General features: G+C 70.6%; 56 protein-coding genes and 2 riboswitches (2 of these 58 only partly in view). Of the genes, 35 read left to right on the forward strand and 21 right to left on the reverse strand.

The features are described from left to right. The 3 genes from ctaD to ACFZBP_RS27700 form a co-directional block, all read left to right on the forward strand. Nucleotides 1-807, forward strand: partial view of a cytochrome c oxidase subunit I gene (gene ctaD, locus ACFZBP_RS27690; RefSeq protein ID WP_383444385.1) — the 3' end only. 930 nt of this gene lie to the left of the window's left edge; the window shows 807 of its 1737 coding nt (coding positions 931-1737); its start codon lies beyond the left edge, outside the window; the stop codon is at nt 805-807. Then, a complete protein-coding gene (locus ACFZBP_RS27695; protein ID WP_383444388.1) occupies nt 804-1202 on the forward strand; it encodes a cytochrome c oxidase subunit 4 in 399 nt (132 codons plus the stop codon). Before ctaD ends, ACFZBP_RS27695 begins: the two co-directional genes overlap by 4 nt. Before the next feature lie 130 nt (nt 1203-1332). Beyond that, the gene (locus ACFZBP_RS27700) at nt 1333-2595 is read left to right on the forward strand and encodes an Ig-like domain-containing protein (RefSeq protein ID WP_391417006.1); all 1263 of its coding nucleotides are present in this window, start codon (nt 1333-1335) and stop codon (nt 2593-2595) included. A gap of 79 nt (nt 2596-2674) precedes the next feature. Here the strand turns inward: ACFZBP_RS27700 and ACFZBP_RS27705 are convergent, their stop codons facing one another. After that, entirely contained in the window at nt 2675-3076 is a 402-nt protein-coding gene (locus ACFZBP_RS27705) for a hypothetical protein (protein WP_391417009.1), read from the reverse strand. Nucleotides 3077-3221: 145 nt separating this feature from the next. Between ACFZBP_RS27705 and ACFZBP_RS27710 the strand changes: the two genes are divergently transcribed. From ACFZBP_RS27710 to ACFZBP_RS27735, 6 genes are all read left to right on the forward strand, one after another. After that, nucleotides 3222-3842 carry a heme-copper oxidase subunit III gene (locus ACFZBP_RS27710; protein WP_217209454.1) on the forward strand — a complete coding sequence of 207 codons (621 nt, stop codon included), beginning with the start codon at nt 3222-3224 and terminating at the stop codon, nt 3840-3842. A 79-nt stretch (nt 3843-3921) separates the two neighbouring features. Continuing rightward, nucleotides 3922-4734: a c-type cytochrome gene (locus tag ACFZBP_RS27715; RefSeq protein WP_383444396.1), complete on the forward strand. Its 813-nt coding sequence runs from the start codon at nt 3922-3924 to the stop codon at nt 4732-4734. Further along, entirely contained in the window at nt 4731-5780 is a 1050-nt protein-coding gene (locus ACFZBP_RS27720) for a ubiquinol-cytochrome c reductase iron-sulfur subunit (protein WP_062718951.1), read from the forward strand. Before ACFZBP_RS27715 ends, ACFZBP_RS27720 begins: the two co-directional genes overlap by 4 nt. Then, nucleotides 5777-7414: a cytochrome bc complex cytochrome b subunit gene (locus tag ACFZBP_RS27725; protein ID WP_383444399.1), complete on the forward strand. Its 1638-nt coding sequence runs from the start codon at nt 5777-5779 to the stop codon at nt 7412-7414. The genes ACFZBP_RS27720 and ACFZBP_RS27725 overlap by 4 nt, the downstream gene beginning before the upstream one ends. A 254-nt stretch (nt 7415-7668) precedes the next feature. After that, entirely contained in the window at nt 7669-8733 is a 1065-nt protein-coding gene (gene trpD / locus ACFZBP_RS27730) for an anthranilate phosphoribosyltransferase (RefSeq protein WP_391417012.1), read from the forward strand. A gap of 71 nt (nt 8734-8804) precedes the next feature. After that, a riboswitch (SAM riboswitch) is annotated at nt 8805-8921 on the forward strand. 144 nt (nt 8922-9065) lie between these two features. Next, nucleotides 9066-10433, forward strand: a complete 1368-nt coding sequence (locus ACFZBP_RS27735) for an aminotransferase class V-fold PLP-dependent enzyme (RefSeq protein WP_391417014.1) — start codon at nt 9066-9068, stop codon at nt 10431-10433. Here ACFZBP_RS27735 and ACFZBP_RS27740 read toward each other — a convergent pair. The 7 genes from ACFZBP_RS27740 to ACFZBP_RS27770 form a co-directional block, all read right to left on the reverse strand. Next, complete coding sequence (locus tag ACFZBP_RS27740) at nt 10388-11614, reverse strand: glycerate kinase (protein ID WP_391417018.1); 1227 nt, start codon at nt 11612-11614, stop codon at nt 10388-10390. The two genes, ACFZBP_RS27735 and ACFZBP_RS27740, sit on opposite strands and share 46 nt — an antisense overlap. 9 nt (nt 11615-11623) lie before the next feature. Beyond that, nucleotides 11624-13039, reverse strand: a complete 1416-nt coding sequence (locus ACFZBP_RS27745; RefSeq protein WP_391417021.1) for an SLC13 family permease — start codon at nt 13037-13039, stop codon at nt 11624-11626. 77 nt (nt 13040-13116) lie between these two features. Continuing rightward, a complete protein-coding gene (locus ACFZBP_RS27750; RefSeq protein WP_391417024.1) occupies nt 13117-13782 on the reverse strand; it encodes a winged helix-turn-helix domain-containing protein in 666 nt (221 codons plus the stop codon). Further along, nucleotides 13779-15290, reverse strand: coding sequence for an ATP-binding protein (locus ACFZBP_RS27755; RefSeq protein WP_391417026.1), 1512 nt, complete (start codon nt 15288-15290; stop codon nt 13779-13781). The genes ACFZBP_RS27750 and ACFZBP_RS27755 overlap by 4 nt, the downstream gene beginning before the upstream one ends. Then, nucleotides 15220-15540 carry a small secreted hydrophilic protein gene (locus ACFZBP_RS27760; protein ID WP_383444421.1) on the reverse strand — a complete coding sequence of 107 codons (321 nt, stop codon included), beginning with the start codon at nt 15538-15540 and terminating at the stop codon, nt 15220-15222. Before ACFZBP_RS27760 ends, ACFZBP_RS27755 begins: the two co-directional genes overlap by 71 nt. An 87-nt stretch (nt 15541-15627) precedes the next feature. After that, complete coding sequence (locus tag ACFZBP_RS27765; protein ID WP_062718959.1) at nt 15628-15909, reverse strand: Lrp/AsnC family transcriptional regulator; 282 nt, start codon at nt 15907-15909, stop codon at nt 15628-15630. After that, the gene (locus tag ACFZBP_RS27770; RefSeq protein WP_383444425.1) at nt 15906-16655 is read right to left on the reverse strand and encodes a rhomboid family intramembrane serine protease; all 750 of its coding nucleotides are present in this window, start codon (nt 16653-16655) and stop codon (nt 15906-15908) included. Before ACFZBP_RS27770 ends, ACFZBP_RS27765 begins: the two co-directional genes overlap by 4 nt. Before the next feature lie 195 nt (nt 16656-16850). On the opposite strand from ACFZBP_RS27770, the gene ACFZBP_RS27775 reads away from it, so the two are divergent. From ACFZBP_RS27775 to ACFZBP_RS27795, 5 genes are all read left to right on the forward strand, one after another. Further along, on the forward strand, nt 16851-17090 hold the full coding sequence (locus tag ACFZBP_RS27775; RefSeq protein ID WP_030047674.1) for a hypothetical protein: 240 nt from the start codon (nt 16851-16853) through the stop codon (nt 17088-17090). Nucleotides 17091-17126: 36 nt separating this feature from the next. After that, nucleotides 17127-18470: an NYN domain-containing protein gene (locus ACFZBP_RS27780; RefSeq protein WP_383444432.1), complete on the forward strand. Its 1344-nt coding sequence runs from the start codon at nt 17127-17129 to the stop codon at nt 18468-18470. Nucleotides 18471-18681: 211 nt separating this feature from the next. Further along, complete coding sequence (locus ACFZBP_RS27785; RefSeq protein ID WP_383445679.1) at nt 18682-19713, forward strand: NlpC/P60 family protein; 1032 nt, start codon at nt 18682-18684, stop codon at nt 19711-19713. Nucleotides 19714-19940: 227 nt separating this feature from the next. Next, entirely contained in the window at nt 19941-20954 is a 1014-nt protein-coding gene (locus ACFZBP_RS27790) for an NlpC/P60 family protein (protein WP_383444436.1), read from the forward strand. 54 nt (nt 20955-21008) lie between these two features. Next, entirely contained in the window at nt 21009-22202 is a 1194-nt protein-coding gene (locus ACFZBP_RS27795; protein WP_383444439.1) for a hypothetical protein, read from the forward strand. 163 nt (nt 22203-22365) lie between these two features. On the opposite strand, the gene ACFZBP_RS27800 is transcribed toward ACFZBP_RS27795, so the two are convergent. Next, nucleotides 22366-23601 carry a glycosyltransferase 87 family protein gene (locus ACFZBP_RS27800; protein ID WP_391417033.1) on the reverse strand — a complete coding sequence of 412 codons (1236 nt, stop codon included), beginning with the start codon at nt 23599-23601 and terminating at the stop codon, nt 22366-22368. Between the two features lie 119 nt (nt 23602-23720). On the opposite strand from ACFZBP_RS27800, the gene ACFZBP_RS27805 reads away from it, so the two are divergent. Continuing rightward, on the forward strand, nt 23721-24863 hold the full coding sequence (locus ACFZBP_RS27805; RefSeq protein WP_391417035.1) for a glycosyltransferase: 1143 nt from the start codon (nt 23721-23723) through the stop codon (nt 24861-24863). 163 nt (nt 24864-25026) lie between these two features. Further along, the gene (locus ACFZBP_RS27810) at nt 25027-26613 is read left to right on the forward strand and encodes a GMC oxidoreductase (RefSeq protein WP_391417038.1); all 1587 of its coding nucleotides are present in this window, start codon (nt 25027-25029) and stop codon (nt 26611-26613) included. Between the two features lie 22 nt (nt 26614-26635). Here ACFZBP_RS27810 and ACFZBP_RS27815 read toward each other — a convergent pair whose 3' ends face one another. After that, nucleotides 26636-28432: an AMP-dependent synthetase/ligase gene (locus ACFZBP_RS27815; protein ID WP_383444451.1), complete on the reverse strand. Its 1797-nt coding sequence runs from the start codon at nt 28430-28432 to the stop codon at nt 26636-26638. 296 nt (nt 28433-28728) lie between these two features. Between ACFZBP_RS27815 and ACFZBP_RS27820 the strand changes: the two genes are divergently transcribed. From ACFZBP_RS27820 to ACFZBP_RS27845, 6 genes are all read left to right on the forward strand, one after another. Then, nucleotides 28729-29526 carry a metallophosphoesterase gene (locus ACFZBP_RS27820; protein ID WP_391417041.1) on the forward strand — a complete coding sequence of 266 codons (798 nt, stop codon included), beginning with the start codon at nt 28729-28731 and terminating at the stop codon, nt 29524-29526. A 101-nt stretch (nt 29527-29627) separates the two neighbouring features. Further along, on the forward strand, nt 29628-30068 hold the full coding sequence (locus tag ACFZBP_RS27825) for an SRPBCC family protein (protein WP_383444457.1): 441 nt from the start codon (nt 29628-29630) through the stop codon (nt 30066-30068). A 198-nt stretch (nt 30069-30266) separates the two neighbouring features. Beyond that, nucleotides 30267-31445 (forward strand): ArsA family ATPase, encoded by a 1179-nt coding sequence (locus ACFZBP_RS27830; RefSeq protein ID WP_383444460.1) that lies wholly within the window; start codon nt 30267-30269, stop codon nt 31443-31445. A 57-nt stretch (nt 31446-31502) separates the two neighbouring features. Continuing rightward, on the forward strand, nt 31503-32006 hold the full coding sequence (locus tag ACFZBP_RS27835) for a DUF5304 domain-containing protein (RefSeq protein ID WP_383444463.1): 504 nt from the start codon (nt 31503-31505) through the stop codon (nt 32004-32006). 118 nt (nt 32007-32124) lie between these two features. After that, nucleotides 32125-33078: an ROK family glucokinase gene (locus tag ACFZBP_RS27840; protein ID WP_234764787.1), complete on the forward strand. Its 954-nt coding sequence runs from the start codon at nt 32125-32127 to the stop codon at nt 33076-33078. A gap of 157 nt (nt 33079-33235) precedes the next feature. After that, entirely contained in the window at nt 33236-33982 is a 747-nt protein-coding gene (locus ACFZBP_RS27845) for an endonuclease/exonuclease/phosphatase family protein (RefSeq protein WP_383444467.1), read from the forward strand. A 16-nt stretch (nt 33983-33998) separates the two neighbouring features. Here the strand turns inward: ACFZBP_RS27845 and ACFZBP_RS27850 are convergent, their stop codons facing one another. Together ACFZBP_RS27850 and ACFZBP_RS27855 are read right to left on the reverse strand one after the other, a co-directional pair. Further along, complete coding sequence (locus ACFZBP_RS27850) at nt 33999-34673, reverse strand: hypothetical protein (RefSeq protein WP_391417045.1); 675 nt, start codon at nt 34671-34673, stop codon at nt 33999-34001. After that, complete coding sequence (locus ACFZBP_RS27855; protein WP_391417047.1) at nt 34666-35445, reverse strand: alpha/beta fold hydrolase; 780 nt, start codon at nt 35443-35445, stop codon at nt 34666-34668. The genes ACFZBP_RS27850 and ACFZBP_RS27855 overlap by 8 nt, the downstream gene beginning before the upstream one ends. Nucleotides 35446-35611: 166 nt before the next feature. Here ACFZBP_RS27855 and ACFZBP_RS27860 point away from each other — a divergent pair, with 166 nt between their 5' ends. The 4 genes from ACFZBP_RS27860 to ACFZBP_RS27875 all read left to right on the forward strand — a co-directional run bounded on the left by ACFZBP_RS27860 (nt 35612) and on the right by ACFZBP_RS27875 (nt 39548). Next, complete coding sequence (locus tag ACFZBP_RS27860; RefSeq protein WP_383444476.1) at nt 35612-36346, forward strand: lysophospholipid acyltransferase family protein; 735 nt, start codon at nt 35612-35614, stop codon at nt 36344-36346. 72 nt (nt 36347-36418) lie between these two features. Beyond that, on the forward strand, nt 36419-37648 hold the full coding sequence (gene macS / locus ACFZBP_RS27865) for a MacS family sensor histidine kinase (protein WP_391417049.1): 1230 nt from the start codon (nt 36419-36421) through the stop codon (nt 37646-37648). Next, nucleotides 37645-38355, forward strand: coding sequence for a response regulator (locus ACFZBP_RS27870; protein WP_391417051.1), 711 nt, complete (start codon nt 37645-37647; stop codon nt 38353-38355). Before macS ends, ACFZBP_RS27870 begins: the two co-directional genes overlap by 4 nt. Nucleotides 38356-38519: 164 nt before the next feature. After that, on the forward strand, nt 38520-39548 hold the full coding sequence (locus ACFZBP_RS27875) for a 6-phosphofructokinase (RefSeq protein ID WP_062718978.1): 1029 nt from the start codon (nt 38520-38522) through the stop codon (nt 39546-39548). A 56-nt stretch (nt 39549-39604) separates the two neighbouring features. Here the strand turns inward: ACFZBP_RS27875 and ACFZBP_RS27880 are convergent, their stop codons facing one another. Then, complete coding sequence (locus ACFZBP_RS27880; protein WP_391417054.1) at nt 39605-41461, reverse strand: chorismate-binding protein; 1857 nt, start codon at nt 41459-41461, stop codon at nt 39605-39607. A gap of 116 nt (nt 41462-41577) precedes the next feature. Further along, entirely contained in the window at nt 41578-41634 is a 57-nt protein-coding gene (locus ACFZBP_RS27885) for a trp operon leader peptide (protein ID WP_071528813.1), read from the reverse strand. 96 nt (nt 41635-41730) lie between these two features. On the opposite strand from ACFZBP_RS27885, the gene ACFZBP_RS27890 reads away from it, so the two are divergent. Beyond that, the gene (locus tag ACFZBP_RS27890; RefSeq protein ID WP_383444490.1) at nt 41731-43083 is read left to right on the forward strand and encodes a class II 3-deoxy-7-phosphoheptulonate synthase; all 1353 of its coding nucleotides are present in this window, start codon (nt 41731-41733) and stop codon (nt 43081-43083) included. Between the two features lie 119 nt (nt 43084-43202). Further along, a complete protein-coding gene (locus ACFZBP_RS27895; RefSeq protein WP_383444494.1) occupies nt 43203-43463 on the forward strand; it encodes a bacterioferritin-associated ferredoxin in 261 nt (86 codons plus the stop codon). A gap of 22 nt (nt 43464-43485) precedes the next feature. Here the strand turns inward: ACFZBP_RS27895 and bfr are convergent, their stop codons facing one another. Further along, complete coding sequence (gene bfr / locus ACFZBP_RS27900; RefSeq protein ID WP_062702861.1) at nt 43486-43962, reverse strand: bacterioferritin; 477 nt, start codon at nt 43960-43962, stop codon at nt 43486-43488. A 176-nt stretch (nt 43963-44138) separates the two neighbouring features. On the opposite strand from bfr, the gene ACFZBP_RS27905 reads away from it, so the two are divergent. Further along, entirely contained in the window at nt 44139-44771 is a 633-nt protein-coding gene (locus tag ACFZBP_RS27905) for a sulfite oxidase-like oxidoreductase (protein WP_383444497.1), read from the forward strand. A 13-nt stretch (nt 44772-44784) separates the two neighbouring features. On the opposite strand, the gene ACFZBP_RS27910 is transcribed toward ACFZBP_RS27905, so the two are convergent. From ACFZBP_RS27910 to thiO, 6 genes are all read right to left on the reverse strand, one after another. Then, a complete protein-coding gene (locus ACFZBP_RS27910; protein WP_391417060.1) occupies nt 44785-45273 on the reverse strand; it encodes a DUF4396 domain-containing protein in 489 nt (162 codons plus the stop codon). A gap of 74 nt (nt 45274-45347) precedes the next feature. Further along, nucleotides 45348-46247 (reverse strand): deoxyribonuclease IV, encoded by a 900-nt coding sequence (locus tag ACFZBP_RS27915; RefSeq protein ID WP_391417062.1) that lies wholly within the window; start codon nt 46245-46247, stop codon nt 45348-45350. A 34-nt stretch (nt 46248-46281) separates the two neighbouring features. After that, complete coding sequence (gene pknB / locus ACFZBP_RS27920) at nt 46282-48219, reverse strand: Stk1 family PASTA domain-containing Ser/Thr kinase (protein ID WP_391417065.1); 1938 nt, start codon at nt 48217-48219, stop codon at nt 46282-46284. A 197-nt stretch (nt 48220-48416) separates the two neighbouring features. Then, nucleotides 48417-49211, reverse strand: a complete 795-nt coding sequence (locus ACFZBP_RS27925) for a thiazole synthase (RefSeq protein ID WP_383444510.1) — start codon at nt 49209-49211, stop codon at nt 48417-48419. 3 nt (nt 49212-49214) lie between these two features. Next, on the reverse strand, nt 49215-49415 hold the full coding sequence (gene thiS / locus ACFZBP_RS27930; RefSeq protein WP_383444513.1) for a sulfur carrier protein ThiS: 201 nt from the start codon (nt 49413-49415) through the stop codon (nt 49215-49217). Beyond that, nucleotides 49412-50614: a glycine oxidase ThiO gene (gene thiO / locus ACFZBP_RS27935; RefSeq protein WP_383444516.1), complete on the reverse strand. Its 1203-nt coding sequence runs from the start codon at nt 50612-50614 to the stop codon at nt 49412-49414. Before thiO ends, thiS begins: the two co-directional genes overlap by 4 nt. Then, a riboswitch (TPP riboswitch) is annotated at nt 50612-50723 on the reverse strand. (Overlaps the previous gene by 3 nt.) 52 nt (nt 50724-50775) lie before the next feature. Between thiO and ACFZBP_RS27940 the strand changes: the two genes are divergently transcribed. The 6 genes from ACFZBP_RS27940 to ACFZBP_RS27965 all read left to right on the forward strand — a co-directional run. Further along, a complete protein-coding gene (locus ACFZBP_RS27940) occupies nt 50776-51126 on the forward strand; it encodes a hypothetical protein (RefSeq protein ID WP_383444519.1) in 351 nt (116 codons plus the stop codon). Between the two features lie 32 nt (nt 51127-51158). After that, on the forward strand, nt 51159-52388 hold the full coding sequence (locus ACFZBP_RS27945) for an NAD(P)/FAD-dependent oxidoreductase (protein ID WP_383444522.1): 1230 nt from the start codon (nt 51159-51161) through the stop codon (nt 52386-52388). 69 nt (nt 52389-52457) lie between these two features. Continuing rightward, nucleotides 52458-52823: an Rv2175c family DNA-binding protein gene (locus ACFZBP_RS27950; RefSeq protein ID WP_031483328.1), complete on the forward strand. Its 366-nt coding sequence runs from the start codon at nt 52458-52460 to the stop codon at nt 52821-52823. 415 nt (nt 52824-53238) lie between these two features. Next, the gene (gene thiE, locus ACFZBP_RS27955; protein ID WP_383444527.1) at nt 53239-53898 is read left to right on the forward strand and encodes a thiamine phosphate synthase; all 660 of its coding nucleotides are present in this window, start codon (nt 53239-53241) and stop codon (nt 53896-53898) included. Nucleotides 53899-54134: 236 nt separating this feature from the next. After that, the gene (metF, locus tag ACFZBP_RS27960) at nt 54135-55058 is read left to right on the forward strand and encodes a methylenetetrahydrofolate reductase [NAD(P)H] (RefSeq protein WP_383444530.1); all 924 of its coding nucleotides are present in this window, start codon (nt 54135-54137) and stop codon (nt 55056-55058) included. Nucleotides 55059-55115: 57 nt separating this feature from the next. Then, a protein-coding gene (locus ACFZBP_RS27965) for a hypothetical protein (protein ID WP_383444536.1) crosses the window boundary here: on the forward strand, nt 55116-56093 show its 5' portion. The gene runs 9 nt beyond the window's last position; 978 of the gene's 987 nt are visible here — the first part of the coding sequence; it begins with the start codon at nt 55116-55118; its stop codon lies beyond the right edge, outside the window.

A 56093-nucleotide genomic window follows, 5' to 3' on the forward strand; every position in this document is an offset into this window, starting at 1 on the left:
TCCGTGACGGTGTGGGCGCACCACATGTACGTCACCGGAGGCGTCCTCCTACCGTTCTTCTCCTTCATGACGTTCCTCATCGCCGTACCGACCGGCGTGAAGTTCTTCAACTGGATCGGAACGATGTGGAAGGGCTCGTTGTCCTTCGAGACACCGATGCTCTGGGCGACCGGCTTCCTGATCACCTTCACCTTCGGTGGTCTGACCGGTGTCATCCTCGCCTCGCCGCCGATGGACTTCCACGTGTCCGACTCGTACTTCGTGGTGGCCCACTTCCACTACGTCGTCTTCGGAACCGTCGTCTTCGCGATGTTCTCCGGCTTCCACTTCTGGTGGCCGAAGATGACCGGCAAGATGCTCGACGAGCGCCTCGGCAAGATCACGTTCTGGACGCTGTTCATCGGCTTCCACGGCACCTTCCTGGTCCAGCACTGGCTGGGCGCGGAGGGCATGCCGCGGCGTTACGCGGACTACCTCGCGGCCGACGGCTTCACCGCCCTGAACACGATCTCGACGATCAGCTCGTTCGTGCTCGGCGCCTCGATCCTGCCGTTCTTCTACAACGTGTGGAAGACCGCCAAGTACGGCAAGAAGATCGAGGTCGACGACCCGTGGGGCTACGGCCGCTCGCTGGAGTGGGCCACGTCCTGCCCGCCGCCGCGGCACAACTTCCTCACCCTGCCGCGGATCCGTTCCGAATCCCCGGCGTTCGACCTGCACCACCCTGAGATCGCCGCCCTCGACCAGCTCGAGAACGCCCCTCACGGTGAGAAGGCCCTCGCTGGTGGCAAGGAGGCCGGCAAGTGAAGATCCAGGGCAAGATGTTCATCTGGCTGAGCGTCTTCATCCTCGCCATGGCGGTCGTCTATGGCGTGTGGTCGAAGGAGCCGGCCGGCACCACGGCGCTTTTCCTGGCCTTCGGTCTGTCCATCATGATCGGCTTCTACCTGGGCTTCACCGCCCGGCGGGTCGACACGGGCGCGCAGGACAACAAGGAAGCGGACGTCGCGGACGACGCCGGCGAGGTCGGGTTCTTCAGCCCGCACAGCTGGCAGCCGCTCTCCCTCGCGATCGGTGGCGCACTCGCCTTCCTGGCCATCGCGGTCGGCTGGTGGCTGCTGTACTTCTCGTTCCCGCTGCTGCTGGTCGGCCTCTGGGGCTGGGTCTTCGAGTACTACCGCGGTGAGAACCGCACCCAGTAACACGAGCTGAGCTCACAGGGGCCCGGACACTCCGCCAGGAGTGTCCGGGCTCCCTCTTTTGCAGCAACGGCCGTCACCCGTACGCCCTATCCGGCGCGCCGTGGGAGACGCGGCTTCCTAGCGTGAGGCCATGAGCGAAATACCGCGCAAGAGCGCCGTCATAGGCTGCTCGCTGCTGCTGATAGCGATAGGCGCCGGCGCAGCCGGATGCAGCAGCGACGGCAACCCGCTGTCCGCCGAGCCCTACGACGCGGCCGACCAGATCGCCTTCAACGGCCCCACGGGCGACGGCAGGAAGGCCGACCCCGACAAGCCCCTGGAGATCACCGCGGAGGACTCCGACGGCCGTATCACGGACGTCACCGCCAGGGACGCCGCAGGACGCTACGTCGCGGGCGAACTCTCCGCCGACGGCACCCGCTGGCACAGCACCTCCCCGCTCGCCGCCAACGCCCGCTACACGGTCCGCGTGAGCACCGAGGACGAGGACGGCGCCCCCGGCCGCAAGGTCCTCACCTTCGACACCAGCAAGCCGACCAGTAAGAAGCACCTGACGGTGACCTTCGGCCCCAAGGCGGGCACCTACGGCGTGGGCCAGCCCGTCACGGCCGAACTGAGCCAGCCCGTCAAGGACAGGAACCAGCGCGCGACGGTCGAGCGGGCCCTCAAGGTCGAGTCCACCCCCTCCGTCGAGGGCACCTGGCACTGGGTGAGCGACAAGGAACTCCACTACCGTCCCCAGGACTACTGGCCCGCCGGCGCCACCATCCAGGCCCGCAGCAACCTCGACGGCATCAAGATCAGCGACCGCCTCTGGGGCGGCAAGGCCAAGCCCCTGCGCATCACCATCGGCGACCAGGTCATCGCCGTCACCGACGCCGCGACCCACCAGCTGACCCTCTACCGCAACGGCGAGGAGGTCCGCTCGATCCCCGTCACGACCGGCAAGCCCGGCTTCGAGACCCGCAACGGCGTCAAGGTCGTACTGGGCAAGGAGTACTTCGTACGCATGCGCGGCACGAGCATCGGCATAGCCGAGGGCTCAGCGGACTCGTACGACCTACCCGTCTACTACGCCACCCGCGTGACCTGGAGCGGCGAATACGTCCACGCCGCCCCCTGGTCCGTCGGCTCCCAGGGCTACGCCAACGTCAGCCACGGCTGCACCGGCATGAGCACCGCCAACGCCGCCTGGTTCTTCGAGAACATCCGCGAGGGCGACATCGTCAAGGTCATCAACTCGTACGGCAACACGATGGAACCGTTCGGCAACGGCTTCGGCGACTGGAACCTCGAGTGGAAGAACTGGCGCAACGGCAGCGCCCTGGTGGGCGGCACGCCCGAAGGACCCGGTCCTGAAGAAGCCGCACGTCTCAGGCCGAGGGCGGCCTGACCCACCCAGGGGCGCGGGGAACTGCGCGACCAGCCACAGCGGCCCCGCAGTCGCCCACGAACCTCAACCAGCCGAGCTCTTAGGCGCTCGCGAGGTTCTTCGTCCGCAGCAAAGAGGCCAACGCCCCCGCGAACTCCACCGGCTCCACCGGCAAGGTCACGGCCGCCTCGGCCCGACTCCACGTCGCCAGCCACGCATCCTGCGGCCGCCCGATCAGCAGCAGCACCGGCGGGCAGTTGAACACCTCGTCCTTGATCTGCCGGCAGACCCCCATGCCCCCCATGGGCACCGCCTCGCCGTCCAGCACACAGACGTCGATGCCCCCCTTGTCCAGCTCCTTGATGACGGCGGTCGGCGTCGCGCACTCCACGAACCGCACCACAGGCACGTCCGGAGCGGGACGGCGCCCGGTGGCCAACCGCACCTGCTCGCGGGTGTTGGAGTCGTCGCTGTAGACCAGCACCGTGGCGGTCGGCTGCATTGTTCCTCCGTGACGTCAGCGTCGTAAGGACAGGCCCGTTGGGCCGGATGCTACTCCCTTGAACACCACGTCAACACCGGTATGAACGGGGAAGACACTCCGAACGGCACCCCCCGGAGTGAGGGCGGGATAAGCGACCGACATAATGTCGGTCGTGGCGACAGCAACGACAGTAGACAAGGGTCACGCGCACCCGTCGGTCAACCGACCGAACCTCACCAGCGTCGGAACCATCATCTGGTTGAGTTCCGAGCTGATGTTCTTCGCGGCCCTCTTCGCGATGTACTTCACCCTGCGATCGGTGACGGGGCCCGATTTCTGGCACGAGAAGGCCGAGGCCCTGAACTTCCCGTTCTCGGCGACGAACACCACGATCCTGGTGCTCTCCTCCCTCACCTGCCAGCTCGGCGTGTTCGCCGCCGAGCGCGGTGACGTGAAGAAGCTCCGGGGCTGGTTCATCGTCACCTTCATCATGGGCGCGATCTTCATCGGCGGTCAGGTGTACGAGTACACCGAGCTGGTCAAGCACGAGGGCCTCTCGCTCTCGTCCGACCCGTACGGCTCGGTCTTCTACCTGACCACCGGTTTCCACGGCCTGCACGTGACGGGCGGTCTCATCGCCTTCCTGCTGGTCCTCGGCCGCACCTACGCGGCGAAGAGGTTCACGCACGAGCAGGCGACCGCCGCGATCGTCGTGTCCTACTACTGGCACTTCGTCGATGTCGTCTGGATCGGCCTCTTCGCCACGATCTACATGATCAAGTAGCCGGGCCCGATCCCGCGCGCGTTCCACAAACGCACATACCGAAGCATCGACGCAGAAGATCCTGACACCGGGGTAATCCGTGAAAAAGCTCTCCGCACGACGACGCCATCCGCTGGCGGCGGTCGTCGTCCTACTCCTCGCGCTGGCGTGCACGGGGGGGCTGTACGCCGTGTTCGCTCCCGCGGACAAGGCGCAGGCCGAGGAAACCGCCCAGTCCCTCACCATCGAGGAGGGCAAGAAGCTCTACACCGTCGGCTGCGCCAGCTGCCACGGAACCGATGGTCAGGGCACCTCTGACGGTCCGAGCCTGGTGGGCGTCGGCGCCGCAGCCGTCGACTTCCAGGTCTCGACGGGCCGTATGCCGGCCGCCACCTCCCAGGGCGCCCAGGTCCCGAAGAAGAAGAACATCTACTCGCAGGCCGAGATCGACCAGCTCGCGGCGTTCATCGCCTCGCTGGGTGCCGGTCCGTCCGTCCCGACCGAGGAGCAGTACGGTCCCGAGGGCGCGGACATCGCCAAGGGCGGCGAGCTCTTCCGTAACAACTGCGCCCAGTGCCACAACTTCACCGGCAAGGGCGGCGCGCTGACGAAGGGCAAGTTCGCCCCGAGCCTCGAGGGTGTCGACCCGAAGCACATCTACGAGGCCATGCAGACCGGCCCGCAGAACATGCCGTCGTTCCCCGACACCACGCTGTCGGAGCAGAACAAGAAGGACATCATCGCGTACCTGCACGCGGTCAACAGCGACGAGACGGTCAACCCGGGTGGTCTGGAGCTGGGCGGCCTCGGGCCGGTCAGTGAGGGCCTCTTCGCCTGGATCTTCGGGCTCGGTGCACTGATCGCGGTCGCCGTCTGGGTCGCCGCTCGGACCGCAAAGGCCAAGAAGTCATGAGTAGCCAAGACATTCCAGAAGAGAACCTGCCCGCTGAGCAGGACGCCCACGTCGCGGTAGCGGACGAGAAGAACCCGTTCGCCGACCCCGGTCTGCCGCCCCACGAGCACCGGATCCAGGACATCGACGAGCGGGCCGCCAGGCGGTCCGAGCGCACGGTCGCCCTGCTGTTCACGGTGTCGATGCTGGCCACCGTCGGCTTCATCGCCTCGTACGTGGCGATCCCGCACGACAAGTCGGTCTTCGTCTTCCCGATCGGTCACCTCAACGCGCTGAACTTCGCGCTGGGTCTGACCCTCGGTACGGCGCTGTTCTGCATCGGCGCGGGCGCGGTCCACTGGGCCCGCACCCTGATGTCCGACGTGGAGGTCGCGGACGAGCGGCACCCGATCGCGGCGGAGCCCGAGGTCAAGGCCAAGGTCATGGCCGACTTCAAGCAGGGCGCCAAGGAGTCCGCGCTGGGTCGCCGCAAGCTGATCCGCAACACGATGTTCGGCGCGCTGGCCCTGTTCCCGCTCTCCGGCGTCGTCCTCCTGCGTGACCTCGGCCCGCTGCCCGGGACCAAGCTCCGCCACACCCTGTGGTCCAAGGGCAAGCTGCTCGTCAACATGAACACCGACGAGCCGCTGCGTCCCTCGGACGTCGCGGTCGGCTCCCTCACCTTCGCCAAGCCGGAGGGCCTGGAGGAGCACGACCACGACTTCCAGAACGAGATCGCCAAGGCCGCCCTGATGATCGTCCGGCTCCAGCCCGACGACATCAAGGACAAGCGCGAGCTCGAGTGGTCGCACGAGGGCATCGTCGCGTACTCGAAGATCTGCACCCACGTCGGTTGCCCGATCTCCCTGTACGAGCAGCAGACGCACCACGTGCTCTGCCCCTGTCACCAGTCCACCTTCGACCTCTCCGACGGTGCCCGAGTGATCTTCGGCCCCGCCGGCCACGCCCTGCCGCAGTTGCGCATCGGCGTGAACGACGAGGGCTACCTCGAGGCGCTCGGCGACTTCGAAGAGCCCGTCGGTCCTGCATTCTGGGAGCGCGGATGAGCACTACAGAGACCACCGACTCCCGCTCTCGCGGGAAGGCGCCGGCCGGCGAGCGCGTAGCCGACTGGGCCGACGGCCGGCTGGGGATCTACTCCCTGGCCAAGGCCAACATGCGCAAGATCTTCCCCGACCACTGGTCGTTCATGTTGGGTGAGGTCTGCCTCTACAGCTTCATCATCATCATCCTCACGGGTGTGTACCTGACGCTGTTCTTCCACCCGTCGATGAACGAGGTGGAGTACCACGGCAGTTACGTCCCGCTGCAGGGACAGCTCATGTCGGAGGCGTTCAGCTCGACGCTGCACATCTCCTTCGACGTCCGCGGCGGTCTGCTGATCCGGCAGATCCACCACTGGGCGGCGCTGATCTTCCTCGCGGGCATGTTCGTGCACATGATGCGCGTGTTCTTCACGGGCGCGTTCCGTAAGCCGCGTGAGATCAACTGGCTGTTCGGCTTCCTGCTGTTCGTCCTCGGCATGTTCACCGGTTTCACCGGCTACTCGCTCCCGGACGACCTGCTCTCCGGCACCGGTGTGCGCTTCACCGAGGGCGCGATCCTGTCCATGCCGATCGTCGGCACGTACATCTCGTTCTTCCTCTTCGGCGGCGAGTTCCCGGGCGTCGACTTCGTGGCCCGGTTCTACTCGATCCACATCCTGCTGCTGCCGGGCATCATGCTCGGTCTGGTGGTCGGCCACCTGATCCTGGTCTTCTACCACAAGCACACGCAGTTCGCGGGCCCCGGCAAGAACAACAAGAACGTCGTCGGCATGCCGCTGCTGCCGGTCTACATGGCCAAGGCCGGAGGCTTCTTCTTCCTGGTCTTCGGTGTCATCGCGGTCATCGCGGCCATCGCGCAGATCAACCCGATCTGGGCCATGGGCCCCTACCGGCCGGACCAGGTGTCCACGGGCGCCCAGCCCGACTGGTACATGGGCTTCGCCGAGGGCCTGGTCCGGTACATGCCGGGCTGGGAGGTCAACTTCTGGGGTCACACGCTCGTCCTGGGCGTGTTCATCCCGCTGGTGCTCTTCGGTCTGGTCCTGGGCGCGATCGCGGTCTACCCGTTCATCGAGTCCTGGGTCACCGGCGACAAGCGCGAGCACCACATCCTGGACCGCCCGCGCAACGCCCCGACGCGCACCGCGTTCGGCGTCGCCTGGGTCACGGTGTACATGATCGGTCTGGTCGGCGGTGGCAACGACCTGTGGGCCACCCACTTCCACCTGTCGATCAACGCGGTCACCTGGTTCGTCCGGATCGGCTTCTTCGTCGGACCGGTCCTCGCGTTCATCATCACCAAGCGGATCTGCCTCGGCCTGCAGCGCCGGGACAAGGACAAGGTGCTGCACGGCCGAGAGTCGGGCATCATCAAGCGCCTGCCGCACGGTGAGTACATCGAGGTGCACGAGCCGCTCAGCCAGGACGCGCTGCACACGCTCACCGCGCACGAGCAGTACAAGCCGCTCGAGATCGGCCCGACGGTCGACGAGAACGGCGTCGAGCGCAAGGTGAAGGGCTCCGAGAAGCTGCGCGCCAAGCTCAGCAAGTCCTACTTCGGTGAGGACGGCCAGATCCCCAAGCCGTCCGTCGAGGAGTACAAGGAGATCACGAGCGGCCACGGCCACCACTGACGCTCCGCTGGTGGCGCCGTGTTGGGCGCGTTGTCGTCCGCGGCTCCGTCGTGGCTGGTCGCGCAGTTCCCCGCGCCCCTGGAGGGGCGCGGGGGGACCGCGATCCTGCCAGTACTGCTAGCCACGCCACGGTTGAAGGGCCCCGTCCGTTGTACGGACGGGGCCCTTCGCCGTACCCCCGGCTGGATAGGGTGGACCCCGTTGAGACTCGCGTCCCGTAGTGCGGGACACCACAACTGATCCAGGAGCGGCTTATGAGCGCTGTGACCCCCGCTGGAGGCGACACCGCGGCGGGCCGTTCCTGGCCCGACGTGCTGAGTGCCCTGCTGGCCGGAGAGGACCTGAGCGCCGCGGACACGGCCTGGGCGATGGACCGCTTCATGAGCGGCGAGGCCTCCGACGCGCAGATCGCCGGCTTCATGGTGGCGCTGCGGGCCAAGGGCGAGACGGTCGAGGAGATCAACGGTCTCGTGGAGGCGATGTACGCCCACGCGCAGCCGCTGGACATCCCCGGCCCGGCCGTCGACATCGTCGGTACGGGCGGCGACCGGGCCAAGACGGTCAACATCTCCACCATGTCCGCCATCGTCATCGCGGGCGCCGGCGCGAAGGTCGTCAAGCACGGCAACCGCGCGTCGTCCTCCGCGAGCGGCTCCTCCGACGTGCTGGAGAAGCTCGGCATCAACCTGGACCTGTCGCCGCAGGGTGTGGCACGGGTGGTGGACGAGGCCGGCATCACCTTCTGCTTCGCCGCCAAGTTCCACCCCTCGATGCGCTTCGTCGGCGGCGTACGGCGGGACCTGGGCATCCCGACCTCGTTCAATCTCCTAGGCCCGCTGACCAACCCCGCCCGCGTCACCGCCTCCGCCGTCGGCTGCTTCGACACCCGGATGGCGGGGCTCATCGCCGGCGTACTGGCCGAGCGCGGCTCGTCCGCGCTGGTGTTCCGCGGCGACGACGGCCTCGACGAGCTGACGACGACGGCCACGTCGAAGGTGTGGGTGGTCCGCGACGGCAAGGTGACCGAGGAGGCCTTCGACCCGCGGGACGTCGGTATCGAGCTGGTGCCGGTGGAGGCGCTGCGCGGCGCCGACGCCTCCTACAACGCCGACGTGGCGCTGCGCCTGCTGAACGGGGAGACAGGGCCGGTACGGGACGCCGTACTGCTCAACTCGGCCGCCGCACTGGTGGCGCTGAACCCGACGGACGCCCCGCTCACCGAGCAGATCCGAGCCGGGATGGCGAAGGCGGCGGAGTCGATCGACTCGGGGACGGCGAAGCGGACGCTGGACCGGTGGGTGGCTGCCAGTAACGCGTGACGATACGCCTGTGGTCCCGCGATTCGGACATGAGTTGCGGGACCACGATCATTTCGCGTACGTTCTCGACAGGTCATGAGTGACAGTCATGAGGCCCCGGCCGACTGTCCGGCAACCCTCCGTCCGTGGCGGGGTGCCCCGGGTGAAGACCAGGCCGTAGGCAGCGAGGTCTACGGCAAGCGCGGGCCCCTCTCGAAACCAGGGGTCCTGGTCGTTCGAGGGAGTCTTCCGTGAGCAAGCGAATGCGATAGGGCTGCTGAGCCCCGCCTCCGCGCACCCTTTTTCTCTTTTCCGCATGCCCTCGACTCGCATGCCTCTCACGGGAGTTCCCCATGTCTGTCTCCAGCGCTGCCCTCGACCAGGCCATTTGCACCCCGCTGCCCGTTCTGGGCCGTGATGTCACCGTCCCGCTCGTCACCGGCGGCGAGGTCACCTACGCCGCGCTCGACTACGCCGCCAGCGCCCCGGCCCTCCAGCGCGTCTGGGACGACGTCGCCGCCTACGCGCCCTACTACGGCAGCGTCCACCGCGGGGCCGGTTACCTCTCGCAGCTCTCCACCGACCTGTTCGAGAACGCCCGCAGGACGGTCGCCGAGTTCCTCGACTGCCGGGACGGCGACCAGGTGGTCTTCACCCGGTCCACCACCGACTCCCTGAACCTGCTCGCCGCCGCCCTGCCGGCCGACTGCCAGGTCTTCGTCTTCGAGACCGAGCACCACGCCTCCCTGCTGCCGTGGACGAACGCGCAGGTCACCTACCTCAACGCTCCCCGCACCCCGCGCCAGGCCGTCGAGACCCTGGAGCGCGCCCTGGCCGACCGGGACCCCCACGGCCCGGCCCTGGTCTGCGTCACCGGCGCCTCGAACGTCACCGGTGAGCTGTGGCCCGTACGGGAACTGGCGGCGGCCGCGCACGCCCACGGCGCCCGGATCGTGCTCGACGCCGCCCAGCTGGCTCCGCACCACGCGGTGAGCGTCCAGGACCTCGACGTCGACTGGGTCGCCTTCTCCGGCCACAAGCTGTACGCCCCGTTCGGCTCCGGCGTCCTCGCCGGCCGCGCCGACTGGCTGCGCGAGGCCGAGCCGTACCTCGCGGGCGGCGGCGCCAGCCGCAAGGTCACCCGGCGCGAGGACGGGGGAGTGGACGTCGAGTGGCACGAGAGCGCCGCCCGCCACGAGGCCGGCTCCCCGAACGTCATCGGCGCCTACTCCATCGCCTCCGCCTGCAAGGCGCTGACGGAGGCGGGCTTCGACACCCTGGTCGCGCGCGAGCAGTACCTGATCGAGAAGGTGCGGGCGGGCCTCGCCGAGGTCCCCGAGGTCCGGATCCTCTCCCTCTTCGGCGACGACGCCCCGCGCGTCGGTGTCATCTCCTTCGTCGTCGACGGCTGGAACAGCTCCCACTTCGCCGCCGCGCTCTCCGCCGAGTACGGCATCGGGGTGCGCGACGGCCTGTTCTGCGCCCACCCGCTGGTCCGCACGCTGCTCGGCAGCGACCCGCAGACGCAGGGCGAGTGCGGTGCCCCGGAGGCGGCCCCCGGCGAGAAGTCCCTCAACGCGATCCGGGTGAGCTTCGGGGCCGGTACGCCGGACGAGCACGTCGAGCGGTTCGTGAACGCCGTGAAGGAGCTCGTGACGGACGGCGCCCGGTGGAACTACCGCACGGAGGACGGCCGTTGCGTGCCGGACACCTCCGCGTGAGCCTCCGGCGGCGAAGCCTGGGGCGGCAGCATGAGCGGTAGCCGGGTGCCCAGGACGATCATCCGCAGGGCGCGCTCGGTGGCGTCCGTGAGCAGCTCGCTCGCCCGGGTCATGGCCTCGGCCAGGATCATCGGCGCGGGCAGGATGCCATGGCAGGCGTCCACGCCCGGCACGTCCTGCGCACCCTCGCCGAGGGTGCCCGCCAGGGCCAGGACCGGGCGGTCGTAGAGCTTGGCACGCCGGGCCACCTCGGCCGGGACCTTGCCGCGCGGCGTCTGGTGGTCCAGGGCGCCCTCGGCGGTGATCACCAGGTCGGCCCGGGCCAGCCGGGCGTCCAGGGCGAGGTGGTCGAGGAGCACCTCGAAGCGGGGCAGGAGCCGGGCGCCCAGGGCGGCCAGGCCGGCCCCCAGACCGCCGGAGGCGCCGGTTCCCGGGCCGTACCGGAGATCGGTGTCCGAGGCGGCCACGTCACGGGTGAGGACGAAGGCCCAGTTCTCCAGGCCGGCCGACAGTTCCTCGACGTCTTCCGGGGTGGCGCCCTTCTGAGGGCCGAAGACCCGGGCCACGCCCCGCTCACCGCACAGGACGTTGTACGGGTTGCAGGCGACGAGGAGTTCCACCTGTGCCAGGCGGTGGTCCAGGCCGGACGGGTCGATGCGGTGCAGGCGGTTCAGTTCCCGGCCGCCGAGGGGCAGTTCCATGCCGTCCCCGTCCAGAAGGCGGGCACCCAGGGCCTGGAGCGCACCGGCGCCCCCGTCCGAGGTGCCCGAGTCGCCGCAGCCGACGAGGATCCGCTTCATGCCCATGTCGAGTGCGGCGTGGATCAGTTCGCCGACGCCGAACGTGGTGGTGGCGCCGGGGTCGCGCAGGTCGCGCGGGACGAGGGACAGGCCGGCGACCGCCGCCATCTCCACCACCGCCGTGTCCCCGGACCCGAGTACGGCGAAGTGGGAGACGACCGTCTCTCCGATCGGGCCGGTGGCGGGCATGGTGACGAGCCTGCCCCCGGTCGCGGTGGCCAGGGCGAGGGCCGTGCCCTCACCGCCGTCCACCAGCGGGATGAGGTCGACCTCGGCTTCCGGCAGGACCCGGCGCACACCCGCGGCGATGGCGTCGGCGGCGGCCTCCGCGGACAGGGACTCCTTGAAGCCGCTGGGGGCTACGACGACACGGTTCAGCATGGGGGCTCCTTAACGGGTGACGGAGACGCCGAGCAGCGGCCAGACCACCACGGCGAAGAGCAGGACGAGCGCGGCGGTGAGCGGGGCCAGGAAGGCGGACAGCCGCAGGAGGTCGCGCGGGGTGTAGGTCGGGGTGCCGGGGATCTGGGCGAAGAGCGTGACCGGCTTGGCCGAGGCGGGCAGGGTGTGGCAGAAGCCGGCGGCGGCGGTCGAGGCGAGCGCGGCGGCGACCGGGTTGACGCCGACGCCCGCGGCGGCAGCCACCACCAGCGGCACCAGGACCGACGAGCGGGCGGAGCGGGACTGCAGGACCAGGTGGGCCGCCGTGCTGACGACGACCACGATCACCAGGAACACGACCGGGGACTCGTTCGCCGGCAGCCCCGAGACCAGCCACTTCGCCGCTCCCGAGTCGGCGAGCGCGACGCCCATCGCCATCGTCGCCGCCATGAACAGCAGCAGCGACCAGGGGACGGTCTTCAGCGCGTCCTTCAGCTTGACGGTGCCGAGGGCGGGCGAGGAGGCGACGACCGCGCCGATCAGCGCCACGATCGCCGGCGACAGATGGTGCAGCGGCTCGCTGCACCACAGCAGCACGACCGTGGCCAGCAGCAGCGCGCAGCGCTTCTCGGTCTGCGCCCAGGGGCCGGTGACCGGCTGTTCGCTGTGCTCCTGGATCTGCTCGGCGGTGATGTGGACGGGGCCACGTCGGTCCTCGCGGCGGGTCGTCGTCCACAGCACCAGCTCGGCGGCGAGGTGGGACGACGTCAAGGCCAGCGGAAGGCCCAGCAACAGCCACTCGGTGAAGCCGATGTGCTCCCCGGTCGCCTCGAACAGCACCGACACGGTGATCAGATGCGCGCCGGCGCCGATCAGGGTGGCCACCGCCGACAGCAGGATCACGGTCGGGAACAGCAGCGCCAGCATCACGACCAGTCGCCTGCGGTCGGCCAGCACCTTGGCCAGGGCCAGGAACACCGGCAGCGCGAGCGCGGCCCGGCCGGAGGTGGCCGGCACCGCGAACGCCGTGACGACCAGGGCCGCCGTCGTCAGATGCACCAGTTGCCGCACGGTGCGGGCGCCGCTGACCAGGAACACCGCCGCACGCCCCGCCAGTCCCGTCCGGGTCACCGCCGCCGCCAGGACGAAGGCGCAGATCAGCAGCCACACCGTGGAGTCGCCGAGGGTGCCGAACAGGGTGTCGTTGCTGATCACGCCGGTCACCGTCAGGGCCAGCGCGGCGCCCAGCGCGATGTACGTGTCGTCGATCGACGTACCCATCCACGCACAGGTCGCCAGGACGAACACCGCGAGGGTGAAGCGGGCGTCGCCGCCCAGCCCGGCGAAGTTCCCGGGGACGGCCAGCAGCGCGCACAGCGTCAGCGCCACGGACAGGGCAGTGAGAGCGCGAGGGTTCAGTGTCACGTCATCGAGGGTTCACCCGGGCGGTGAGCCGTCGATGAGCCGAACATGAAGGGAACTTCACCCGGTGCGAAGGGCCTTCACCCGCCGGGCAGTCGGTACCCCATCCCGCGCACCGTCTCCACCCGCTCCGCGCCGAGCTTCTTGCGCAGCGTGCGGACATAGACGTCCACGATGTTGGAACCGGGGTCGAAGTCGTAGTCCCACACGTGGGAGAGGATCTGCTCGCGGGACAGCACCTGCCCCGGATGCCGTAGGAACAGCTCCAGCAGGACGAACTCACGGGCCGTCAGGTCGACGGTCCGCTCGTCGGCCCGGGCCCGGCGGGTGCGCAGGTCCAGGCTGAGCGAGCCCGCTCTGAGCACGGTCACCTCCGGCGCCCTGGCCGCCGTACGCAGCCTGAGGCGCACCCGGGCGAGCAGTTCCTCGAAGCGGAACGGCTTGGTCATCCAGTCGTCGGCGCCGCCCTCCAGACCGGCCACCGTGTCCCGTACGGAGTCCCGCGCGGTCAGCACGATCACCGGGGTCGTCACCCGGGCCTCGCGCAGCTCACGCAGGATCGTGAAGCCGTCCCGGCCGGGCAGGTTGATGTCGAGGACGAGCAGGTCGAAGCCGCCGGTCAGGGCGTACTCGTAGCCGGCGTCGCCGTCGGTGACGACGGTCGTGGTGAATCCGTTCGAGCGCAGTCCCTTCTCCACGAAGGAGGCGATGCGCTCCTCGTCCTCGACGATGAGGATGCGGTTCACGTGTCTTGCCCTTCCGGTGCGGGGGATGCGTGCAGAACGAGGGTGAAGGTGGCGCCGCCGCCGGGGGTTTCGGAGAGCCGCACCCGGCCGTGGTGCCCTTCGGCGATGGCCTTGACGATCGCCAGCCCGAGTCCGGCGCCGGAGGCACGTGCTCCACGCCGGGCGGTGCCCCGCCGGAAGCGTTCGAAGATGATCTCGGCGTCGGTCGGCTGGACCCCCGGGCCCCGGTCGGCGACGTACAGCTCGATGTACGGTCCGACGACCCGGGAGCCGATCCGGATGGTCTGGCCCGGCACGGTGTGCTGCACGGCGTTCTGCGCGAGCTGCACCATGGCCTGCGTGATGCGCTGGAAGTCCAGCTCGGACTCCACGTCGGCGACCCCGGCGAGCCGCCAGTCGCGGTCGCCCAGGGTGCGGGCCTTGACGAAGACGTCGGCGGTGAGTTCGGCGACCTGGGCCGGTTCGGGGACGACGAAGTCGGGCCGCTCGGCCTTGGCGAGCAGCAGCAGGTCCTCGACGATGCGGCTCATCCGGTCCAGCTCGTCGGTGACCAGCCGGATCGTCTCGTCACGTTCGGCCGGATCGTCGCCCATGACCTCCAGATGCCCGCGCACGATGGTGATCGGGGTGCGCAGCTCGTGGCCCGCGTCGTCGACGAACTCGCGCTGGGCGGCGAAGCCCCGCTCGAGGCGGTCGAGCATGCTGTTGAACGTCTCGGCGAGAGCGGCTATGTCGTCCTTGCCGTGCACCGGGATCCGTCGGGTGAGGTCCTGCTCGGTGATCTGCGCCGCAGCGGTACGCACCACGCGCACCGGTCGCAGGATGCGCCCGGCGGCCACCCAGGCGATGCCCGTGGTGAGCAGCAGGGCGACCCCGGAGATGATGAGCAGGGCGCGGAACACCTGGTTCACCCGCTCCCGCTCCCGCTCCGAGTGGAAGGCCACGACGAACGCGGCGTCCGGTTTCGCGCCCGCGTGCGCCACGGTGACCTTGGCCCACCGGATCTCCCCCTCCGGCCGGCTCAGGGTGCCGGTGGGGTCGGGCGAGTCGAAGATGCGGCGCTTGGCGTCGGAGTCCCGGTACAGGGGCAGTGCGACGGAGATGTCGCTGGGCTGCCGAAGCTGGCGCAGCACGCCGTCCGTGCCGCGCACCAGGCCCATCAGTTCCTCGTCGGTGTCGGGGTTCTGCTGCTCCAGGAAGACCGTCAGCAGCCGCCGGGCACTGGTGAACGGCTGTCCCGTCTGCGGGTCCCCGCCCCGCTTCTCGAAGCCGGCGAACTCACCGGTCTCCTGAGTGAGCAGCCGGCTGATCCGGTTGTCGACGTCCCGCATCAGGAACGAGCGGGTCGTCGTGGCGACCTCGATGAGCGCGACCGCCATGACGAGCAGCAGCCACAGCAGGATGCGCACCCGCGCGGTGATCCGCCGACGAGCCGGGTCAGTTGCTGTCGTCGGGTCCGTCGTCGTCGGATCCGCTGTTGCCCGCACTCTGGCCGTGGTCGTCGTCATCGTCATCATTCGTGGGGCTGTCGGTCACCGGAGGCCGTGACACGACCTCGTCGGTCGGGGTCGTGTCCGGCGTCGGTGTCGGCTTGGGAGTGACCACCGGGGTGGGGGAGGGGGAGTCACTCTCCAACACCACCTCGGAGGGGACCTTCGGTGACGCGGGACGGTCGGTGAGGGCGAAGCTGGTCGCGGCGATGCCCAGTGGGATCAGCACGACGGCGGACAGGGCCGCCATACGACGAGTGAAAGCCATGTGTCCGATCCTGTGGTCGGCACACGGTGAGAAGGATGAGGGCCGGATGAAGAACTCTTCATCCGCGGCCGTCGGCGGCCGTGGGCCTCAGCTGTCAAGACCGATGGCGAACGCGGCCTCGATGTCGTGCTGCGAGTACGTCCGGAACGCCACGTGCGTGTCCGTCGCCTCCACCCCGGGGATCTTGCTGATCCGGCCCGGGATGACCTCGGCGAGATCCTCGTGCCGCTTCACCCGCACCATGGCGATCAGGTCGTACGTGCCGGTGACGGAGAAGACCTCGGTGACGCTCTCCAGCGAAGCGATCCGCTCCGCGATCTCGGGGATCCGGTCCACGCTGGTCTTGATCAGGACGATCGCGGTGATCACGGCTGGTTCTCTCCCTCGGGGGCCGGAGCTGGGGCGGCCTTCACTCTAGTGGGCCGACCGAAGCGGGCCCACGCGTAGCCGAAGCCCAGGCCGAAGCCCACCAGGTGCGCCAGGTAGGCCACCCCGGGCCCCCGGTCGGCCCGCCCCGCCGCCACCCATTGCAGTGCCGCCCAGAAGGGCAGCACGACCCATGCCGGGAAGCGCAGCGGCAGGAAGAGCAGGAACGGCAGCAGGCTTGTCACGCGCGCCCCGGGGAAGAGGAACAGAAAGGCGCCGAGAACCGCGGAGATCGCCCCGGACGCGCCGACCAGGGACTGGGTGGAGTCGTCGTTGGCGGCCGCGTAGCCCAGCAGGGCCAGATAGCCGCAGCCCAGGTAGAAGAGCGTGAACTGGACGCGGCCCATCCGTTCCTCGGTCATCGCGCCGAAGACGTAGAGGAAGAGCATGTTGCCGAGCAGGTGCACCCAGCTGCCGTGCACGAAGAGGGCAGTGGCGGGGGTCAGGGCGGCCCGGGGCGAGCCCTCGAACAGTTCCGCGGGCACCACACCCCAGCGGTGGAAGTAGGCCCGCTGCGTGGCGAGCAGCTCGTCACCGGTGCCGTACGCCGGACCGAGTCCGGCCGCCGGGCCGATCAGGAAGACCAGGCAGCACACGGCGATCAGGGCACGGGTCACCGGCGCCGACGGCCCCCGGAGCACGTAGCCGAAACAGGCCGGGAAGCGCACCGCACGCCAGTTGCCGATCATGAATACAGAGCATGACGTAACGGGACGCACACGCACAGACCGCCTCGCCGCCGGGGAGGTCCTTGGGACGGACGGGCGACGAGTACCCGCCAGGCCGTAGGGTAACGAGCCACACGCACCGGGGAGCCCGGCGCGTCGCTGACAATAGAGACCTGTAGACACCAGCAGAGACCTAGAGGAAAGAGCACGGTCACGATGACGGTTCCCCTGCCGACCGACACCACGCGGTGGCGCTGCACCCTCTGCGGCAACCTCACGCGTTTCGACGTGACGCGCTCGTCCAAGGTCGTGGAGTACATGCATCTCGATCTGGCCGGCGAGCCCAAGGTCGAGGAGCGCGAGGTGCTCAGTGAGACCATCGAGTCGGTGCGCTGCCGCTGGTGCAACGCCGTGGACAAGGTGGAACTCGTGGACAGGCCGGGCGCCGGCTCCTGAGCGGAGCGGGCCCCGCACAGCATTGGGGTGTGACGGATGGTGGAGACACAAGGCGGGGGGCCGGGCGACGGCGCCGCCGAGGTGCTCGACCGTCCGCTGCCCGACGGCGTGCGGCGCAGAGTCGTGCAGATCGTGTCCGACGGGTTCGGCGGACTGACGGTCGGCGAACTGCCCGCGCAGCTCAGGCAGTACGCCCGGTTCGCCCCGAACCGCCGGGCGAAGTTCGCCGGCAACGCGATGGCGGCGGCGCTGGAGACCGATCCGCTGTTCCGCCAGCGCATCGGCGAGAAGTTCAGAGAGGCCCAGCCGGAACTGACCGGCGCCCTCGACTCCGGCTCGTTGCCCGCGGCCGCGGACCCGCTCGACGTGGCGGCCGCGGCCTATGTTCTGCGGCCCACCGGCTGGGTCAAGCTGGTCACCGCGGCCGGCGAGGAGGCCCAGCGGGCCGACGCCGAGCGCGCCGACGACGAGGCCCGCGCCGAGCTGGAGCGGCTGCGCGAGGAGCTCGCCCACGCCCGGGAGCACACCCGGCACGAGACCGAGCGGCTGCGCACCGAGCTGGACACGGCGAAGAAGGAAGCCGAATCGCTTCACCGCAAGCTGCGCTCGGCGCTCAGCGACGTCAAGCGCGGCGAGGCCGCCCTGCGCAAGGTCCAGGGCGAGATCGAGACCGTACGCGCCGAGAGCCACGCCCAGGTCTCCGCCGCCGAGAGTGAGTCCCGGCGGCTCAGAGCGCGGCTCGGGGAGGCCGAGGCGGCCCTGGAGGCCACCCGCAAGGCCGCGCGTGAGGGTCGCAGCGTCGAGGACATGCGCGTCCGCCTGCTCCTGGACACCCTGCTGGACTCCGCCCAAGGGCTGCGCCGGGAACTGGCGTTGCCACCGGTCTCCGTACGGCCCGCCGAGACCGTAGACGCGGTCGAACCGGGCCGTATGACCCCGAAGGACATCGCGGCCCGGGCGCTGTCCGAGAACGACCCCGCGATCCTCGACCAGCTCCTCGCGCTGCCCCAGGCGCATCTGGTGGTCGACGGCTACAACGTCACCAAGACGGGCTATCCCCAGATGCCGCTGGAGAAGCAGCGGCTCAGGCTGCTCGGCCAGCTCTCGCAGCTCGCCGCGCAGACCGGCGCCGAGGTGACCTGTGTCTTCGACGGGGCCGAACTGGCCGCGCCGGTACTGCTCGCGCCGCCGCGCGGAGTGCGGGTGCTGTTCTCCAAACCGGGCGTGACCGCCGACGAGCTGATCCGCCAACTGGTGCGCGCCGAGCCGCCCGGCCGGCCGGTCATCGTCGCCTCGACCGACCGCGAGGTGGCCGACGGGGTCGCCCGGGCCGGGGCGCGGCCGGTGGCTTCTGCGGTGCTTCTCAAGCGGCTGTCCTGAAACGCCAACGTACAGGCGCAATGCCCGAATTGGCGTCAACCTCGGACGACGTAGCGTCAACCGGCCCTGCACAGGCTGTGAGTTGTGTGTAAAGAATGACAGGTGTGACGAGAATTTTCGTGTGAGGATTTGATCTGATCACAACTGGGTCACTAGGGTCTGGCGTCGAACCTCCGAGCGGGTGATCACTCACAAGAAGGGTTTCACCTCCGTGGCGTCCCACCGTCGACCGAAGCAGCCGAGCCGAGCACGCGTGACCGTGCTGACCACCGCCGCCGCTGCTGCCGTGGCCATCTCTTCTCAGGCGGCCAACGCGGCCCCCAGCGAGAAGCCGAGCAAGGACGAGGTCAAGGCCAAGGTCGACAAGCTCTACGAAGAGGCCGAGCAGGCCACCGAGAAGTACAACGGGGCCAAGGAGAAGCAGGAGAAGCTCCAGAAGGAGATCTCCACCATCCAGGACAACGTCGCCCGCGGCCAGGAAGAGCTCAACGAGCTGCGCGACACGATGGGCCTCGCGGCCGCCGCCCAGTACCGCACGGGCAGCATCGACTCCTCCGTCCAGCTGTTCCTGTCGGCCGACCCGGACGACTACCTGGACAAGGCGTCCACGATGGACCAGCTGAGCGCCCAGCAGGTCGACTCGCTGAAGGAGATCCAGGCCAAGCAGCGCCAGCTCTCCCAGCAGCGCGCCGAGGCCTCCGACAAGCTCAAGGACCTCGCCTCCACCCGCACCGAGCTGGGCAAGAAGAAGAAGCAGGTCCAGGCCAAGCTCGCCGAGGCCCAGAAGCTGCTCAACACCCTGACGGCCGCCGAGAAGGCCGCGCTCGCCGCCGAGGAGCAGCGCGCCAGCCGCTCCGCCGCCGACCGCGTGGACCTCGGCAACGTCGGCTCCGCCTCCGGCCGGGCCCAGGCCGCCTTCCAGGCCGCCCAGACCCAGATCGGCAAGCCGTACGTCTACGGCGCCACCGGCACCGCCTCCTACGACTGCTCGGGCCTGACCTCCTGGGCCTACGCCCAGGCCGGCGTCTCCATCCCGCGCACCTCCCAGGCCCAGGCCAGCTATGGCAGGCACTTGTCGATGAGCGAGCTCAAGGTCGGCGACCTCGTCATCTTCTACGGCGACCTGCACCACGTCGGCCTCTACGCGGGCAACGGCCAGGTGCTGCACGCCCCGCGCAGCGGCACGGTCGTCCGCTACGAGTCGATCAACAACATGCCGTTCCAGTTCGGCGTCCGGATCTGATCCCGGCCGAACGCCCGCAAGATCAACACCACGTGCCGCCCGAACGGGCGAATCACGACAACCTTCGCTGACCCCGCGCCCCGCCCATGACCTGCGTCAGAGGCGGGGCGTCACTTTGTGTGCCCGGCGCGGTCGTTGGTCGGCACCCCGGCACGGAGCTACTGTCTGCCGCGTTTCCCCCTCGCCGGGGAAGGTCCTTGTCGTCAGCGGAAGGAGAGCGGCTTCCCGTGGGGTCCCATCGCCGCCTTGTATCGCCCGGGTTCGACCGGGGCGCCAACGCAGCCCTGTGCGTCATGTCGGCCGCCGCTGCGGCCATCGGGGTCGTACCGGCCACGGCCGCGCCGCACGACGACACCCGGGCCAAGGTGGACCGCCTCTACGAGGAGGCCGAGAAGGCCACCGAGGCCTACAACAAGGCCGACGAGCGCGCCGACAAGCTGCGGGAGCAGGTGAACGACGCGCAGGACCGGATCGCCCGTCAGCAGGAGGACATCAACTCCATGCGGGACGCCCTCGGTTCGCTGGCCGGCGCCCAGTACCGCTCCGGCGGCCTCGACCCCTCCCTCGCCCTGCTGCTCTCCGACGACCCGGAGGACTACCTCGACCGGGCCGCCCGGATCGCCCGGCTCAGCGCGCACCAGGCCGGGGAGCTCAAGGAGCTCCAGGACGCCATGCGCGAGATCTCCCAGGAGCGGGCCGAGGCGGCCGGGAAACTCGTCGAACTGGAGAAGAGCCGCAAGACCGTCGCCGCCCACAAGCGGACCGTCGAGCACAAACTCGCCCAGGCCCGCCGGCTCCTCAACTCCCTCACCGCGACCGACCGCGCCGCCTACGACCGCGCCTCCCGCTCCGGCCGCGACGTCATGCCCGACTTCGGCAGCCTCGCCGCGCCCTCGGGCCGCGCGGCCGCCGCCATCGCCGCCGCCCACTCCGCGCTCGGCAAGCCGTACGTGTGGGGCGCCAACGGCCCCTCCGGGTTCGACTGTTCGGGCCTGATCCAGTGGTCGTACGCCCAGGCCGGCGTCGCCCTGCCGCGCACCTCGCAGGGCCAGCGGTACGCCGGCCGGCAGGTCCCGCTCTCCGAGGCCCAGCCCGGCGACGTCGTCACCTACCGCTCCGACGCCAGCCATGTCGGGATGTACGCCGGCAACGGCCAGGTGATCCACGCGCCCTACCCGGGCGCCCCGGTGCGCTACGACCCGGTGGGCATGATGCCGGGCGCGACGGTCACGCGGGTCTGAGCCGGGTCGGACGCGGGTCTGACCTCCGCGCCCTGCCCGCCGTACGATCGGGAAATGGCTGGTCGAAGGCGGGCGTCGGGAACGCGAGTCGTCATCGCGCTCTGTCTGCTGCTCGCCTCGCTGGTCGGCTGCGGAGGGCGGCCCGCCACCGACAGCGCCAAGGCCGAGGTGCAGCGGCTCCTCGACCGGCGGGCCGCCGCGATCCTCGGCCACGACGAGACGGCGTATCTGCGCACGGGCGCCCGGGACCGGTACGGCAACCTGCGCGCCGTCCCCTTCGCCGCATGGTCCTACCGCCTGACCGGTCTGCGGCGCACCGGCGGCACCGCCCTCGCCGAGGCCGAGCTCCGCTACCGCGTCCAGGGCTACGACCGGGGTCCCGTCGGCGTCGGCCGCACCCTGAGTCTGAGCCTGGACGTCGAGGGCCGGTGGTACGTCGACGCCGAGCGGCCCGCGAAGGGCTCCGCCGCGCAGCTGTGGGACCAGGGTGAGGTGAGTGTCGTACGAGGTGACGACAGCCTCGTGCTGGGTGTCGGGCAGTCCGGTGCGGCGCTGCGTTCGTACGCCGAGCTGGCGGACCGGGCCGTGCCGGCCGTGTCCCAGGCGTGGGGCACCCAGTGGCCCCGACGGGTCGTCGTCCTCGTGCCCAGGTCGCTGGACGGGATGGCGGGGCTGCTGGGGGCGCCGGCCTCCTCGTACCGGGGGATCGCGGCGGTCACCACCGGGGAGACCGGGGCTCCGGCGAGCGCGCCCGCGGACCGGATCATCGTCAATCCCGACGCGTACGGGGTGCTCGGGGGTACCGGTCGGCAGGTCGTCCTCACCCACGAGACCACCCATGTCGCCACCCGTGCCCACACCACCGCCGCCACCCCGCTGTGGCTCTCCGAGGGCTACGCCGACTGGATCGGCTACCTCGGCAGCGGCCGCTCCCCGTCCCAGGCCGCGCCCGAGCTGTCTCGCGCGGTGGGCGAGGGACGGGTGCCGGAGGAGTTGCCGGGCGACGGGGACTTCGGATTCAGCGGGGACGGGGGGAGGTTGGCGCGGGCCTACGAGAGCGGGTGGATGGCGTGCCGGATGATCGCGGATCGGTGGGGGGAGGTCCGGCTCGCGGAGTTCTATCGGGCCGTGGGGGCGCATGACGGGCGGGGCGGGGCGGTGGAGGAGGCCCTGAAGACCGTGCTGGGGACGTCTCTGGAGGACTTCAGGGCGGAGTGGCGGGAGTACCTACGGGCCCAACTGGGCTGACCCCGCTTCCCTCCGCCCCCGCCTCCCGCAGGGAGCTACGCCGGGCCAGGCATTCTCAGCCCGTCCGGCGTTTGAGGACGAGGCCCGGAGGGCCGATCAGGGGGTCTGGGAGCGCAGCCCCCAGGGATGGGACGGGTAGGGGCGGCGGGGGCGAGGAAGGAGGTTAGGAGGGCAGGGACGTTTCCCTGGGGCGGGGGGACTCGGTGGGGACGGGGGGTGGGGTCGGGCGGGGGACCGTGGAGCGCCAGAGCGCGCGGGCCGCGAGGAGCGTGGCGAGGACCAGAAGGCCGTTGCGCAGGAACAGCAGCGTCACCCCGAGGCCGTCGCTGGCGACGACGTCGGAGAACCACACCGGGAACTCCAGCACCGTGACGAAGGACGCCACCAGCACCAGCCCCACAGGAAGCCTCATCCGGCTCTCCCGGGAGCAGAGACACACGGCCCCCACCCCCACCAGCCACACCATGTACTGCGGACTGATCACCCGACTCGTCGTCACGAACATCAGCACCGCCACGAAGGCCCCGTCCGCGAGCGTGTGGCCATGGAAGCTCCGCGCCCTCAACCGCCACACCCACAGCCAGCCGAACGCCAGCCCGCTCAGCAAGAGCGCCGCCCTGCTCACGACGTCGACATACGGACCGAGAAACTCCACCGACCCGTAGTTCAGCAGCACCTGCCCGTCCCAGCCGTACTGCCGGGCCACATGGAAGACCAGCGCCCCCAGCGACTCCACCTCCGTCCCCCGGTCCCGCTGGAAGGTCAGGAACGCGAAGGCACCCGGCATGGCGAGAGCGAACAGCGCCGCCAGCACCCCGGCGGTCAGCGCGGCCCACACCCACGAACCCCGCCTGCGGGCAGCCACCAGCAACAACACCGGCCACACCTTCAGCATCGCCCCGAACGCCGTCAGCGCTCCCATCACCCTCGGATAACGCGAGCCCGCGAGCAGCGCGGCCACGGCGACCCCGGTGACCATCACGTCGTACCGGGCGTACACGGTCGGCCCCAGCAGCGGCACCCCCACCGCCCACACCCACGCCCCGCGCAACGTCCGCCCGGACCGCAGACCGGCGTACAGCAGAAGCAGCAGCACGACCAGGTCCGCGGCGAAGCACAGCACGAAGAACGCCGACGTGTAGTCCAGCCAGAACACCAGCGCCGGGGACAGGATCGGCAGCGCCGCGGCGGGCGGGTACTGCCAGGTCACGTCGTCCAGCGGGAACGTTCCGGTGCGCAGCACCTCGTACCAGCCCTGGTAGATCACCGACACGTCGCTGGTGACGTCGGGGCCGGGGAAGACGTACACCTTGAACACGAAGAGCAGCAGAGCCACCCTGGTCAGCGCCCAGACGCCCACAAGCCACGCCAGGGATCGCCGCGTGCCTGTCGTCTCCACCAGAACCCCTGCCGTTCGCTGCCCGTCTCAGGCAACATGATGTCGTGTCCAGCTGTGTGCGGGCCACACACGTGGCCGAGCCCCACCTGTGAACGGCGGCTTCGATAAGGTCGGCGGCGATGCACAAGACGCTGATCGTGACCAACGACTTCCCGCCCCGCCCCGGCGGCATCCAGGCGTTCCTGCACAACATGGCGCTACGCCTCGACCCTGAGCGGCTAGTCGTCCACGCCTCCACCTGGAAGCGCGGCCGAGAGGGCGTCGAGGCCACCGCCGCCTTCGACGCCGAGCAGCCTTTCACGGTCGTACGGGACCGTACGACGATGCTGCTGCCGACGCCCGGCGCGACCCGGCGCGCGGTCGGACTGCTGCGTGAGCACGGCTGTACGTCGGTGTGGTTCGGGGCGGCGGCCCCGCTCGGTCTGATGGCCCCGGCGCTCAGGAAGGCGGGCGCCGAGCGGATCGTGGCCACGACCCACGGCCACGAGGCCGGGTGGGCCCAGCTGCCCGCGGCCCGCCAGCTGCTGGGGCGGATCGGGGAGTCGACGGACACGATCACCTACCTGGGCGAGTACACGCGCTCGCGGATCGCCACGGCCCTGACGCCGGCCGCGGCCGCACGGATGGTGCAGCTGCCGCCAGGGGTGGACGAGAAGACCTTCCATCCCGGTTCGGGCGGCGACGAGGTCCGCGCCCGGCTGGGCCTCACGGACCGCCCGGTGGTCGTCTGCGTCTCCCGTCTGGTCCGGCGCAAGGGCCAGGACACCCTGATCCAGGCCATGCCCCGCATCCTGGCCGCCGAGCCGGACACCGTACTGCTGATCGTCGGGGGCGGCCCGTACGAGAAGGATCTGAGGCGGCTGGCGCAGGAGACGGGCGTCGCCGACTCCGTCCACTTCACCGGCCCCGTCCCCTGGTCCGACCTCCCCGCTCACTACGGTGCCGGCGACGTCTTCGCGATGCCCTGCCGTACCAGGCGGCGAGGCCTCGATGTGGAGGGCCTCGGCATCGTCTACCTGGAGGCATCGGCGACCGGCCTGCCGGTCGTGGCCGGTGACTCGGGCGGCGCACCGGACGCCGTACTCGACGGGGAGACCGGCTGGGTGGTGCGGGGCGGCTCCCCGGAGGAGGCCGCCGACCGGATCGTCACGCTCCTGGGAGACCCCGAACTGCGCCGGAGGATGGGCGAGCGCGGCAGGGAGTGGGTCGAGGAGAGGTGGCGCTGGGACCTGCTGGCAGATCACTTGAAGCAGTTGCTGTAGTGCGACGCCCATCTTTCAGGGGCGCGATCAACCACAAACAACCCACACCCGCCCACCATGAATACGCGGCACCCCACTAGGCGGAACCCAATAATCCGCCCATGCTGCGCACATGACATCAAACCTGATGCAGCGTCAGCTGACAAGACGTCAAATCCTCGGCATGGCGGCCCTGCAAACCGCCGCCACCCTCGGCTTCACCCGCGTCTCCCTCGCCGCGGCCAAGGAAGCCGAGCCCGAGGCGGTCGAATCCACCCCGGCCATAGTCATCGGCTCCGGCTACGGCGGCGCGGTCGCCGCCCTCCGCCTCGGAGAGGCCGGCGTCCGCACCCTCGTCCTGGAGATGGGCCGCCTGTGGAACACCAACGGCCCCGACGGCAAGGTCTTCTGCTCCACCGCCGCCCCCGACCGCCGCTCCATGTGGTTCCGCACCCGCACCGAGGCCCCGCTCGCCACCTTCCTGTGGCTGGACGTGGTCAACAAGGACATCAGCCCCTACCCGGGAGTCCTGGACCGCGTGCACTACGACCACATGTCCGTGTACGTCGGCCGGGGCGTCGGCGGCGGCTCCCTGGTCAACGGCGGCATGGCCGTCACCCCCCTCCAGTCCTACTTCGCCGAGCAGTTCCCGACCGTGGACACCGCGGAGATGTACCGCACGTACTTCCCACGCGCCCGCTCCATGCTCGGCGTCAACACCGTCGACCCCGCGTGGTTCGAGTCCACGGAGTGGTACCGCTTCACCCGGATCTCCCGCAAGCACGCGAGCAACGCCGGTCTGCGGACCACCTTCGTGCCCAACGTCTACGACTTCGGGTACATGCAGCGCGAGGCGGCCGGCACGTCCACCAGATCGGCGCTCGCCGGCGAGGTGATCTACGGAAACAACCACGGCAAGCGCAGCCTCGACCAGACGTACCTCGCCTCCGCGCTCGGCACCGGGAACGTCACCATCCACACCCTGGAGCGGGTGAGGTCGATCAGCAGGGCCGCCGACGGGACGTACGTCCTGGCCGTCGACCGGATCGACGACACCGGGGCCGTCGTGGAGACCAAGGAGTACGGCTGTACGTACCTCTTCCTCGGCGGCGGCAGCGTCGGCACCACCGAACTCCTCGTCCGGGCCAGGGAGTCGGGCACCCTTCCCGCGCTGGACGCGAGCGTCGGCGCCGGGTGGGGGACCAACGGCAACGTCATGCTCGGGCGGGCCAACCACCTGTGGGACACCGTCGGGGCGAACCAGTCGACCATGCCGGTCATGGGCATCGACGACTGGGCCAACGCCGCCAACCCCGTCTTCGCCGAGATCGCGCCCCTGCCGACGGGCCTCGAGCACTGGGTCAGCCTCTATCTGGCGATCACCAAGAACCCGGAGCGCGCGTCGTTCTCGTACGACAGCGCCACGGGAGCCGTGAAGCTGGGCTGGAGTGCCGCGCAGAGTGCCGTGTCCGTGGGGATGGCGAAGAAGCTGTTCGACCGGATCAACCGGGCGAACACCACCATCTACCGGTACGACCTGTTCGGCTCGGGCAACAAGGTCTTCGCCGACGACTTCACGTACCACCCGCTGGGCGGCTGCGTGCTGGGGAAGGCGACCGACGACTACGGCCGGGTGAGGGGGTACTCGCGGCTCTACGTCACCGACGGCTCGCTCGTGCCCGGGTCGATCGGGGTGAACCCGTTCGTGACGATCACCGCGCTCGCCGAACGCACGATGGCGCGGGTCCTCCTGGAGGACACCGCGCCATGAGCCGTCGTACGAAAGGAGTGCGCTACTTCTGGTAGATCGCCTCGATCTCGTCCGCGAAGTCCTTCGCCACGACGTTGCGCTTCAGCTTCAGCGACGGCGTCAGATGGCCCGAGTCCTCCGTGAACTGGGAGGGAAGAATGCGGAACTTCCGCACCGATTCCGCCTTCGACACCGCGGCGTTGCCGTCGTCGACCGCCGACTGGATCGCGGCCAGCAGGTCGGGGTCCTCGTGCAGCGACGCCGCGGTGGAGCCCGCCGGTTTGCCGTGGTCGGCGCACCAGCGGCCCAGGAACTCCTCGTCGATGGTGACCAGCGCGCCCACGAACGGCCGCCCGTCGCCCACCACCATGCACTCCGCGACCAGCGCGTGCGCCCGGATGCGGTCCTCGATCACGGCCGGGGCGACGTTCTTGCCGCCCGCGGTGACGATGATCTCCTTCTTGCGGCCGGTGATCCTCAGGTAGCCGTCCTCGTCGAGGGTGCCGATGTCACCGGTGTGGAACCAGCCGTCGGCCAGCGCCTCCTCGGTCGCGCCCGGATTGTTCCAGTACTCCTTGAACAGGTGCTCGCCGTGCAGCAGCACCTCCCCGTCGTCCGCGATCCGCACGACCGAGCCGGGCAGCGGCTGGCCGACCGTGCCGATCTTCTGGCGGTCCCAGGGGTTGAACGCGGTCGCGGCGCAGGACTCGGTCAGGCCGTAGCCCTCCAGGACCGTGAAGCCGATGCCGCGGAAGAAGTGCCCGAGCCGCTCGCCCAGCGGGGCGCCGCCGGAGATGGCGTACTCGCCCTTGCCGCCGAGCACCGCGCGCAGCTTGCTGTAGACGAGTTTGTCGAAGACCTTGTGTTTGATCTTCAGGCCGACCGGCGGGCCGGACGGGGTGTCCAGCGCCTTGCTGTAGGCGATCGCGGTGTCCGCGGCCTTGTCGAAGATCTTGCCCTTGCCGTCGGCCTGGGCCTTGGCGCGCGCCGAGTTGTAGACCTTCTCGAAGACGCGCGGCACGCCGAGGATCAGCGTCGGGCGGAACGCGGCCAGCTCGTCCGTGAGGTTCTTGATGTCCGGGACGGTGCCCAGCTTGATCGGCGCCATCATCGGCGCGACCTGCACGAGGCGGCCGAAGACATGGGCCAGCGGGAGGAAGAGCAGCACCGAGCACTCGCCGGTGCGGAACAGCGGACGCAGCCGCTCGACGATGTTGCCGCACTCGGCGAAGAAGCTGCGGTGGGTCAGCACACAGCCCTTGGGGCGGCCGGTCGTGCCGGAGGTGTACACGATCGTCGCCGGGTCGTCGGCCTTCGCCAGCGAGCTGCGCTCCTCGACCGTCGCGTCGCTGATGTCCTGCCCGAGCCGGCCCAGCTCCTCGATACCGCCGGCCTCGATCTGCCAGACGTGCTTGAGCGCGGGCAGCGCGTCGCGCACCGACTCCACGGCGGCGGTGTGGGTGTCCAGCTCCGTGATCACGGCCGTCGCGCCCGAGTCGCCGAGGATCCACTGCACCTGCTCCGGCGAGCTGGTCTCGTACACCGGCACGGTGACCGCGCCCGCCGACCAGATCGCGAAGTCCAGCAGGGTCCACTCGTAGCGCGTACGGGACATCAGGCCGACCCGGTCGCCCGGTCCGACCCCGGCGGCGACGAGCCCCTTCGCGGCCGCGTGCACCTCGGCGAGGAAGGTGGTGGCCGAGACGTCCTGCCAGGCACCGCCCACCTTGCGGGCGATGACGGCGACGTCCGGGTGCTGCGCGGCGTTTCTGCGGACGATGTCGGTCAGATTGCCGTCCGCAGGGACCTCGTACAAAGCCGGAAGGCTGAACTCGCGCAAGACTGCTGCTCCTCATAGGGCGCCGGCGCCACGACGTTGTGCGATGCGACGGTGCGGTCCATGGCTCGGGCAAGTGCTCTGGGATTCACATGTTGAAACTCAGAGCACGACTGGACCGACCGGACGTTACCCGCCGGTATGGCTTCTTCGACAGGGGGGTCCGGCGAGATGTTCGCTGCGTCACACGGATTGGTACCTCTGCGCGCACAGTAGTCGAGCCGTCTGACGACTGGCCAGTAACCATCGGTTCGGCCGCCACTGTTCACGTTTGCCGCACACGCTTACCCTTGATCGCCATGGCACCGACACCGACGGGAAACAGCAGGACCCGCGTCCATGTGGTCAGCGACGTACACGGCAACGCCCGCGACCTGGCCAGGGCCGGCGAGGGCGCGGACGCCTTGATATGCCTGGGCGACCTGGTGTTGTTCCTCGACTACGCCGACCACTCGCGCGGCATCTTCCCCGACCTCTTCGGCGTGGAGAACGCCGACCGCATCGTGGAGCTGCGCACCGCCCGGCGCTTCGAGGAGGCGCGCGAGCTGGGGGCGCGGCTGTGGGCCGGAGTCGGCTCGGACCGGTGGGTGGTGATCGAGAAGGCGGTCCGCAAGCAGTACGCCGAGCTGTTCGCGGCGTTCCCGACACCGACGTACGCCACCTACGGCAATGTCGACATGCCGCCCCTGTGGCCGGAGTACGCCGGCCCCGGCACGACCGTGCTGGACGGGGAGCGGGTCGAGATCGGCGGGTGGGTCTTCGGCTTCGTGGGCGGCGGCCTGCGCACCCCGATGCGGACGCCGTACGAGATCAGCGACGAGGAGTACGCCGCGAAGATCGAGGCCCTGGGGGAGGTGGACGTGCTCTGCACGCACATTCCGCCCGAGGTGCCCGAGTTGGTGTACGACACGGTGGCGCGGCGTTTCGAGCGGGGCAGCAAGGCACTGCTGGAGGCGATTCGGCGGACCCGCCCGCGCTATTCGCTGTTCGGGCACGTCCATCAGCCGCTCGTCCGGCGGATGCGGATCGGGGCGACGGAGTGTGTGAACGTGGGGCACTTCGCCGCGTCGGGGAAGCCCTGGGCGCTGGAGTGGTGAGGTGGGGTGAAGTCGGCTGGTCGGGCGCGCGGTAGCCTTCACGCTGCGCACGCGTGCGCATCACGACTTCTTACCGGACCGCTTCTGGAGGAGCCACGGCGATGGCGGAACACACCAGCTCGAGCATCACGATCGAGGCGGCACCGGCCGATGTCATGGGGGTGATCGCCGACTTCGCGCGCTACCCGGACTGGACCGGTGAGGTGAAGGAGGCGGAAGTCCTCAAGACCGACGGCCAGGGCCGTGCCGAGCAGGTCCGGCTCGTCATGGACGCCGGGGCGATCAAGGACGACCAGGTGCTGGGGTACACCTGGACCGGGGACAACGAGGTGTCCTGGACGCTGGTGAAGTCCCAGATGCTGCGGTCGCTCGACGGCTCGTACCTCCTGAAGCCGGCCGGGGCGGGGGCGACCGAGGTCACCTACCAGCTGACCGTCGACGTCAAGATCCCGATGCTGGGGATGATCAAGCGCAAGGCGGAGAAGGTCATCATCGACCGGGCGTTGGCGGGGTTGAAGAAGCGGGTGGAGTCGGGCAAGTAGGGTTCCTCGCCCCCGTCGCCCCTACCCGTCCCATCCTGAAGGGGCGCTGCCCCTTCGACCCCGCCAGGGGGCTCCGCCCCCTGGCCCCCATCGGGCCTCCGGGCCGCGTCCTCAGACGCCGGACGGGCTGGAAGTGCCCCGTAGGGCCGGGCACCTGTCCACCGGGCTGAACCCCGGCGTCCGTTACGGTTCAGCCCCATGCGCACCATCCTGATCACCGGACCCGGCGGCAGCGGACGTACCACCGTCGCGGCCGCCACCGCGCTCGCCGCCGCCCGCGAGGGCACCCGGACCCTGGTCCTGAGTGCCGACCGTACCGACACCCTGGGCGCGGCACTCGGCGCGAGTACGGGGCCGGCCCCGAGCGAGGTCACGACGAACCTCACCGCGTGGCGGCCCGACGCGGCCACCGGGTTCCGGGACGACCTCGCCGCCTTCCAGGAGCGCGCCTCCTCCGCGCTCGACCTGCTCGGTGCCTCCCGGCTCGACCCGGAGGAGGTCACTCCGCTGCCCGGCGCCGAGGAACTCGCGCTGCTGCGGGCACTGCGGGACGCCGCGCTCGCCGAGGCGCACGACCTCCTCGTCGTCGACCTCCCGGCCACCCCGCACGCCCTCGCCCTGCTCTCCCTCCCCGAAGAGCTGCGCCGCTACCTGCGCCGGCTGCTCCCGCCCGAGCGGCAGGCGGCCCGCGCGCTGCGGCCCGTGCTGGGGCGGCTGGCCGGCGTTCCGATGCCCGCGGAGTGGCTGTACGAGACCGCGGCCCGCTGGGACCTCGACCTCGCCGCCGTCGAGGCCGTCGTCGCCGACCGGGACACCGTCGTACGGCTGGTCGCCGAGCCCGGCCCGGGCGGCGCTGACGCCGTACGGGCCGCCCGCCTCGCGCTCGCCCTGCGGGGCCTGCGCCCCGACCTGCTGGTCGCCAACCGGGTCCTGCCCGAGACGGAGGCGGTACCGGGCAGCTGGCTCGACGGGCCCGTCGCCCAGCAGCGCAAGGCCCTGGAGGAGTGGCGGGAGGGCGGGCACGACATCCACACCGTCGCCCACCTCGGACGCGACCCGCGCGGCCCCCACGACCTCGCCGATCTCGCCGTGTCCACCGTCAACGACACGGCGTCCACGGTCGAGTGGCCCGTCACCGACCGGCTCGCCGAGGACGGCGTCCTCGTCTGGCACATCCCGCTGCCCGGCGCCGTACGCGACGAACTCGACCTCATCCGGCGCGGCGACGAACTCGTCGTCACGGCGGGCCAGTTCCGGCGTATCGTGCCGCTGCCGTCCGCGCTGCGCAGGTGCCGGGTGGACGGGGCCGGACTGCGCGACGGCGAGCTACGGATCCGGTTCGCGCCGGACCCGGATCTCTGGCCGGGCGCACGGTGAAGCAGGTACGCCCGTTCGGGTAACGTCGTAGAGACGAACCGTAGTCAGGAGTCCGTCATGAGCGAAGAGCTCCCCCCGTCCGACGCCGCGGAGCAAGAGGCGATCGACGAGGTACGGGCGACCGACGCCGACGCCTGGGCGACGGCGTGCGCCGAGGACCTCGCGCAGGAGAAGGAGCGCCGCCGCGCCCAGTACGGTCCGCAGCCGGGCGCCGCCGCCGAGGAGCTGCGCAAGCTCGTCGACGCCGTCGCGGACAAGCTGTCCACCCTCCAGTCCCCGCTGCTCGGCGCGGTCGCCGGACCCGCCGCCCAGCAGGTGGTCAAGCAGGTCGTGGAGCAGGCCAAGGCGGCCGTCGAGCCCGTCATAGAGCGCAACCCGGACGTCTTCGACCACCTCGCGGCGGCCGGCAGCGAACTCCTCGCCGCCTACCGCTCCGCGGTCCAGGCCCAGGAACGACGCTGGACCACCCGCGAGACCGGCGGGCACGACCTGGACGAGCGCCCGGACCGCCCCGACCGGGGCGACGACGCCGGGCCCGGAGAACGCATCGACCTGGACTGATTCCCCCGGATCCGCAGGCCGTCGGCAGGCCCCGTCCGCCGGGCGGACGACGGGGCCCCGACGGCAGGGCCTCGGGTACGGTTGGCCGTAGCGGGGCTCGACCGAAACTGAGGGATTCATGGGACTCACCATCGGCGTCGACATCGGCGGCACGAAGATCGCGGCCGGCGTGGTCGACGAGGAAGGCAACATCCTCTCGACCCACAAGGTGCCGACCCCGGGCACGCCCGAGGGCATCGTGGACGCCATCGCCTCCGCGGTGGAGGGTGCGCGCGCCGGGCACGAGATCGTCGGCGTGGGTATCGGTGCGGCCGGATACGTCAACCGCCAGCGCTCGGAGGTGTACTTCGCCCCCAACATCGACTGGCGCAACGAGCCGCTGAAGGAGAAGGTCGAGGCCCGCGTCGGCCTCCCGGTCGTCGTGGAGAACGACGCCAACGCGGCCGCGTGGGGCGAGTACAAGTTCGGCGCCGGCAAGGGCCACCGCAACGTCATCTGCATCACCCTGGGCACCGGTCTCGGCGGCGGCATCATCATCGGCAACAAGCTGCGCCGCGGGCACTACGGCGTGGCCGCCGAGTTCGGCCACATCCGCATGGTCCCGGACGGCCTCCTGTGCGGCTGCGGGTCGCAGGGCTGCTGGGAGCAGTACGCCTCCGGTCGCGCCCTGGTCAGATACGCCAAGCAGCGCGCCAACGCCACCCCCGAGAACGCCGAGATCCTGCTCGGCCTGGGCGACGGCAGCCCCGAGGGCATCGAGGGCAAGCACATCTCCATGGCCGCCCGCCAGGGCGACCCGGTCGCCGTCGACTCCTACCGCGAACTCGCCCGCTGGGCCGGCGCCGGCCTCGCCGACCTGGCCTCCCTGTTCGACCCGTCCGCCTTCATCGTCGGCGGCGGCCTCTCCGACGAGGGCGAACTGGTCCTCGACCCCATCCGCAAGTCCTACAAGCGCTGGCTGGTCGGCGGCAACTGGCGCCCGGTCGCCGACGTCATCGCGGCCCAGCTGGGCAACAAGGCGGGCCTGGTGGGCGCGGCGGACCTGGCCCGGGAGCCCGACCCCATCATGTAAGGCTCGCCTTTTCGGCACCGGGGACTGTGCCGAGCTTCTTGGGGGGCGCGGGGCTGTATCACCATGCGGCTCCGCCGTGTGGGCGCGACAAGCCACGACGAACCGGCAGTCGCGCACAAACCCCGCGCCCCGAGCCATTAGGCGTAAATTGATCGCCATGGAGTCGCTCCCCAATTCCCGCACGGAGCCCGACGGTTCAGCCGTCATCCGAGTCCTCAGCTACAACATCCGCTCGATGCGCGACGACACGGACGCCCTCGCCCGCGTCATCACCGCCTGCACCCCCGACCTGGTCCTCATCCAGGAAGCCCCCCGCTTCTTCCGCTGGCGCAAGAAGCTCTCCCGCCTGGCCCGCGCGGCGAACCTCGTCATCCTCACCGGCGGCGCCACCGCCGCGGGCCCGGCGATCCTCTGCAACCTGAGGGCCACCGTGGAGCGCACGGAAGACGTCCTTCTCCCCCTCACCCCGGGACTGCACCGGCGTGGCTTCGCCACCGCGGTGGTCCGGTTCGGCGGTGCCCGCCTGGGCGTCCTGAGCTGCCACCTCTCCCTGCAGAAGGACGAACGCCACGAGCAGGGCGGCATGCTGCTCGACCGGCTGGCCGGCATGGGGGTGGAGCACGCCGTCGCGGGCGGCGACCTGAACGAACGCCCCGCCGGCCGCACCTTCCGCCGCATGGCCGAGGATCTCCAGGACTGCTGGGCCACCGCCCCCTGGGGCGCCGAGTACACCTCGACCCCGGCCGACCCGCACCAACGTATCGACGCGATCTTCGCCACCAAGGGCATCGAGGTGCTCGGCTGCGGGGTGCCCATGGGCCGGCCCGGTGTGACGGAGACAGACCTGAGGGCGGCCACGGACCACCTTCCGGTCCTGGCCGCCCTCAAAGTACCGGCGTCCTAGCGCGTCCTGGAGCGTTCTAGACGACCGCGCCCCGCCCGGGATCGTCGTCGTCCTCGTCGTCCGTCTTCATCCGCATCACCAGCGTGGCGAAGCCGCCCAGGAACCCGCCGACGCTCAGCGTGGCCAGCCACCACGTCATGTCCCAGCCGAGCAGGACGGCGAGCAGCAGCAGGATCGGCCCGCCGATCACGCCGAGCCAGGCGAACTTCGCGGTCGCGTCGGCGGCGGGCAGCGGCGGCGGCTCCGGCGGGACGAAGTGGCCCTCGTCGTCCGCGTCGAAGTCCTCCTCGGACGGCTCGGGCACGCTGTAGTCGCGCGGGCCGACGCCGGGGGCGAAGGAGACGGAGCTGCCCAGCGGCTTCACCGGCTTGTCGTCCCGGTCGGCCGTGGGCTCGTCGGCCTGCTCGGACTTCGCGCCGTTGCCGCTCTTCTCGCCCTTCTCGGGTTCGCGGCCCCCGTCCGTCCCGTCGCCCGTCGCGCCGTTCGTGCCGTCGTTGGTGTCGGACTCCAGCAGCGCCAGGTCCTCCACCGACTTGAACGGTTTCGAGCCCGGCGGGTCCGGCGGCTCCTCGCCGTATCCGGCGACGATCGCTGCCCAGGCGGCGTCCTCGTCGAACGGGACGTGCTGCTCTTCCGGCTCGCGATCGTCGCGGTCCTCACGCCTCTCGCGGTCGGAGTCGTGCTCAGCCACGTGCAGTCGTCCCTTCTCTGCCGACGCCGGTCGCGAGCCGGTCGATGAAGCCGATGCTCTGCTCGAAGATCCGGTCCGCGTCATGGTCCAACGTCGCCACGTGATAGCTCTGTTCCAGCACGATCTCCGTTACGTCCGTGGAGGACACCCGACTCAGGATCCGGGCCGAGTCCGCCGCCGGCACCGTGTGGTCCTGGGCGCTGCGCAGAAGCAGCAGCGGCTGCGTGACCTGCGGCAACTCGCCGTCGACCAGCCGGAAGAAGTTCCGCAGAGAGTGGGCCGCGTGCAGCGGCACCCGGTCGTACCCGATCTCCACGCCGCCCTCCTTGGCGATGTCGCTCACGATCCCCGGCGCCGTCCGGACGAAGTGACGGGACACCGGCAGGGTGTACGTGGACAGTCCGTGCATCTTGTTCGCCGGGTTGACGACCAGCACGCCCGCGACGCCCTCGCCGTGCTTGGCGGCGAGCCGCAGGGCCAGGGTGCCGCCCATGGAGAGGCCGGCCACGAAGACCCGGGCGCAGCGGTCGCGCAGACCGCGCAGCTCGCGGTCCACCTCGGCGTACCAGTCCTGCCAGCCGGTGAGCCGCATGTCCTCCCAGCGTGTGCCGTGGCCCGGCAGCAGCGGCAGCGAGACGGTGTGCCCGCGCTCGGCGAGATACGCCGCCCAGGGGCGCAGCGACTGGGGGGAACCGGTGAAGCCGTGGCAGAGGAGGACCCCGGTCTCCCCGCCCTCGCGGCGGTACGGCTCGGCTCCAGGAAGGACCGGCACCTTACGGTCTCCTGTTCGTGAGAAGGACGGACGTGGACGAGAACGATCGGTACAGCCAGGTGTGGTTCACCGTACGCGACCGCACTGACACCGACCAGGGCCGTCGGACTCATTGACAGTGCTCCGGGTTAAGGTCTGATCGACAGACACAGGAGGCACTCGGTTGTTGTACGGCGCGATGAAGGTGGCCATCGGGGGACCGTTGAAGGTCGCCTTCCGGCCCTGGGTGGAGGGCCTGGAGAACATTCCGGCCGAGGGCGCCGCGATCCTGGCGAGCAACCACCTCTCGTTTTCCGACTCGTTCTTCCTGCCCGCGGTCCTCGACCGCAAGGTGACCTTCATCGCGAAGGCCGAGTACTTCACGACGCCCGGCGTCAAGGGCCGGATGACGGCCGCCTTCTTCAAGGGCGTCGGCCAGTTGCCCGTGGACCGCTCCGGGGCACGCGGGGCGGGCGAGGCGGCCATCAAGAGCGGCATAGAGGTGCTGGAGCGCGGTGAGCTGTTCGGTATCTACCCGGAGGGCACGCGCTCGCCCGACGGGCGGCTCTACCGGGGCAAGCCAGGCGGCCTCGCGCGCGTGGCGCTCGCCACCGGGGCGCCGGTCGTCCCGGTCGCCATGATCGACACGGAGAAGATCCAGCCGCCAGGCCAGGTCATGCCCAAGCTGATGCGGCCGGGCATCCGGATCGGCAAGCCGCTGGACTTCAGCCGGTACCAGGGCATGGAGCACGACCGCTTCGTGCTCCGCGCGCTGACCGACGAGGTCATGTACGAGATCATGAAGCTCTCCGGTCAGGAATACGTCGACATGTACGCGACGGCCGCGAAGCGGCAGATCGCGGATGCCGCGAAGGCCGAGAAGGAACAGGCGAAGAAGGAACAGGCGAAGAAGCCGAAGTAGGCGGACGAGGAGCGCTCGGCGGCCCCGGGAGGGCAGTCCGGGCGGGCGACTCGAGAACACGGGGTGGGGGGAATGGCCAAGCGCGAGCGGGTCATGAGGATGTCGGTCGAGCAGCCGCTGTGGCGTGCGCTGGCCGGCTACCGGGTGCTGACCATGGTGTACGCGATCGGGCTGTTCATCAGCGCCTACGACGAGATCGCCCGCCCCTGGGTGGCCGTCGCCTACTACGCCGTACTGGCCGTGTGGACCCTGGCCACCCTGCCCCGCGTCGCGAACGCCGCGAGTTGCACCAAGCGCTTCCTCGCCGTCGACCTCACCATCGCCCTGGCCGGCATCCTGCTCACCCGGCTCGCCGAGACACCCGCGCGGATCGAGGCCGGAGCCCCGACACTGCCGTCGATATGGACCGCGGGCGCCGTGCTCGCCTTCGCCATCAAGGGCGGCTGGCGCTGGGCCGCCTTCGCCTCCACCCTGGTCGCCGCCGCCAACCTGATCCACCGCTCCGGCGTACCGACCCGCGACACCGTCCACATGGTGCTGCTCGTCTGGATCGCCTCCATCGCCATCGGCTACGTCGTCGAGGTCGCCCGCGCCTCCGAGCGCACCCTCGCCCGGGCCCTGGAGATCGAGGCGGCGACCCGGGAGCGGGAGCGGCTCGCGCGGGACATCCACGACAGCGTGCTGCAGGTGCTGGCGATGGTGCAGCGGCGCGGCGCCGTGATCGGCGGCGAGGCGGCCGAGCTGGGCCGGATGGCCGGCGAGCAGGAGGTCGCGCTGCGCACGCTGGTCTCGGGCGGCCTGGTGCCGGTGTCGCGTGTGTCGGACGACGCCGCCGAGGGGGCCGTCGTGGTCGCCGTGGAGGAGCCGGACGAATCCACCGGTCCGGTCGACCTGCGCGCGCTGCTCGCCCCGTACGCCGGCGCGAAGGTCAGTCTCGCCGAGCCCGGCGCGCCCGTGACACTGGCCCCGGCCGCCGCCCGGGAGCTGGCCGCGGCCGTGGGGGCGGCCCTGGACAACGTCCGCAGGCACGCGGGGGAGCACGCGCGTGCGTGGATCCTCGTCGAGGACGAGCCCGACGAGGTGATCGTCACCGTACGGGACGACGGCCCCGGCATCCCCGAGGGCCGGCTCGCCCAGGCCGAGGGCGAGGGGCGGCTCGGTGTCGCTCTGTCGATCCGGGGGCGGCTGCGGGACCTCGGCGGCAGCGCCGAATTGATCTCGGTGCCGGGCCAGGGCACCGAAGTGGAACTGAAAGTACCGAAGGCCGACAGCGCTTCACGGGGGAAGGCGGAGCAGCGATGACGGACACCGCGCACGGGCAGGACGGGCAGGGCGGACAGCGAGGACCGATCAAGGTCATGGTGGTCGACGACCACCCCATGTGGCGGGACGCGGTCGCCCGCGACCTGGCGGAGTCCGGCCTCGACGTGGTCGCCACGGCGGGCGACGGCGACCAGGCCGTCCGCCGTGCCAAGGCCGCCGCCCCCGACGTCCTCGTGCTGGACCTCAACCTGCCGGCCAAGCCCGGCGTCCAGGTCTGCAAGGAACTCGTCGCCCACAACCCGGCGCTGCGCGTCCTGGTCCTGTCCGCGAGCGGCGAGCACGCCGACGTCCTGGAGGCCGTGAAGTCGGGCGCCACCGGCTATCTGCTGAAGTCGGCCTCGACGGAGGAACTGCTCGAGGCGGTGCGCCGTACGGCCGTCGGCGACCCCGTGTTCACGCCGGGCCTCGCCGGTCTGGTCCTCGGCGAGTACCGCCGCCTCGCCTCCGACCCGGGGCCCGCCGCCCCCGACGCCGACCAGCCGAAGGCCCCGCAGCTCACCGAGCGCGAGACCGAGGTGCTGCGGCTCGTCGCCAAGGGCCTGAGCTACAAGCAGATCGCCGAACGCCTGGTCATCTCCCACCGCACGGTCCAGAACCACGTCCAGAACACCCTCGGCAAGCTCCAGCTGCACAACCGGGTGGAGCTGGTGCGGTACGCGATAGAGCGCGGCCTCGACGACGAGTGATCCACCGATCGTCCGATTGACGACACGGATTGACGACGCGGATTGACGGCGCGTAAACCAAACACCCGGCGGTTCACCGGAATTGCCGTTCCGACCCATCCCGTTGTGACCTGGCTCACCATTAGCGTGGCCTCACCAGGCAACCGCGGCGAAGGGACATTTCCATGCGGGTCGGAGTACTGACCGGAGGCGGCGACTGCCCCGGTCTCAACGCCGTCATCCGGGCCGTCGTCCGCAAGGGCGTGCAGGAGTACGGCTACGACTTCGTCGGCTTCCGGGACGGCTGGCGAGGTCCGCTCGAGAACGACACCATCCGTCTCGACATCCCCGCCGTGCGCGGCATCCTGCCCCGCGGCGGCACCATCCTCGGCTCCTCGCGCACCAACCCTCTCAAGCAGGAGGACGGCATCCGGCGCATCAAGGAGAACCTCGCCAAGCAGGAGGTCGAGGCGCTCATCGCGATCGGCGGCGAGGACACCCTCGGCGTCGCCGCCCGCCTCTCCGACGAGTACGGAGTGCCGTGCGTCGGCGTACCCAAGACGATCGACAACGACCTGTCCGCGACCGACTACACCTTCGGCTTCGACACCGCCGTCGGCATCGCGACCGAGGCGATCGACCGGCTGCACACCACCGCCGAGTCCCATATGCGCGTCCTGGTATGCGAGGTGATGGGCCGTCACGCCGGCTGGATCGCCATCCACTCCGGGCTGGCCGGCGGCGCCAACGTCATCCTCATCCCCGAGCAGCGCTTCGACGTCGACAAGGTCTGCGCCTGGATCACCTCCCGTTTCAAGGCGTCGTACGCCCCCATCGTGGTCGTCGCCGAGGGCGCCATGCCCAAGGACGGCGACATGGTCCTCAAGGACGAGTCGCTGGACTCCTTCGGACACGTCCGGCTCTCCGGCGTCGGCGAATGGCTGGCCAAGGAGATCGAGAAGCGCACCGGCAAGGAGGCCCGCACCACGGTCCTCGGCCACATCCAGCGCGGCGGCACCCCGAGCGCCTTCGACCGCTGGCTCGCCACCCGCTTCGGCCTGCACGCCATCGAGGCCGTGCGCGACCGCGACTTCGGCAAGATGGTCGCCCTGCGTGGCACCGACATCGTCCGTGTCCCGATCGGAGAGGCGACGGCCAAGCTGAAGACGGTGGATCCGAAGCTGTACGACGAGGTAGGCGTGTTCTTCGGCTGACGACAGGCCGCGGCGGAGGTCCGGGGGCGCCGACCCCCGGACGACCGCCAGGATGGCTAGACGGTCGTGTTCCGCAGCTGACCGACCAACTCCCGTACGACGGCCGTTCCGTTCAGCGTCAGGATCGACTCCGGGTGGAACTGCACCCCGGCGAACCCGGGCCCCCGTACGGCGTGCACCTCCCCGTTCCCGGCCCTGCTGACCTCGATGCCGTGCGCGCCCAGCTCCTCGGCCACCTCGTCGTCGCAGCGCGCCACGAAGCTGTTGTAGAAGCCGACGGTCTCCGGCCGCCCGAACAGGTCGATCGTCGTCTGCGCCCCCTGGTAGGGCACTTCCTTGCGTACGATCTCCAGCCCCAGCTCGGCCGCGATCAGCTCGTGCCCGAGGCAGACGCCGAGGACGCCGTGCCGGTGGTCGCGGACGACCTGGGCGGTGAGGTCGCGCAGGAAGCGCATCTTGGGGTCGGTGAGGTCGGAGGGATCACCGGGGCCGGGACCCAGCACGACCGGCCCCCCATGCGCGAGGACCGCCTCCCGCAGTCCGGCCTCGTCGTAGCGCCGGACGCTCACCTCCAGCCCGCTCGACCGCAGCACATGCGCGAGCATCGCCGTGAAGGTGTCCTCGCCGTCGACGACCAGGGCGTGTCCGGTCAGCTCCTCGGAGGGCTCCTGCATCCGCAGCCAGAACGGGGCCAGCGAGGCGCGGCGCCCGTCGAGGGCGGCACGCACGCGCGGGTCGTCGGCGAGACGCACGCGCGCGTGCTCCGCACGGGGCCGGGACGGCCGTACGCCGAGCGCCGCCAGGACGCCCGCCGCCTTGGCGTGGGTCTCCGCTACCTCGCTCGCCGGGTCCGAGCCGCGCACCAGTGTCGCGCCGACCGGCACCCGCAGCCCGCCGTCGGCGTCGATGTCGGCGGTGCGGATGAGGATGGGGGAGTCAAGGGTCTGCGCGCCACCGGAGTCGCGGCCGATCAGGGCCAGCGCCCCGGCGTAGTAGCCGCGCCCGCCGATTTCGTGCCGCTCGATCACCCGGCAGGCGTTCTGCACGGGCGAGCCGGTGACCGTCGCGGCGAACATGGTCTCCTTCAGGACCTCCCGCACATCCAGCGAGGACTTCCCGCGCAGCTCGTACTCGGTGTGCGCGAGGTGCGCCATCTCCTTCAGCCGGGGACCGACCACCACCCCGCCCATGTCGCCGACGGTGCACATCATCTTGAGTTCCTCGTCGACGACCATCGACAGTTCCTCGATCTCCTTGCCGTCGGCGAGGAAGCCGAGCAGATGCTCGGGGGTGGGGCCGTCCGCCGGGTAGCGGTACGTCCCGCTGATCGGGTTCATGACGACGGTCCCGCCGGACATCCGCACGTGCACCTCGGGGCTCGCCCCGACCAGCGTGCGCTCCCCGGTGTGCACGACGAAGGTCCAGTACGCCCCCCGCTCGCCCTCCAGCAGCCGCCGGAACAGGGCCAGCGCGTCGGCCCGTGAGAACCCCGGGATCGCCCCCTCGTACGTCCGCCGGATCACGAAGTTCGCGCCCTCGCCGCGCCCGATCTCGTCCCGCAGCACCCGCCCGACGATCTCGCGGTACTCCTCGTCGGCGACGTCGAAGCCACCGCCCTCGACCCGCACGCCGTGCGCCGGGAGCTGCTCCAGGGCTTCGGCGAGCGGGACGCCGTACGTCTCCTCGGGCGTCAGCACGGTCAGCGGGGTGCCGTCGTCGCGGACGTCGAAGCCGCGCTCGCGGATCTGCCGGAAGGGGACGAGGGCCAGGCCCTCGTCGGGAAGGTCGGCCAGGCGGTCGTACGTGGCGACCGGGCCGACGAGGACCTCGACCGTGTCGTGGTACTGGCCCGGGGTGCGGCGGCGCAGCAGGGCGAACGGTCGGGGATCGTCCGGCAAGCCGAGCAGGTTCATGGGTCCGTGCTCCTTCTCAGTGAGACTCGGTGGTACTCAGTCGGAGAGGAACGGACCCCGGGAAACGCCGAAGGCCGCCCCTCGGGCGGCCTTCGCGAAGTCTGTCGTACGCGCGATCAGTGGGCCGCCGGATGAGCGGTCCACCACCAGTTCTGGGTCGAGTGCGCGAACATGCGAGGCACCCTACCCCATGTCCGAGGGGTGTACCCCGTGTCTCAATTGCTGGGCATGGGGCAGGACGCCCGACACGACCCCGTAATGTTGAGTGCGTGACCGTGAACGCTAAGACCAGCGCGAGTGCTGGCAACACCTGGCGAGACCTGCCCGCGGCGCAGCAGCCCGAGTACCCCGACACCGAGGCTCTGCGCGCAGTCGTTGCGGAGCTGGAGTCGTATCCGCCGCTCGTCTTCGCGGGCGAGTGCGACCAGCTGCGCGCCCGGATGGCGGCCGTCGCCAAGGGAGAGGCGTTCCTCCTCCAGGGCGGCGACTGCGCCGAGGCCTTCGACGCGGTGTCCGCCGACCACATCCGCAACAAGCTCAAGACCCTGCTCCAGATGGGCGCCGTGCTGACGTACGCCGCCTCGGTGCCGGTCGTGAAGGTCGGCCGCATCGCCGGCCAGTACTCCAAGCCGCGCTCCAAGGGCACCGAGACCCGTGACGGCGTGACCCTGCCGACGTACCGCGGCGACTCGGTCAACGGCTTCGACTTCAACGAGGCCGCCCGCGTCCCGGACCCCGAGCGCCTGAAGCGGATGTACAACGCGTCCGCGTCCACGCTCAACCTGGTGCGCGCCTTCACCACCGGCGGCTACGCCGACCTGCGTCAGGTGCACGCCTGGAACCAGGACTTCGTGAAGTCGTCCCCGTCCGGCCAGCGCTACGAGCAGCTCGCCCGCGAGATCGACCAGGCGCTGAACTTCATGCACGCCTGCGGGGCGGACCCGGAGGAGTTCAAGACCGTCGAGTTCTACTCCTCGCACGAGGCGCTGCTGCTCGACTACGAGTCCGCCCTGACCAGGGTCGACTCCCGCACCGGGCAGTTGTACGACGTCTCGGCGCACATGGTGTGGATCGGCGAGCGCACCCGGCAGCTGGACCACGCGCACATCGAGTTCGCCTCGAAGATCCGCAACCCGATCGGCATCAAGCTCGGCCCGACGACCACGGCCGAGGAGGCGCTGCAGTACATCGAGCGCCTGGACCCCGACCGTGAGCCGGGTCGGCTGACCTTCATCGTCCGCATGGGCGCCGACAAGGTCCGCGACAAGCTCCCCGAGCTGGTCGAGAAGGTCACCGCCTCGGGCGCGACCGTGGCCTGGGTGACCGACCCGATGCACGGCAACACCTTCGAGGCGGCCTCCGGTCACAAGACCCGCCGCTTCGACGACGTGCTCGACGAGGTCAAGGGCTTCTTCGAGGTCCACAAGGCGCTCGGCACCCACCCGGGCGGCATCCACGTGGAGCTCACCGGCGACGACGTCACCGAGTGTGTGGGCGGCGGCGACGAGATCTTCGTCGACGATCTGCACCAGCGCTACGAGACGGCCTGCGACCCGCGGCTCAACCGCAGCCAGTCGCTTGACCTGGCCTTCCTCGTCGCGGAGATGTACCGGGACCAGTGACGGCATCGCCTGTCACAGGGACGTGAGTGGGGCGCGGATCACATTCGATCCGCGCCCCACAGCACTTTTACCGTTCCTGCGAGCCGGGTAAGGTTAGGTTAGCCTCACCGATTAAGGGGATGGCACGACTTCGATCCCGGCGGGAGGTGGTCCGCGTGTACGTCTGCAGTTGCTTCGGTGTCACCGAGCAGCAGGTCAAGAAGCACGCGGAGGACGGCGCCTGTACGCCCCGCCAGATAGCGTCCGCCTGCAAGGCCGGCACCGACTGCGGATCGTGCGTACGCCGGATCCAGGCGATCCTGGGCCGGGGCGCGTGCCCCCGCCGTGACCTGGCCGACCAGGGCAAGCCGGTGCTCACCGACCTGGCGGACGCGGCCTAGCTTCCCGCCGCCCGTCGGCTCCCTAGCTGGGCTGCTCGATCTGCTGCGCGATGTACAGCGCCTCACCCAGCTTGTCGATGAGCTCCAGCTGGGTGTCCAGGTAGTCGATGTGGTGCTCCTCGTCCTCGAGGATCGACTCGAAGAGATTCGCGGACGTGATGTCGCCCTTGGTGCGCATCACCTCGATACCCCGCTTGAGACGGTCGATCGCCTCGACCTCGACCTGCCGGTCGGCCTGGAACATCTCGGTGACCGTCTGGCCGACCCGCACATGGAACAGGCGCTGGTAGTTGGGCAGGCCGTCCAGCATGAGGATGCGCTCGGTGATCTTGTCCGCGTGCTTCATCTCATCGATGGACTCTTCACGCGTGTACTTGGCGAGCTTCGTCCAGCCTTTGTTGTCCTGGATCCGGTAGTGCAGCCAGTACTGGTTGATCGCCGTCAGCTCGCCGGTCAGCTGCTCGTTCAGGAATTCGAGGACCTCGGGGTCGCCCTGCATCGCAGAGGCTCCTTCCACGCGGGGGAACTGGCAGGTTGCGCCGCATGATTGCACCGGCAGCGAAGATCGTCCAGTAAGTCTTCACTTAGTAAGTTAGGGCATGCTTAGTCCGTTATGAGGTGGATTGAGCAGGGGTGTGGTCAGGTGCACTGCCCCAGGTCTGTCAGGATGGAGTCATGGGTCAGCCGGTGGAGCGTGAAGGTGGAGCAGCAGCGCACTCCGAGCTCCCGCCGGGACAGCGGGTGCAGCGCGGCTGGCCCGTCACCCACTACGGACCGGTCCCCAAGTTCCGGCCCGAGCGCTGGGAGTTCAGGGTGTTCGGGGCGACCGTCGACGGTGAGAAGCACTGCTGGACCCACGAGGAGTTCACGGCCCTGCCGTACAAGACCGTCCTCGCCGATCTGCACTGCGTCACCAAGTTCAGCATGCTCGGTGCGGAGTGGGGCGGCATTCCGGCCCGGACGATCCTGGAGATCGCCCCGCCGGCGCCGGCCGTCACCCATGTGATGGTGTGGGCCGAGTACGGCTTCAGCTCCAACCTGCGCCTCGCCGACTTCGCCTCCGAGCGCGCGATCTTCGCCACCCACAAGGACGGCGAACTGCTCACGGCCGAGCACGGATTCCCGCTCCGCCTGGTCGTCCCCCATCTCTACGCCTGGAAGGGGCCCAAGTGGGTCCGGGGCGTCGAGTACATGACCGCCGACCGCCGCGGCTTCTGGGAGGAGCGCGGCTACCACAACATCGGCGACCCCTGGAAGGAACAGCGGTACTCCTACCAGGAGGAGCCCGGGGACGGGCCCGAGCTCTGACTCCCGTCGTCGGTCAGCCGTGGTACTGGTGCACCACCGCGTGGCCCTTGCCGCGCCCGATCATCCACTTGTTGACCGGCGTCGTCAGGACGAAGGCGACGGCCAGCGCGATGGCCAGGACCCACCAGAACAGCGGGTCGGTGAGCTCGGCGTCCATGGCGCCCGGCCACAGCACGATCACGCCGTTGTCGACCAGCTCCATCACGGCGATCGAGAGGGTGTCAGCGGCCAGCGCCACCTTCAGTGCGGCGCGCAGTTCGACGCCGGCCTTCAGTACGCCGCGCAGGGTCAGCGCGTAGCCGAAGAAGAAGGCCAGGACGATCGCCAGGATCAGTGTCGACACCGTGCCCCAGCCGAGGGCGGTGCCGATCACCATGCCCAGCACCTCCCCGATGGCGCAGCCGGTGAGGCAGTGCAGGGTGGCCCGGACGGCCATCGCCCAGCTGCTGGTCGCCGCCGTCTCGTGGTGGTGAGCGTGTGACGCGTGTGCTTCGTGCTGCATGACGGCCCCCATGTCAGGTCACGGTTCCTGCATCGAGCAGGAACCGTATACCCCCCTGGGGTATTCCCTAAGGCTTACGCGCCCCGGAGTTTCTTCAGCCGCTCCACGTCCGCCGCGTGGCCTTCCTTTCCGCCGGGCGTCTCGATGATCAGCGGTACGCCCTCCGTGGCCGGGTGCGTCATCAGTGCGCGGAACGGGTCCTCGCCGATATGGCCCGCGCCGATGTTCTCGTGCCGGTCCTTGTGCGCGCCGACGACGTCCTTGGAGTCGTTGGCGTGGATCAGCTTCAGCCGCCCCTCGCCGACGGTGTCCACCAGCAGGTCGAGCGTCTGGTGCATGCCGGACGGGCCGGTCAGGTCATGGCCGGCGGCGAAGATGTGGCAGGTGTCCAGGCAGACCCCGAGCTTCGGATGGGCGTCCAGCGCCTCGAAGTACGGCCCGAAGTCCCAGGTGCGGGAGCAGAGCGAGGCGCCCTGCCCGGCGGTGGACTCCAGCAGCAGATACGGGTCGTCGTCGTGGGTCAGCTCGTCGAGCAGCGGCAGCAGGTGCTCCCGTACCTGCTTCAGCGCCACCGATCGCTCCCGGCCACCGGTCGCGCTGCCCGTGTGTACGACCACGCCCAGCGCGCCGATCTCCCGGCCGCGGCGCAGCGAGTGCCGTAGCGACTCCACCGACTTCTCGACCGTCGCCTCGGTGTGCGAACCGAAGTTGATCAGATACGGCGCGTGCACATACGCCGGGATCGACTCGGCCGCACAGATCGCGCGGAACTCCTCGTCCTGCCGCGGGTTCCCGGCCGGCGTCGCCCAGCCGCGCGGGTTGGCGACGAAGACCTGGACCGTCTCTGCCTTGAGGTCATGGGCGTAGGTGAGCCCGACGGAGCTGAGGCCGCCGGCCACGGGGACGTGGCCGCCGACGGGATTGCGGGAGGGGCCGGGAGGGGTTCCCGGGGTGGCGGACTGCTGACTCTTCACCCGTTCAGGGTGTCATGGCCGCCACCGGCCCCGGTCATCGGATGGTGATCGTGATCGTCGACCCCTTGGGCGCGGTCTTCCCGCCCTTCACGGACTGCTTCTTGACCGTGTCGCCGAACAGGCCGAGCAAGCCACGGTCCTCGTCGACCTCGAAGCCGGCGGCCTTCAGCTCCGCGGTGGCGTCGTCGACGTTGTCACCGACCACGTCCGGGACCTCGATCATCTCGGGGCCCTTGGACAGCATCAGGGTGACGGTGTCGCCCTCGGCGGCCGGCTTGCCGCCCGACGTCGGAGACTGCTGGGCGACCTGGCCCGCGTCGAACTCGGAGTTGACCCGCGTGGGGGCGATCTTCACCTTCAGGCCGGCCTCCTCCAGCTCGGCCCGCGCGTCGGCCGGGCTCGCGCCGGTGACGTCCGGGACGTCCACCGGGCTGCCCCTGCTGACGGTGAGCTCGATCGCGGAGCCGGAGCGGACCTTGGTGCCGGTCCCGGGGACCGAGGAGATCACGGAACCCCTGGTGACCTCGTCGTCGAACTCCCGGTTAACGACGCCCGGCTCCAGGCCGAGCTCCTTCAGCTCGCTCCGCGCCTTGTCCAGCGGGTAGCCCTGGAGGTCGGGCACTTTCACGGTCTTCGGGCCCAGCGAGAGGACCAGGCTCACGGAGTCGTTGTGCCGGATACGGGCGCCCGACTTCGGGTCCGAGCTGATGACGGTGCCGCGGTCGAAGGTGTCGCTGTACGCGCGATCGACCTTGCCGACCTCCAGCCCGGCGTCCTCCAGCCGGTCCTTGGCCTGTGCCTCGGTCTTGGAGAGCAGCGGCGGGACCTCGGTGAACTGGCCGGAGTTGATGTACCAGATGCCGACGCCGAGGCCGAGGGCCAGCAGGACGGCGGCGACGACGAACAGCGGGCCGCGCGGAGCACGCGCGGTGCGCCCCCGCCGGGGCGGCGGGGGCGGGGGAGTCTCCAGCCGGCTGGTCCGGTTGAAGACGGCCTCGGGCTCGTCCTCGTTCACCGGCAGCGGCCGCTGGATCGTCAGCGCGCGCGGGATCACGCTCGTACGGTCGTCGGCGTTGCCGTGCTCCGTGGTGAGCGCCTGCGGCGGCATCGCGTCCAGCTGGTCCTCGCTGAGCGCGGCCCGCGTCTGTCGGGCCTGGGCGAGCAGCGCCACGGCGTCGTACGGGCGGAGATCCGGGGTGCGCGCGGTGGCCGAGGCGACCAGCTCGTCGAGCTCGTACGCCAGTCCCGGCGCGATCGCCGACGGCGGCGGGACGTCTTCGTGCAGGTGCTTGTAGAGCACCACGGCGGGGGAGTCCCCGTCGTGCGGCTTGTCGCCGGTGAGCATCTCGTAGAGCATGACCCCGCACGCGTACACGTCGACGCGGGCGTCGGCGGCGCCGGGCTGCTCGATCTGCTCGGGCGCGAGATAGGAGACGGTGCCGAGCACGGCACCGGTGGTGCTGGTCACGGTGTCCACGGAGCGCACGAGCCCGAAGTCGGCGACCTTGACCCGGCCGTCGTCCCCTATCAGCACGTTCTCCGGCTTCATGTCCCGGTGCACGAAACCGGCCCGGTGGGCGGCGCCGAGCGCGGCGAGCACCGGCTCCAGGATGTCCAGGGCGGCCCGGGGCTGCAGCGCCCCGCGCTCGCGCAGGACGTCACGCAGGGTGCAGCCCGCGACGTACTCCATGGCGAGATAGACGTACGACCCGTCGGTGCCCTGGTCGAAGACCTGCACCACATTGGGGTGCGCCAGCCGGGCGACGGACTTCGCCTCCCGGATGAACCGCTCGACGAAGACCCCATCCACCGCCAGCGCCGGATGCATCACCTTGAGCGCGAGCACGCGGTCCAGGCGGGTGTCCACGGCCCGATAGACCGTGGCCATCCCGCCGACGGCGATCCGCGCGTCCACGCGATACCGGCCGTCGAGCACCTGCCCGACCAGAGGGTCCTGAAGGGTCGTATCCACGCAGGTGAGTGTACGAGCCGACACTGACACGACTGCCGGTTCGGCCAGGATCGGGCTGGTACTGCAGCCGACCTGTGACGCAAACCACGCTGTGGTGGCTGCCGATGGCGCTCAGTCCCCACGGGAGAGTTCGACCGCTTGACCGACTGGAAACGGGTGGTGCGCGAGTGGCCGAGCAGTGGGGACCGCGACGCGGCTCAGAACGCAGGACGCTCCGGATCCAACACGGCCAGGCCCTCCGCAGGAGACGACGCCTGCGCGAAGTGCCGCTTCGGAATCCGTCCTGCCCGGTACGCGAGCCGCCCCGCCTCCACCGCGTGCCGCATCGCGTCGGCCATCAGCACCGGCTCCTGCGCCCGCGTCACCGCCGAGGCGAGCATCACGCCCGCGCACCCCAGCTCCATCGCCAGCGCCGCGTCCGACGCCGTACCGGCGCCCGCGTCCAGGATCACCGGCACGCGCGCGTGCTCCATGATCAACTGGAAGTTGTGCGGGTTGCGGATGCCGAGCCCCGACCCGATCGGGGAGCCGAGCGGCATGATCGCCGCACAGCCCACGTCCTCCAGCTTCCGCGCCAGCACCGGGTCGTCGTTCGTGTACGGCAACACCGTGAACCCGTCGTCCACCAGGGTCTCCGCGGCGTCCAGCAACTCGATCGGGTCCGGCAGCAGCGTCCGCTCGTCGGCGATGACCTCCAGCTTCACCAGATCCGTACCGAGCGCCTCGCGCGCGAGGCGGGCCGTCAGCACGGCCTCTCCGGCTGTGAAGCACCCCGCCGTGTTCGGCAGCACCCGGATCCCGAGCTTCTCCAGGACCGAGAGCACGGAGCCGTGCACCGAAGGGTCCACCCGCCGCATCGCGACCGTGGTCAGCTCCGTGCCGGACGCCACCAGCGCCCGCTCCAGGACCTCCAGGCTGGGCGCCCCGCCCGTGCCCATGATCAGCCGGGACGTGAAGGACGTGTCGCCGATGACAAAGGGATCGTCGGCCATGGTTCAGCCTCCTTGGACGGCGGTGAGGACCTCGACGCGGTCCCCCTCGCAGAGGGACGTCGACGGCCACTGCGCGCGCGGGACGACGGTTTCGTTGAGGGCGGCGGCCACTCCGGAGGGCGCCGCGGTGAGCATCCGTACCGCGACGTCGAGGGCCGTACCGGGAGCGACCTCTCGCCGCTCCCCGTTGAGGGAGATGTTCATGCGGGCTGCTCCGTGAGTGCGGTGTGCCGCGTGAGAGCGGCGTGCTCCGTCAGCGAGGCGGGAGAGAAACGCTTCGGCGTGAACGGACGGGCCTCGTCCGGGAGTTCACCGGTGGTCAGGACATGGGCCATGGCGTCGCCGGTGACCGGCGTGAGCAGCACGCCGTTGCGGTAGTGCCCGGTGGCCAGCGAGAACCCCGCCAGCTCGGTCGGGCCGAGCAGCGGCGCGTTGTCGGGGGAGCCGGGGCGCAGGCCCGCGCGGGTCTCGGTGAGCGGCAGTTCCGTGATGCCGGGCACCAGCTCGTGGGCGTCGCGCAGCAGCTCGTACACCCCGCCCGCGGTCACCGTCGTGTCCCAGCCCAGCTCCTCGCTAGTCGCCCCGACGACCAGCTCCCCGCTCTCGCGCGGCACCAGGTACACCTGGCTGCCCCGCACCACGGCCCGCACGGTCCGGCTCAGGAACGGCGCGTACCGCTTCGGCACGGTCAGCCGCAGCACCTGCCCCTTCACGGGGCGCACCGGCGGCAGTACGTCGTCCGGGACGCCCGCGAGGCGCCCGCTGAGGCTGCCGGCCGCGAGGACCACCTGGCCGGCCCCGAGCTGGGCACCGCCCGTCGTGGTGACTCCGGCCGCCCGGTCCCGCACGACGTCCAGGCGCTCGGCCCGGGTGCGGTGGACGACGACCCCGGCCCGCTCGCACGCGGCCACCAGCGCCCCGGCCAGCCGCCGCGGGTCGATCTGGTGGTCGCCGTCCACCCGGAGCCCGCCGCGCACGCCCGGCGCGAGCATCGGCTCGAGGCGCCGGCACTCACGCCCCGACAGCCACTCGGAGTCCAGCCCCGACCGGCGTTGCAGGGCGTGCAGTTCGCGCAGGTGGGCGCGGTCGTCGGCGTCCAGGGCCACGGCGAGCGTGCCGCACCGGCGGTAGCCGAGGTCGTGGCCGGTGACGTCGGTGAGCTCGGCCGCGAAGTCCGGGTAGCGGCGGGCCGAGGCCAGGTTCAGGCCGAGCAGGGTCTGCTCGCCGTAGTGCAGTTCCGTGACCGCGGCCAGCATCCCCGCGGCCACCTGGGCGGCTCCGCCGCCCGGCTCCGGATCCACGACGGCCGTCGTGAACCCGCGTTGCGCGGCCCGCCACGCCGTGACCAGGCCGATGATCCCGCCCCCGATGACGAGGACGTCTGACGTTCGCGTACGCGACATGGGCGTCCAGCCCCTCCCTTCGCCGGCATGACCCGGATCAGGTTCGTACGGTCGGAGGCCGCCAGCCTCCCTCTCAGCCCGGTGCGTCCGGGCTCCCGCGAGTGCTCTACGTTGGCCACCCTAGCCCGCCGCCGTAAGTCTCAGTAAGGGAGCCTCCGCCCGTGCCCCGCTCGCTCGACGGTCTCGTCCTCGCCCCCGTGGCCGACCAAGCCCCAGGTCAGGTGGGTACCCGCACCCGGTTCAGGTACCACGAGAAGGACGGCGAGATCTGGGCCGAGTACGCCGGCGGGGACGTCGTGCGCGGGCACCTGGTGGGCACCCGGGACGGCGACCGGCTGGACTTCCGGTACGTGCAGCTGAAGCGGGACGGGACGACGTCGTCGGGGCACTGTGTGTCGACGGTGGTCGAGCTGCCGGACGGGCGGGTGCGACTGGACGAGACGTGGGAGTGGGAGTCGCAGGACGGCTCGGGAACCAGCGTTGTGGAGCAGGTCACCGAGCACGCCCCATGACTGACGCACCGTCACTTGTCTATGGTGATCAGGTGAGCGAGCAGACGCAGGAACGGGGCACGTCACCGACGCCCCACGTGGTCATCGCCGGCGCGGGCATGGCCGGGGTGCAGACGGCGGTCGCCCTGCGGGAGCGGGGCTTCGCCGGGACCGTCACCCTGATCGGCGCCGAACCCCACCAGCCGTACGACCGGCCGCCCCTGTCCAAGGCCGTCCTGCTCGGCAAGGCCGAGGGCTCCGCCTTCGACGTCGACTTCGAGGCGCTCGGCATCGAACTGCGGCTGGGGCGCGAGGTGCTGGGCGTGCGCCCCGCCGACCACGAACTGGACACCGAGGCCGGGCCCGTCCCGTACGGCGTCCTCGTCCTCGCCACCGGCGCCGAACCGATCCGGCTCCCGGGCGCCGAGGGCGTGCCCGGTGTGCATCTGCTGCGCACCCTGGACGACGCCGAGCGGCTGCGGCCGGTCCTCGCGCGGCAGCACGACATCGTGGTCGTCGGCGCGGGCTGGATCGGCGCGGAGTTCGCCACGGCCGCGCGCGAGGCGGGCTGTGCGGTGACCGTCGTGGAGGCCGCCGACCGGCCGCTCGCGGGGGCGCTGCCCGCGGAGGTGGCCGCGCCGATGACCACCTGGTACGAGGACAGCGGGGCGGTGCTGCGTACGCACGCGCGCGTGGAGCGCGTCGAGCCCGGCGCGGTGATCCTCGACGACGGCTCGCGGCTGCCCGCGGGCGCCGTCGTGGTCGGCATCGGGGCCCGCCCCGCCACGGCCTGGCTGACCGGCTCGGGCATCGAACTCGGAGCGCACGGCGAGGTCCTGGCCGACGACCGGCTGCGCAGCTCCGTGCCGGACGTCTACGCGGTCGGCGACTGCGCCTCCTTCCCTTCGGGAAGGTATGGCGAGCGCCTGCTGGTCCACCACTGGGACAACGCGCTCCAGGGCCCTCGTACGGTCGCCGCGAACATCCTCGGCGAGACCTCCGCCGTCTACGACCCCGTGCCGTACTTCTGGTCCGAGCAGTTCGGCCGTTTCGTCCAGTACGCCGGCCATCACGGCGCCGCCGACACGTTGCTGTGGCGCGGCGACCCGTCGGGGCCCGCCTGGACGGTCTGCTGGCTGCGGGGCGAACGGCTCGTCGCCCTGCTGGCGGTGGGCCGGCCGAGGGACCTGGCGCAGGGGCGGCGGCTGATCGAGGCGGGCACGCAGATGAACGCGGAGCTGCTGGTGGACCCGGCCAGGCCGATGAAGGCGGCGACGGTGTAGCGCGTCGGCCTCGCCCGGGTGGACCGGGCTGGCTTCCGACTGTCAGTGGCAGATGGCAGGCTTGTTCCCGTGACCGAGATTGACGCAAAGATCGATGCTCTCGTCCCCGCCTGGCTCACCCTGCCCGACATCGCAGAGATGCTCGATGTCGAGGTGACGCGGGTGCGGCAGCTGGTCAAGGAGGGCCAGCTCATCGCCGTACGCCGTGGTGAGAACCGCGCGCTGCACGTCCCTGCCGCCTTCATCGACGGGGACAAGGTCGTCAAGGGCCTGTCCGGGACCCTGACACTGCTGCGGGACGACGGCTTCACCGACGAAGAGATGCTGGAGTGGCTCTTCACCCCCGACGAGAGCCTGCCGGGCACCCCCGCACAGGCCCTCAGCGAGAATCGCGGCACGGAGGTGAAGCGCCGCGCCCAGGCGCTCGCCGTCTGACCCCATCAACTGATCCGAACACCGTCCGGCGTACGGGCCGGGCCTTGCGGGCCACGGCTGCGGGTGACCGCGGCCGTGGGCGGCAAGGCCGCGACGTTGCCTCGGGCGCGCCCCAGCGAGGCGCGTGAGGCAGAGCGCCTGCCGGCCCGGCCTGTGCGTCGGTGAGCTGCCCTGCCCCGAGGCAGGGTCCCGCAGCCGCAGCCGCAGCCGCAGCCGCAGCCGCAGCCGCAGCCGCAGCCGCAGCCGCAGCCGCAGCCGCAGCCGCAGGCCAGCCCCCGCTCGCCAGCCGCGGCCCCGCCCGCGGCCACATCCCCCGCGCCGTCCCCCAGGTACCGTGCCGCTCCGGATACCGTGCCACCGTCCGGCACCGGCCCGACGTCATCCGCCCGGCAACCCGATCACAGGGGGCTCCCGCATGTCCGACACCGCCGCAGGCACCGCCCGCGCCCAGCTCGCCGACGCCCGGCTCTATCTCTGCACCGACGCCCGTAGGCGGCAGGGCGACCTCGCGGAGTTCCTCGACGCCGTGCTGGCCGGTGGGGTCGACATCGTGCAGCTGCGGGACAAGGGCATGGAGGCGGCCGAGGAACTGGAGCACCTGAAGGTGTTCGCCGACGCCTGCGCCCGGCACGGCAAGCTGCTCGCGGTCAACGACCGTGCCGACGTGGCCCACACCTCGGGCGCCGACGTACTCCACCTCGGCCAGGGCGACCTCCCCGTCCCCGCCGCCCGCGCGATCCTCGGCGACGACGTCCTCGTCGGCCGCTCGACGCACGCCGATTCGGAGGCCTCCGCGGCCGCGGTCCAGGAGGGCGTGGACTACTTCTGCACCGGCCCCTGCTGGCCGACCCCCACCAAGCCCGGCCGCCACGCCCCCGGCCTCGACCTGGTCCGCCACACCGCCGCGCTCGGCACGGACCGCCCCTGGTTCGCCATCGGCGGCATCGACCTGACCAACCTCGACGAGGTGCTGGAGGCGGGCGCCCGCCGTGTCGTCGTCGTACGGGCGATCACCGAGGCGGCCGACCCGGCGGAGGCGGCGGCGGAGTTCGCTAAGCGGCTGCGGCAGGCGTAGACGCGGCGTCGCGGCGCCGCAGCGGATTCATCAGGGAACCGCGTCTCACCTTTTGCTCTGGCCCGTCTCAGCCAGTGGTCAGTGTCGTGGCGGTTCACGGTCCCGGGGCTCCGTCCGGCCCCGGTGATGTTGCTCTGTGGCCCGTTGTTGTCCAAGGCGTGGACAACAACCCGACAATTCCGGCAAATGTCCGGCGCCCGGTTGGGGGACCGAGGACCCCTGGCTAACCTGCGAGTATGGCCCTCGGCACCGCATCCATCAGGTCGGACCACGCTCGTACCGTGCGCGAGATGCTCGCGACCGGCAAGACGACGTATTCCTTCGAGTTCTACGCGCCCAAGACCCCGAAGGGCGAGCGGAACCTGTGGAACGCGCTGCGCCGGGTCGAGGCGGTCGGACCCGACTTCGTCTCCGTGACGTACGGCGCGGGCGGCTCCACCCGCGCGGGCACGGTCAAGGCGACCGAGGCCATCGCCTCGGACACCACGCTCACCCCGATCGCGCACCTCACCGCCGTCGACCACTCGGTCGCCGACCTGCGCAACATCATCGGCCAGTACGCCGACGCCGGGATCCGCAACATGCTGGCGCTGCGCGGTGACCCACCCGGCGACCCGCTCGGCGACTGGGTGCGCCACCCGCGGGGCCTGACCTACGCCGCCGAACTCGTCGAACTGATCAAGGCGTCCGGAGATTTCTGCGTGGGCGTCGCGGCCTTCCCGGCGATGCACCCGCGCTCCGCCGACTGGGAGACGGACGTCGGTCACTTCGTCGACAAGTGCCGGGCCGGCGCGGACTACGCGATCACGCAAATGTTCTTCGAACCCGAGGACTACCTGCGGTTGCGCGACCGTGTCTCGGCCGCCGGCTGCGACACCCCGATCATTCCGGAGATCATGCCGATCGCCAGCGTAAGGACGCTGGAGCGGATCCCGTCCCTCACCAACGCCTCCTTCCCGGCCGCCCTGAAAGAGCGGATCCTCACAGCAAAGGACGATCCGGCGGCTGTACGCTCCATTGGCATCGAGTTCGCCACGGAGTTCTGCGCACGGCTGCTGGCCGAGGGAGTGCCCGGACTGCACTTCATCACGCTCAACAACTCCACGGCGACGCTGGAAATCTACGAGAACCTGGGCCTGCACCACCCACCGCAGGCCTAGACCGGCCGTCCTGATATACGTCACACTGCGTAGGCGGCCACTGGGAGAGGGGCGTACATGGGCTGGACGGTCCTCTACATCGCGTTCGGCGTGGTCGCGCTGTGGCTGTTGGGCGAAGTGCTGTTGCAGTACAAGGCGCGGCTGCGCTGGCGGCTGCTCGCCTTCGTCGGCTTCCTCGGCGTCGTGGTCGGGGTGCTGATCCCGTCCGTCATCGTCATCGGTCTGGGCGCGGCGGCGTTCGCGGTCGGCCAGACCTACGTCACGCTGTCGTTCCGCCGCGGCTTCTCGGCCGGCTGGGCCGTCTCCGCCCCGGCCCTCGGCCCGCTGACCGCCGCCAAGCGCCGCCGCGGCGAACCGGACCGCCAGGAGCCGACCCTGGAGGTCTCCGACCTCGAGGCGACCGGCGGTTTCGCGGGCGACGACGCCAACTACGGTCGGGACGACGCCAACTACGGCAGGGGCGACGCCGGTTACGGCGGCCAGGACGACTACGACCGCGACGACGTCTTCACCCCCTCCCGCCCGGACCGGACCACGGCCGCGGAGACGACCTCCGTCTACGAGCCGCAGCCCCTCCCGGAGGACACCGGCTCGTACGGCATATACAACGACGCGGCCTACGCCGCCGCCGACCAGAACTACGCGGCCGGCCAGCCCCAGGACCAGTACGCCACGGCCGACCAGGGCTACGGATACGACACCGGCTACTCCGGCTACGACCAGCAGCAGTACGGCTACGACGCCACCGGCCAGCAGCAGTACGCCGCCTACTCCGACCCGTACATCGGCGCCCAGACCTACGGCGACGCCTCGTACGACGCCTACGGCCAGCAGCAGTACGGACAGCAGGGCTACGCCCAGGACCAGTACGCCACCGGCACCGGCACCTACGGCGAGACCCCGCCCGGCGGCGTCTGGGTCCCGCAGCAGCGCACCGACGAGGCGTACGGCGGCGAACTCCCGCCGGAGCAGCAGTACCCGTACCAGGGCGACGGCCGCCAGCAGGGTCAGGGGAACGGGTACGACGAGCAGTAC

It is taken from the genome of Streptomyces sp. NPDC008086 (assembly GCF_042957325.1).
GTDB lineage: Bacteria > Actinomycetota > Actinomycetes > Streptomycetales > Streptomycetaceae > Streptomyces.

Coding starts and splice junctions, on each gene's coding strand:
- ACFZBP_RS27700 (WP_391417006.1), top strand. CDS start 1,333: ATGAGCGAAATACCGCGCAAGAGCGCCGTCATAGGCTGCTCGCTGCTG.
- ACFZBP_RS27705 (WP_391417009.1), bottom strand. CDS start 3,076: ATGCAGCCGACCGCCACGGTGCTGGTCTACAGCGACGACTCCAACACC.
- ACFZBP_RS27710 (WP_217209454.1), top strand. CDS start 3,222: ATGTCGGTCGTGGCGACAGCAACGACAGTAGACAAGGGTCACGCGCAC.
- ACFZBP_RS27720 (WP_062718951.1), top strand. CDS start 4,731: ATGAGTAGCCAAGACATTCCAGAAGAGAACCTGCCCGCTGAGCAGGAC.
- ACFZBP_RS27725 (WP_383444399.1), top strand. CDS start 5,777: ATGAGCACTACAGAGACCACCGACTCCCGCTCTCGCGGGAAGGCGCCG.
- trpD (WP_391417012.1), top strand. CDS start 7,669: ATGAGCGCTGTGACCCCCGCTGGAGGCGACACCGCGGCGGGCCGTTCC.
- ACFZBP_RS27735 (WP_391417014.1), top strand. CDS start 9,066: ATGTCTGTCTCCAGCGCTGCCCTCGACCAGGCCATTTGCACCCCGCTG.
- ACFZBP_RS27740 (WP_391417018.1), bottom strand. CDS start 11,614: ATGCTGAACCGTGTCGTCGTAGCCCCCAGCGGCTTCAAGGAGTCCCTG.
- ACFZBP_RS27755 (WP_391417026.1), bottom strand. CDS start 15,290: ATGACGACGACCACGGCCAGAGTGCGGGCAACAGCGGATCCGACGACG.
- ACFZBP_RS27760 (WP_383444421.1), bottom strand. CDS start 15,540: ATGGCTTTCACTCGTCGTATGGCGGCCCTGTCCGCCGTCGTGCTGATC.
- ACFZBP_RS27770 (WP_383444425.1), bottom strand. CDS start 16,655: ATGATCGGCAACTGGCGTGCGGTGCGCTTCCCGGCCTGTTTCGGCTAC.
- ACFZBP_RS27775 (WP_030047674.1), top strand. CDS start 16,851: ATGACGGTTCCCCTGCCGACCGACACCACGCGGTGGCGCTGCACCCTC.
- ACFZBP_RS27780 (WP_383444432.1), top strand. CDS start 17,127: ATGGTGGAGACACAAGGCGGGGGGCCGGGCGACGGCGCCGCCGAGGTG.
- ACFZBP_RS27795 (WP_383444439.1), top strand. CDS start 21,009: ATGGCTGGTCGAAGGCGGGCGTCGGGAACGCGAGTCGTCATCGCGCTC.
- ACFZBP_RS27805 (WP_391417035.1), top strand. CDS start 23,721: ATGCACAAGACGCTGATCGTGACCAACGACTTCCCGCCCCGCCCCGGC.
- ACFZBP_RS27810 (WP_391417038.1), top strand. CDS start 25,027: ATGGCGGCCCTGCAAACCGCCGCCACCCTCGGCTTCACCCGCGTCTCC.
- ACFZBP_RS27820 (WP_391417041.1), top strand. CDS start 28,729: ATGGCACCGACACCGACGGGAAACAGCAGGACCCGCGTCCATGTGGTC.
- ACFZBP_RS27825 (WP_383444457.1), top strand. CDS start 29,628: ATGGCGGAACACACCAGCTCGAGCATCACGATCGAGGCGGCACCGGCC.
- ACFZBP_RS27830 (WP_383444460.1), top strand. CDS start 30,267: ATGCGCACCATCCTGATCACCGGACCCGGCGGCAGCGGACGTACCACC.
- ACFZBP_RS27835 (WP_383444463.1), top strand. CDS start 31,503: ATGAGCGAAGAGCTCCCCCCGTCCGACGCCGCGGAGCAAGAGGCGATC.
- ACFZBP_RS27840 (WP_234764787.1), top strand. CDS start 32,125: ATGGGACTCACCATCGGCGTCGACATCGGCGGCACGAAGATCGCGGCC.
- ACFZBP_RS27845 (WP_383444467.1), top strand. CDS start 33,236: ATGGAGTCGCTCCCCAATTCCCGCACGGAGCCCGACGGTTCAGCCGTC.
- macS (WP_391417049.1), top strand. CDS start 36,419: ATGGCCAAGCGCGAGCGGGTCATGAGGATGTCGGTCGAGCAGCCGCTG.
- ACFZBP_RS27870 (WP_391417051.1), top strand. CDS start 37,645: ATGACGGACACCGCGCACGGGCAGGACGGGCAGGGCGGACAGCGAGGA.
- ACFZBP_RS27875 (WP_062718978.1), top strand. CDS start 38,520: ATGCGGGTCGGAGTACTGACCGGAGGCGGCGACTGCCCCGGTCTCAAC.
- ACFZBP_RS27880 (WP_391417054.1), bottom strand. CDS start 41,461: ATGAACCTGCTCGGCTTGCCGGACGATCCCCGACCGTTCGCCCTGCTG.
- ACFZBP_RS27895 (WP_383444494.1), top strand. CDS start 43,203: ATGGCACGACTTCGATCCCGGCGGGAGGTGGTCCGCGTGTACGTCTGC.
- bfr (WP_062702861.1), bottom strand. CDS start 43,962: ATGCAGGGCGACCCCGAGGTCCTCGAATTCCTGAACGAGCAGCTGACC.
- ACFZBP_RS27905 (WP_383444497.1), top strand. CDS start 44,139: ATGGGTCAGCCGGTGGAGCGTGAAGGTGGAGCAGCAGCGCACTCCGAG.
- ACFZBP_RS27910 (WP_391417060.1), bottom strand. CDS start 45,273: ATGCAGCACGAAGCACACGCGTCACACGCTCACCACCACGAGACGGCG.
- ACFZBP_RS27925 (WP_383444510.1), bottom strand. CDS start 49,211: ATGGCCGACGATCCCTTTGTCATCGGCGACACGTCCTTCACGTCCCGG.
- thiS (WP_383444513.1), bottom strand. CDS start 49,415: ATGAACATCTCCCTCAACGGGGAGCGGCGAGAGGTCGCTCCCGGTACG.
- thiO (WP_383444516.1), bottom strand. CDS start 50,614: ATGTCGCGTACGCGAACGTCAGACGTCCTCGTCATCGGGGGCGGGATC.
- thiE (WP_383444527.1), top strand. CDS start 53,239: ATGTCCGACACCGCCGCAGGCACCGCCCGCGCCCAGCTCGCCGACGCC.
- metF (WP_383444530.1), top strand. CDS start 54,135: ATGGCCCTCGGCACCGCATCCATCAGGTCGGACCACGCTCGTACCGTG.